This window comes from Bacillus sp. UNCCL81 (assembly GCF_900112535.1).
Classification (GTDB): Bacteria; Bacillota; Bacilli; order Bacillales; family Bacillaceae_G; genus Gottfriedia; species Gottfriedia luciferensis_B.
Genome location: NZ_FOMF01000005.1, coordinates 108,781 through 166,451, shown reverse-complemented (window position 1 = coordinate 166,451; position 57,671 = coordinate 108,781). Strand labels below are relative to the sequence as shown.

Sequence of the window (57,671 nt, the reverse complement as noted above, 5' to 3'; positions counted from 1 at the left end):
ATTTCCTCTGTTAAAGTGTTCCAAGTTCCAAGGTCTTTCCAATAGCCTTCATAGCCAATCGCAACAATCTTGTCTGTTTTTTCAACAACTTCATAGTCAAAGCTAATTTTTGGAAGTTTACTATAATTTGAAGAAAGTTCACTATAAACTAACGGCAAATCTTTTTCTTCAAGAATTTTTAACATTGCTCCTAAACGGAATGCAAATACACCACTATTCCAAATTGCACCGTCAATAATTAATTCTTCTGCTTCAATTTCAGAAGGTTTTTCTTTAAAATGACTTACTTTGATAACCCCGTTATTTACTGTTGATGGAACTATATAACCATACTTTGATGATGGATAAGTTGGGTTAATTCCCATTAAAGCTAAGTCCGCATCAGAATTTTTCAAAACATTTTCTAAATCTAAAACACGTTGAAAAAATGCTTTATCAACGTATGGATCAACTGGTAATACTGCAACAATTTCATTTTCGTCAATCAGTTCTTCTGAAAATAAAAAAGAAGAAGCTAATGCAATCGCTGGGAACGTATCTCGACGTTCTGGTTCAACAATTATTTTAACTTCTTCACCTATTTGACTTTTTATCATTTCTGTTTGTGTTTTACTAGTAGCAATTACAGTGTTTTCTGCTACCCCTAAGCTTTCTAATTGGTTCCAGACTCTTTGAACCATTGACTCTAACTCATTATGTTCATTAGATAATACTTTTAAAAATTGCTTTGAGCGTGAATCATTAGATAATGGCCATAATCGTTTACCTGAACCGCCTGATAATAGGACTAAACGCATCATATCTCTCCCCACTATTTATATAATTAATCCCAATTAAAATAGCCCTCATTTTCTTAATTAGAAAATAGGACTATTTTAATTTAATATACTCTCTAGAACAGGAACTCCCACTTCACGACCTATTGAATGATATTCAACTCCTGCTTGTGCCATGTCTTTAGGGTTATAACAATTTCTACCATCAAAAACGATTGGATTCTTCATTAAATTACTGAATTGATTAATGTCAAAATTCATAACATCTTTCCACTCAGTCATAATGAAGCACATTTCACTTTGATCCAATGCTTCAATTATTGAGGTAGTATACGTAATTTTGTCACCAAAATATTTCTTTGCATTTTCTATCCCAACTGGGTCATATGCTATTACATTTGCGCCACGTTCAGTAAGATAATTAATATTAGGAATCGAAGGTGCTTCTCGCATATCGTCTGTTCCCGGTTTAAATGTCAAGCCTAAGACCGCTATTTTCATCCCATCAAAATTTTCAACCATATTTCGTGCTTTTTTAATTAACTTCATTTTTTGATTTTGATTCACTTCAATTGCAGCCTTGATTGTTTTTAATTCATAATCATGATCACTTGCTAACCAATGCAAGGCTTTCGTATCTTTAGGAAAGCACGATCCACCATAGCCTAATCCTGCTTTCAGGAATCTATTACCAATGCGATCATCATAGCTCATCCCTTTAGCTACATCTTCAACATTTGCACTAACAATCTCACAAAGATTTGCTATGTCATTCATGAACGAAATTTTCAGAGCTAAGAAATCATTTGAAGCATACTTAATCATCTCCGCACTGCGACGATTCGTAACAACAATAGGTTGTTTAAAAGGTTGATAGATTTGTTCTAAACGTTCACGAGCCCAGTCACTTTCTACACCAATTACTATTCTTGAAGCATTTAAAGTATCACGAACTGCAGTTCCTTGTGCGAGAAATTCAGGATTGGATGCTACTTCAATATGCACATTATTCTTTAAATATTTTCTTAAGTTTGTTTCAATTTCATCATTGGTACCGATTGGAACAGTAGATTTAACAACGACTAATACATCATTTTCTACGTTTTCTGCAATTTGACGTGCTACTTTTTTTACATAATCTAAGTTCGCAGATCCATCACTTCGTTCGGGAGTTCCAACAGCGATCATAATAATATCTGCATCTTTATATGCATTTTCATAATCAGTAGTATAATCAATACGACTAGATTCATAGTTTATTTGCATTAAATCTTGAAGTCCTTCTTCATATATTGGAGAAAATCCTTGTTTCATTTTTTCAATTTTTTCTTTGTCTATATCTACACAAAGAACAGTGTTTCCTACTTCTGCAAGACACACGCCTGTGACTAACCCAACATAACCTGTACCAGCAATTGCAATCTTCATTTCTGAACCTCCAATAATTTTGAGTAAATCTCATATTTCAATTCTATAATTTGCAATTTCTTATATTTTTACGTCGAGCAGTATAATAAAATGTAGAATATATATATTCAACCTATGTTTTTTTAATCGTTATTTTTAAATAAAAGATATTCAAGTTGCCTAGTTTATACAGAAACAAATCTTATATAATATTGATGATTCATGGAGAAGTTTCTGCTAATCTATTGGACTCATTTGGGTAATCGTTCTTAGCATCACAAAAACTGTTTTTATCATAATTAATGCTTTACTTATTAATGTTTAAGTTTATCAATATTATTAATACTCACCCTCAAGAATCTCTGTCTATCTCTTTTATGATTCCATAAATTTTATTATAATAAATCGAATTGTCAGGGATACTCTTATTAACTATAGCTCCGGCTCCAATAACCACATTATTCCCGATTCTCACACCCGGTAGAATTATGGCATTGCTGCCTATCCAAACATTATTACCTATGTGTACTTCAGCTATAGTGAAACCTTGTTTCGAAATAGAGATATTCTCTTTATAGTTATGGTTATTATCATAAATGCAAACATTTTGACCAATTAAACAATCATTACCTATGTTTATACTTTTACGACTAACTAATGAACAATTATCATTAATAAAAACATTATTTCCAAATGTTAGATTTCCCCCAGTAACCCTTAGGCTAACATTATTTCTTATTACATTATTTCTCCCCACTATTAACGAAGAGCTTTTACCAATTATTAGTATTTCACCACCTTTTCCCATAGAAAATAAAGGTCCTTTTAAATATTTATTATAAATAATCTTATAGTTTATTGATTTGAATATACCTTTAGCTTTTCTGTAACCCCTAACTAATAACATCTACTATTCCTTCTTTTCATAAAATTGACTAAATATTAAATTATAGTCTGCGGATATTTTATTAATACTATATTCGCGCTCCATAATTTTAAGTAGGTTATTACCCTTATCAAAAAGAACTTCCTTAGGTTTTTGATAATTCAATATTTTTTTAATTTGACCAATAATTTTATTAATATGATCATTTTCATCTTGATAAATATAACTATACATATTCTCATATGAATTCACTTCATTTAAAGTGCCTATTCTTGGACAAATAACAGTTTTTCCTAATGAAAACGCTAGAATTGCAGCGCCTGAATTTAAACTGCTATTAATGTCATATGGCAATAATACTACATCACTTGCATATAAAAAATTTGGTATTTCCTCATTTTCAATAAATCTGAAAATAGGTATTATACTTTCATTTCCTCTTATTAATCGTTGCAGCTTATCTTCATATTCTTTACTTACGCATTTACCAGCAATAATAAACTTGATATTATTAACTTTAAATTCACTTGCTGCTTTTATAATTAATTCAATGTTTTTATACGGCTTTATCTGCCCTAAAAACAAAAATACTATATCCGAGGTACTTATATTATAATAATCTCTTAAATTAACATTCGGCTGATTGTATAGCCCAATATAATTAGGATGATTTACTTTTCTTACCTTATTTAATAATTTATTATTACCTGTTAAATTTGTTAATTCTAAATTTGTATCTTCACAGTGTGTAATTATTATATTTGACAAGTTTGCAAGTTTTATCATCATCTTTTTACTTAACTTTTCATTATTCGTGTTATGTGGAATTTTATTATGAACAGTCCATATTATTTTTTTATTGAATATCTTCAAAAAGAAAAGAAAACACAACTTAAATAAGTAATGTATATAAGCTTTAATGCTATTTTTATCGTATATATTTTCATACCAATTTAAATTAAAAACTTTTACCTCTTTAAAATTTTTAATATTCTTAATTGTTTCTCTAACACTCAAAACTTCAAATCCAGATTTTTCCATGGACTTAGTTACCTGATATATATATTTATTTTGATCCATTGCTTCTTCATTATATGGACTATAACATACCTTCATATGATTCTCCTTTTAAAAAACCTTTTCTACTTTTTGAATACTTTTACCAAATTAAGCACAATAAAGTAAGTAAGAATTTGAAGAGATTTATTATTATAAATTTGTTTTAATATATTTATAATTAGAATACTATTTAATTATAATGTGAAATTGATTTTGACGATTTATCTAAAGTTACTAAAATAATTAAAAAAAGAAAGAGAGTTTGATACCCCATATTCCATAAACTTCTTTCTGTAATAAAATAAATTAGTATATATATATAATAGAAAGAAGAAAATTGATAAAAATTCTTATCTTTTATTTTTCTTAGTTTCATTCCTGAGTAAATTAATATACCAATAAATATCATTGTTCCAATTATTCCAATTTGTAACATCAGTTCTAAAAATCCATTATGTGATCCACTTACGATTACTCCACCTATATATCCTGAGTAATTTGAAATAATAGATTGTTCTAATAGCGGATTATATCCCCAAAACGTCCCATATCCGTATCCAAAGATCAACCCCCTACCGGTTTGACTTATTATTGCATCCCATATATAAGTTCTCCCAGTAAATGTTAAATCTCTTCCTAAATACTGTAAAAAATATTCTTCAAAAATAGATTGGAGTTTTATTATAAAAATGACCGAGAGATTAATAAACAACCCAACATTTACTATATTAAGTTTATTCCGTAATAATTTGTTTATATAATATATAATTACAATAAGCACTAACGTAACTACAGAAGTTACACTATCACTCATGAACAGGAATATTGCCGAAGTAATAAGTGACATCAAGCCTAATATCTTCTTAAAAATATTACTGTTTCCTCTTAAATATATCAGATTAATTATCACAGAAAATATCATATAAGTAGCAAAGTTATTCTTATTCGGGAAAGATCCTGATAAAACTAACTGATCTTTATATCCTTCGAACGCTAAATTAGGTTCAAAAATTATAAATGCTAATGTTACAAGGTTTACAATTAAACTGCCCCACATGCTAATTTTTATTATCTCACCAAATCGATAACGTTTTATTAAACTTAGTGCGTAAACACATGTTCCTAAAAGAATTACTATTTTATATAATGAGTCAATCCTAGAATTTGAAAAAATTGCAGACTGAATAAATATATAAATAAAAAACAACATTAAACTTAACGGTAAAGTAAATTTCTTATCTCCTTTAAATGTGCTACCAATAAATAACAATAAACATAAATATATAGCTGTATAGTATAACATTTGATGTATATGAATAATATTATTAATAGTATTATTATTAAATTTGGTTAAAAAAGGAATGGTCCCTAATACAAGGAAAATATCAATAAAATAGAGGAAAATTTTTATAGTTTTCTGTTTCATTAGTTAGGCTTTATTGGCGTATTTATTATATATTTGTTGCATAAGTACACCTTTATTTTCCCATATATATTTTTCTTGAATTCTATTAAATGAACTTATTCCCATTTCGATTCTCTTATTATAATCGTTTCCTAATAATTCAATTGACTTTACCAAATCATCAACAACTTGCTCTTTATTATTAATATTAATTTTGATAGCACAATTTTCATCTAACATATCCGCAGCACCATGATGATTTAAAGAAATTACAGGTAAACAATTAGACATTGCCTCCAAGACAACGTTACCAGAAGTATCTCTTAAGCTTGTAAATAAAAAAATATCTGAATACCTATATTCATTAAGCGTGTCAGCATAGCTTAACTTTCCTTTAAAACTAAAATAATTGGACATACCGTTTTTTTCTAGAAGTTCTATATATTTTGATTTTAATTTACCTTCACCAATTACAATAACTTCATATTTATCTTTATTTGCTATTCTACTAAATGCATCTATCAATAATTTAAAACCCTTTATATAGATTAAATTTCCAACCCATAGGATTCTAATCTTATTATTTTCTTTCCGAACTATATAATTACAGCTCTCTTTTTTTACCCCAGTCTCTAGCATTACTTCATATTTATCATCAGGTAAATCTAAAAATCTTGCAGTATCATTATTTGCAACAATTATTTTCGATGAGTTTGCTATTGATTGGGCTAAATATTTGCTCTTTTTACTTCTATTGTTGACAAAACTTCTTATTTTCTCTAATTTTTTATTCCAGTTTCCTTCACAATAATCAATCAATTCGTTCTCGATTTCTTGAGCGCCACCAATAGGACCTAGTATAAAAGGTACACCAATTTTCCATAGATATCCGGGATTACGAAACTCGTTATATGTTACATGATGAATAATTTGAAACTTCTCTTTTTCATTTAATTTTTTTAAGTATTTCACTATATATCTCTGCCATAAATAATAATAGAAATGTATTATTTTGCTATGTGTATATTTTTCCATCAAAGATATGAATGGTATACTTAAATAAATGAATTTTATATTTTCATTTTCACTATTCATTTCAATTTCACTTCTATTACTACTACGAGTGACTACCCATACTTCATTGAATTTTGACATCTCTCTTGCCCAGTTCCAACCCACACCTGGTTCAGAACCTCTTATTGGACTACATGCAAAAGCTGACATTAATATTTTCATAAATACTCTTTACCTTCCTTACATGTATCAATTAGATTTTTTAACTTTCCTATATAAACTTCACGGGAAAATTCCTTGTTACTTTTTCTTATACAATTACTTCTCATCTTTAAGTAATCTTCAGAATTAACATTCCAAATTTTTGTGATTTTCGAACTGAACCCAGCTTTATTTTTGCTATTAAATTTGTATCCAGTTATTCCTTCATCTACTAGTTCTCCTAATCCACCTCTATCAGACGCAATAACTGGTGTCCCTAATCCATAACTTTCAATAACTATACGGCCAAATGGCTCATCCCAGTCTGATGGTATAACTAAACAAAGAGCATTCTTCACTAGATTTTCTTTTTCAATACCATTTTTAAATCCTAAATATTCTATATTACTACAGTTATTTTTAGCTATAAATCCTTCAACTTCATCCTTCATAGGACCTTCACCAATAATAAATAACTTTTTATCTTGATGATCCTTAAATGTTTCCAAAAGAATATTTACTCCTTTTTCTTCACTTAATCTCCCCATATATAGAAAATATTTTACCTTTGGATTAAAACTTGTATCTGAGCTTATATTATTAATAAAATGATATAATACTTCAAATTTATCTTTATTTAGTCCATATTTTAAATGTTCTTCTTTAACAAAATGTGATATAGCCACGTATTTTGTTATATTATTTTTGAAATATTTCTCAAATACTTTTTTGTTAATTAGTTTTAGAATAGTGTAAATATAACTTTCTTTATAACATTTATTTTTTACGCCAATCATACTACTACTTTTTATACATTTATTACATATATTTGCATTCAAGTTTTTGCTTCCATTCATACATAATAGGTTATAATTTTGAACATACTTTAATATAGGAATATTATATTTACTCAATATGTAGTAGATACTATTACTAATTAGTGGCGATGTATTATGAACAATTGCAAAATCAATATCATTTTTCTTCAATATTTCTTCTACTTCAACTATTGTAGAAAGGTTATATACTGATTTTAGTCCATATTTTATTTTAGAAAATATATTTTTCTTATTAGATATCTCTCTGTTATTTTTATAATACCTTATTACTTCTACTCCATTATTCTCCAATTCCTTTGCAATTAGTTTTGCTGAAGTTGTTTCCCCCCCAGGTACTAAATAATCATTATGAATTTGAATGCATTTCATCAATATTCTTCCTTTTGAATATAATTTCTTTTAATACATAAAAAATAAATTTTGTATTAGTTTCTAAATATCTCTTAAATAACCTTTTTGGATCCTGATATAACCTATACAACCACTCTAAAGAACACCTTTGCATAACTAAAGGAGCTCTTTTAATTTTATTAGCATGATAATCAAAACCTGCACCTACACCTATCATTAGTGAATTAATTTTACTTTTTTGATTGTACATCCATATTTCTTGCTTCGGGGCACCTAATCCTACCCATAAAAAATCCGCATTTGTTTCATTAATTTTATTTATCACACTCAAATTTTCTTCTTTAGTCAAAGGACGAAAAGGTGGAGAAATTGTACCCACAATATTTATTTTCGGAAATCTACTTTTTAGATTTTTTTCTAATTCTTCTAAAGTCTCTTTAGTACTGCCGTAAAAAAAATGACTATAACCTTCTTTTTCAGAAATATTAAATATCTCACTCATAAAGTCTGGTCCAGTCACTCTCTCTGACTCGTCAAAACCTCTTTTTTTGATAATTACAGAAAGAGGCGCACCATCTGGTAACGCCAACAAAGCGGAATTTTGAACTTTTAAATAGTCTTCTCTTTCATAAGCCATTACGGTGGTGTGCACATTAGAAAAACAAATATAATCTCCTTTAATTTCTTGTAAGTGATTTTTAATAAGGGACACTAGTTTTTTCATTGTTATTACACTAATATTAACTTTTAATATCTTACTTTTTTTCATATAGATTATCCTTTATAATTAATTAAACATTATCTTTACTTTATCTTCATTAGAAACTTTTTCTTCATCATGAGTCACCATAATTTTAACTAATTCCTCAAATGAAGTTTTAGTTGGATTCCAACTTAGTAAAGTCTTCGCTTTAGTTGGATCACCTAACAGTTGATCTACTTCTGATGGACGGAAGAATTTTTCATCAACTTCGACAATTACTTCACCTGTTGATTTATTTATACCTTTTTCTTCTATCCCCGTTCCATTCCATTCAATTTCAATACCAACATGTCTAAAAGCTAATTCTACAAACTCACGAACTGAATGCATTTCTCCAGTCGCTATTACGAAGTCTTCGGGTTTATCATGTTGAAGGATTAACCACATGCATTCTACATAATCTTTTGCATACCCCCAGTCACGTAAAGCGTCTAAATTACCTAACTTTAGTCTCTTCTGTTTATTTTGAGCGATTCGGGCTGCTGCAAGTGTGATTTTACGAGTAACGAATGTTTCACCACGACGCTCAGATTCATGGTTAAAAAGTATACCGTTTACTGCAAACATGTTGTAAGATTCGCGATAGTTTTTTGTAATCCAGAATCCATATATCTTTGCCACACCATATGGAGAACGAGGATAAAATGGAGTTGTTTCTTTTTGTGGTACTTCTTGGACTTTTCCAAATAGTTCAGATGTTGAAGCTTGATACACACGAGTTTTTTCTGTTAAACCCAAGATTCGTACAGCTTCTAGAATATTAAGAGTACCCTTTCCATCTACATCTAGGGTATATCCAGGCGTATCAAATGATACTCGGACATGTGATTGCGCAGCCAAATTGTAAATCTCATCCGGACGAATTTCGCTAATTAGACGAATCACATTTGAAGTATCAGTTACATCACCATAATGTAAAATAAAATTTTTATTTGTCATAAACGCGTATTTCTCATCATTAAATAGAACTTCTAGGCGCTCTTGATTATAAGAAGAACTGCGTCGGATAATTCCATGAACTTCATAATTTTTTTCTAATAAATATTCTGCTAAATAAGACCCATCCTGTCCTGTAACACCAGTTATTAAAGCTATTTTCTTCATTGACATTTTGTTGTTCTCCCCGCTCTCTTAATTCGTTAACTGAAATTGTGCTAAAAATGCTGCATATGCTTTTACTAATCCTTCATCTAATGAGGTTTTTGCCGTCCAACCTAAAGAATTAACTTTTGTTGTATCTACTAATTTACGTGGTGTACCATCCGGTTTTGTTATATCAAATACTATTTCTCCTTCAAAGCCCACTACATTTTTTATTTTGTCAGCTAATTCACCAATGGAAATATCTTTCCCAACTCCCACGTTTACAATTTCATTTCCTTCATAATTGTTCATTAAGAAAATACATGCATCTGCTAAATCATCTGAGTATAAGAATTCACGTAGAGGTGTACCTGTTCCCCATACAGTTACAGTTGGATCATTGTTTTCTTTTGCTTCATGGAATTTGCGTAATAATGCCGGTAACACGTGTGATGTATGTAAATCAAAGTTATCGTTAGGTCCGTACATATTTGTAGGCATTGCAGAAATATACTTTGTACCATATTGACGGTTATAAGATTCACACATTTTAATCCCTGCAATTTTCGCTACTGCATAGGCATCGTTTGTTGGTTCTAGCTCACCAGTTAATAAATATTCTTCTTTTAATGGCTGAGGTGCCAATTTTGGATATATACATGTACTTCCTAAGAATAATAGTTTTTGTACACTATTTTTATAGGCAGCATCAATGACACTAGTTTGAATTAATATATTGTCACGAATAAAATCTGCTGGATACTCGTTGTTTGCAACAATTCCTCCAACTTTAGCTGCTGCTAGAAAAACATATTCTATTTTTTCCACAGCAAAAAATTCTTCAACTGCTTTAAAATCACGCAAATCTAGTTCTTTACTATTACGAAAAACTAAATTTGTATAGCCTTCTTCTTGTAATTTTCTTAAAATTGCTGAACCTACTAAGCCACGATGACCAGCTACATATATTTTCGAATCCTTCTTCAATTTTCTCTCTCCTCATTAAAACGCGTTGTTTGAACCGAATAATACACCAATCGTTTTTAAGATAACCTTAATGTCATAAATTATTGATCGATTATTTATGTAAGTTAGATCTAGTTGAACCATTTCATCGAAACCTACACTGTTACGGGCACTAACTTGCCATAGCCCAGTACAACCAGGCGTAACTAGTAATCTCTGTTTATCATAATCAGTATATTCATCAACTTCTCGAGGAAGTGGTGGTCTTGGACCAACGAGTGACATGTCACCTAACAAAACATTAATGAATTGAGGTAACTCGTCAATCGATGTTTTTCGAATAAATCTACCAATGTTAGTAATTCTAGGATCATCCTTCATTTTGAACATTGCACCAGAAACCTCATTATACTTTAGGAGTTCCTTTAATCGTTCTTCTGCATCAGTTACCATTGAACGGAACTTGTACATTTTAAATTCTTTTCCATTTTTACCGACTCTTGTTTGATAAAAGAATACCGGTCCTTTCGGATCTTCTAACTTTATAAAAATTGCTACTACAATAAATACTGGTAATAATAATAGAAGACCCAAGATTGCTCCGATTAAATCCATTAATCTCTTTGTTATCAAATAGATCCTTCTTTTTTCAACTATTTCTTTCGATAAGAGTGGTTGAGAAGCATATTCTGATTTTTCAAATCTCATTGCTTTCAATCTAATCATCCATCCTTATTTAATATTTACTGCTAACATTTCATGTAAATACTTCAATAAATCTTCTCTTAATTCTTCATTCTTTAATGCAAAGTCAATTGTTGTTTTAATAAAGCCTAATTTCTCTCCAACGTCATGGCGTTTTCCTTCAAAGTCATATGCAAACACACGTTGAATTGAATTTAACTTTTGAATGGCATCTGTTAATTGAATTTCTCCACCTGCACCAATTGATTGTTCTTCCAAGTACATAAAAATTTCAGGTGTAAATACATAACGTCCCATAATCGCTAAATTAGAAGGCGCTGTTCCTGGTGCTGGCTTTTCAACAAAGTTTTTTACTTCGTATCTTCTACCTTCTTGCATAATAGGTTCAACAATGCCATATCGATGCGTTTCTTCTTCTGGTACTGTTTGAACACCAATTACTGAAGAATATGTATTGTCATATTGGTCCATTAGCTGTTTTAATCCTGGTGTTTCAGCTTCTACAATGTCATCACCAAGTAAAACTGCAAATGGTTCATTCCCAATAAAATTACGAGCACACCATACTGCATGACCTAAACCTTTAGGTTCTTTTTGTCTTATGTAATGAATGTCGATATTTGATGGAGCTTTAACTTGTTCTAATAATGCATATTTTTCTTTTTCTAATAAATTTTGTTCCAGCTCATATGAATAATCAAAATGATCTTCAATTGCGCGTTTTCCTTTACCTGTTACGATAATGATATCTTCAATACCTGATTCAATTGCTTCTTCAACAATGTATTGAATTGTTGGTTTGTCTACGATTGGTAGCATTTCTTTCGGCATTGCTTTTGTTGCAGGTAAAAAGCGTGTCCCTAAACCCGCTGCTGGTATAATTGCTTTTCTTACTTTCTTCATTCACTAAGTCCCTCCATTGCTTTCCCCAAATTAATAAAGTTTCCACTTCTATATTCATGTGAATAAATACACAAGAAGAAACTCTATATTTTTTTAAATTAAATATAATTTAGGGCATCTAACCCCTCCTCACACTATACCTCTGACGACTGGCGTCTAAGCAGATCATTTCAAGTTTGTTACTCCTTTTCTCGAATACGCATAGCCTGTTTTGTTTGAGTGATTTCATAAGGTCTATTTGTATTAAGATAAATGGAAAACTAATCAATTTCATCATCTACCACAATATAGCCGAGTACCCCCATTAATAACGGTAAGGAGATATCACCGATCATTTATTAGATTCCTAGTAAACGAACAAAAATATTCTGTTTTAATTTAAGAGGTTCTTCTGGATAAAGAATGTCTCCATTCACAATTGATTGAGCATTTTCCCTCATTTGAAACTCGGTATCGATCCCAAATTTTTCTCGGATGATTTCATACGCCTCAATTAATTCAAAATTCCGATTTTTGGTGTTATGTGCATCTGATGCAATAGTATGTACCCAATTTGCCTCAATACATTTAAAGGCAAACTTTTGAATTTTTTTACCAAAATTACCAGTTATTGAAGAAGCAGTTAGTTGAGTTAATATACCTTTTTGGACAAGGTCAAAAAGAATATATGGTTCGTTTATAAGAACCTTGTTTCGTTCAGGATGAACAAGAATTGGTGTAATGCGGTTTGCTTGCATCTCATAAAATAACCGATTTGCAAAATGCGGTATATGGGATGATGGAAGCTCACATAATACATACCTTCTTCCATCATTAATTGAAACAATTTGATTAAGTTCAAAGTCTTGAATCAATTCACCATATAGCCTTACCTCTTGTCCAGGTAGAATCGTTAAAGGGATATCTTTTTGTTTTAATACAAGATTTAACTCTTCTACCTTTTCAAGTATTGTTTTTCTGTCTGTATTGTATCGTCCGTTCTGATGATGAGGTGATGCAACAATTGTATGTATCCCATTGTCCACAGCTGCTCGAGCCATATTAATACTATCTTCCATTGTAATTGGACCGTCATCTAGGCCAGGTAAAATATGACAGTGAAGGTCAATCATTTTTCGCTACCATAATAATCGTAATAACCGTCTTTATCCTGTTCCGCTCGATTTAATACAACTCCTAGGATATTGGCGTTTACTAGTGTTAATAGCTCTTTTGCTTTTTTAATTTTTTCTTTTGCCGTGTATCCTCTGCGGACAACTAAAATCGTTCCATCACATACTTGTGAAATGATTTGAGCATCAGTAACTGCTAACAATGGAGGCGCATCAAAAAGAATCACATCATATTGTTCATGCATTTGTGCAATCAATTTCTTCATTCTCTCTGAAGATAATAGTTCAGATGGATTTGGTGGAATAGGACCCGAAGTTAGAATTGATAGATTGCTAATATCAGTTTTTTGTATAACGTCCTTTAAGGACTTTTCTTGCGCAATAGCCGTTGTTAAACCTTTAAAATTCTCTAATTTAAAATCAGAATGCAATTGAGGTTTACGAAGATCTGCATCTACTAAGAGAACTTTCTTTTCTTGCTGAGCATATGTCACTGCTAGATTTGCGATTGTCGTTGTTTTCCCTTCAGACGGTTCTGAAGATGTCACTAAAATTGATTTTATTTTTTTGTCGACCGAAGAAAATTGAATGTTCGTACGAACTGTTCGATATTGCTCTGCAAATGGTGATTTAGGGTTTGTTAATGTAATAAGAAATCTTTTTAATTTTTCTTTTGCTGTTTTTTTAACCATTTTACGCACCCTTTCTCAATTTCAAATTTATTTTAGGTGTAATATTTCCCTTTGATATTTCAGAAATAACACCTAAAATTGGTAGCTCTAATAATTCTTCTAGTTGTTTTTCAGTTTTAACTGTGTTATCTAAATACTCCAGTAAGAATGCAACACCAACTGAAATCATTAAACCAACAACAAATCCAATTGCAATATTTAATTTCTTGTTAGGTTTTATAGGGCTTGGATTTTCAATTGAATCTGCTTTTGCTAAAACAGTTACATTATTTACGCTCATAATTGTTTTAATTTTTGCCTGAAATACACTTGCTATCGTGTTTGTAATGTCACGTGCTTGCTCAGGATTTGGATCTTGTACTGTAACAGTAAATACTTGAGAATCCTTTTCGCTTGCAACTGTGATTTTTTTAGTCAATTCTGCAACTGTATAATCTAAATTTAATTGATTAATAACTTCATCTAAAATAGCTGGACTCTTAATAACGACATTATATGTATTGATCAATTGAACATTTGTTTGTACCTGGTTATTCTGGTAAATCGAAGAATCTTTTGTTTCTTTTTGATTAACTAATAATTGAGTTGAAGATTGATAAATCGGGGTTAAAAATAAATAGCTAATAGCTCCTGTAACCACTGTGGCTACAACTGTAATACTAATTATCATGATTAGACGTTTCTTAATAACGCCGAACAATTCCTGTAAACTAATCGTCTCTTCCATCGTTTCCTCCTTAAATTCTATACATTTATTATTCTATTAAAATATACCCTTATATTCAACAGTGCCTAGTATAACAATTACTTAACGAAAAGTTAAGTAAAAATTAATCTAGATATAGGGAAATTTGGTTAAATTTCCCATAAAACAAGGTATTTTGTCGGATTAATTATCCACATTATGGAAACCCTTGCAAACTGGTCTAGTTATGTTACATTCATTAATGAAAATTGTAACATTAGATATTATTTAAGAATAATTAATGAGCTGTAAATTGAATAATAATCAATGAAATGATAAAAATAATTTTTTCCTTATTTAGTAAAAATCACTAGCACATTTCGCTTTTTCTGTTATATAATAAAATATAAATAAATACACTGTATTAATACAGAATTAAGACAAATTAATCATTAATTTAAATCAAAGGGAGTGTTGTTAATGATGAGTAGAGAAGAGCGTAAAAACATGGTTCAATTTTTGGAATTAACAAAAGGATTTTCAACTGAGGACTTAGTTTTCATGACGGATGCTGATTTAGAGCACCTTTACGACACAGCTTATACGTATATGTTACATCACGCTGAGTAAGATCTTACAACTTTGGTTTACTGCACTTATAAAATAAAAAGCTAGGTGAACATCCTAATTTGGATTCACCTAGCTTTTTCATTTGCCAATTTTTCTATCGTTAAAGCTGTATCCAATTACTTATATTTACTCTTTTTTTGTTAAAACAAAAGACAACAAAATTCCTACTTCTCTGACTATTCCCCTCAACTTGAGATAAAACAATTTAAAAAAAGTATTTACTATGCATCTTTTTGTTATATCGAAATTTTAATTTTTCCAATATATGGTAAACAAACAGATTAGCAATTTTTGTTGTTTAGTGTTAAAAATTGTATACAATTTGTACGTTTTTTTCTAGCCATTTTGTCTAATAGGGTTTGTACAAAAAAAATTTTTTTTATTTAATTTTTAATAAAAAAATTTGTCTATTTTTTAATTAAAAACAACAAAAGTGTATTTCTCTATCAATACCTTTGCCTTATAAAAATAAAAAAGCTAAAATGCATCCTTTAAAAGAATTCACCTAGCTTTTTAATTACCCTTTATTCAATTAACTAGCGTTTCAAACCGATAGCCTTTTCCCTTAATCGTTTAATATATTTAGGATAATTTGGCAGTTCCTCTATATTATGTTGTAAACTATGAATATAAATATCGATAAATCTTCTATTTTTACATACTTGAATTGTAGTGAACCCATAAAGTTAGACTGGTGACTTCAATTAGGCAGCTTGTTGGGCATGAACTCGCTATTTTACTGGGCTCATGCCTTTTAATTTTGCCTTATTTCGTTTGTTATTGTCGTAATCTATATATTTGGCTAGTTCTTGTTTATAGTGCCAGCCTTGATCTGAATGAACTAGTAGTATATCGGAATCTGTTAAACGTTCAAGAGACTGTTCTAACATAGTTGATACAAGTGAATAAGTTGGACGTGAACCAATTGTATAAGCAATTATTTCACCATCATATAAGTCCAAAATAGGTGAAAAATATAGCTTCTCTCCAAATAATTTAAATTCAGTAATATCTGTAACCCATTTCTCATTTGGTTTATCTGCTTGGAAATTTCTATCTAAAATATTCGGGGCAACCTTACCCATTTCACCTTTGTAAGAGCGATATTTCTTTACTTTTACAAGTGATTTTATCCCTAGTACTTTCCTGAGTCATTGAACTTTTTTATGATTTATTTTATAACCACGATTAGTAAGCTCGTCTCGAATTTTACGATAGCCATAACGACCTTCATATTCCTCTTAAATTTCTTTTATCATTACTTTTATCTCTGTGTCTGGATCAGGACGCTCTAGATTTTTCATCCAATAATAGTACGTACTACGCGGAATACTGGCGAGCAGTAGAAGTTTTTTTAACGAAAACTCATGCCTATGGAACGTTCCAAATAACTTACCAATAGAATGAAATCTTTCCTTACCTTCTAAATATCCTTTAACTACCGCTAATTTATGATCAATAGTAAATTTTGTCATAAAAAATGCACCTCCAAATGTTAGTCTTGTCTAACATTTGGGGTGCACTTCAAATGTGGAAAGCTTTTAAATAGGTTCATATACCAGTTAATCGGCATTTCTGGTATATGGACTTTCATATTGTTTCAGCATAAGCCTAACCATCATTATTTGTTAATTTCCTTCAACACTTTCTTAATTTCATCTTGAGTCAACTGTTTCCATGGTGCTGCATCATCATTAGCAAGTGGTTTTTCAGGATTTTCATCTTTGTTCCACCATTTTGCCTCATACGGGATGCCATTAAACATTACCCGATCACCACCATTATAGACTTGTCCTTCTTCCCATTGCTGATAGGTTCCTTTCGGCAAGCTAACTATTGGCAATGGTTTTTCTCCAGGCAATACCGGACCAACAAGTTCCCAAGGAATTGTATTTTCATCCAAGATAGGTGCATCAGGAGCATCTCCTTTTGTCCACCATTTTGCTCTATATACATTGTGTCTCCAGACAACACGAGTACCTTTTAAATAGGTTGTCGATTCACTCCATATCTCATATGGGGAAGTTTTCGGATCATCCGGCTTATTCAAATCTACGTTCGTTACATCTGACTTGGTTGTCCGTTTTGCATCACCAGAAACACTACCATTCATATTCTCTTTCAAAATCGTTGCAAACTCTTGATTGTTTTGTCTAACACCACTGTAAAAGTTAGAAACACTTTGAATTCCAACACTATTCTCACTTGACTTCCTGTCACGGTTTGCTGACCACATAGACAATCGTCCTAAACCATTATCTACGGCAAATTTATTCAGCTTAGCAGCATCTTCTAAATCAAAAACTTCACCTTGGATATCATTTTGGCCAATCATTGGTGTTGCGCCTAGTTTTCTCCATAACGCTTTATCACTCAAGTTAACCCCTTGTTTTTGATAAATAATCCTTAGTTGGCGATGAGTTTTTTTCAAGGCATTAATCGAATTGTCTGCCATAGAAAGTGCTGAATTACGACTTTCTCCATAATTCATTGTCATAATATTGACGCCAGCTAAGTCTACTCCAGCTTTCAATAATGCTGTTACAGCATCCGTACCATCCTCAGTCAAACCTTGCGGGGTTACTGGTAATGTTACCCAAATAGCTAAGTCTTTTTTATCTTTCTTTCGTTCTTGCTGCAATTTTGCCAAAGCTTCCCCACGAAGTTTAGCGGCATGCTTATTTGTCAATCCTTCTTGCTCTAAATCCACATCAATCGTATTCAGATCATAACGCTTTACTACTTTTGCATATGCATTTTTCATTTTTCCAACATCTGTTGTTGTAATTCCTAATTCCGAATTGGATAAGCCACCAAATGAAACAATGACTTCCCCACCTTTTTGTCGTAGGCGAGCAATTCTACGGTCCATATCTAAATCCTCAGATGCCTGATCCAACGAATAGGCGCCTCCCCAACTAGGAACAGCACTATTTTTATTCTCAGCTGTTATGAAACCAAGCACAACATTACCATCGACTTTTTCAAATTCATATTGCGGTGTCAGTGTAGCATCGACATAAGCGGCAAACCAAGGGCTCGATTCTACTGCTGTTTTTTCTGTTTTTTTTGTTTTTTCTATTTTACTAACTACGACTATACTATCTCGATAAAAATAACTTACTCCTACAGCTACCACAACTAAACATACCAACATTAAACGCGGTATAGACAATTTCTTTTTATTTTGCATAATCTTTAATCATCCTATTTTTTTATTGCTGAAATTAAGTTTATCTTCAACTTCAGTTGTCTCTGTATTTTCCATTTTGCCAAGTGAAATACTTAATGGGACTTCTGTTCGACCTTTATCATCACCATAGTATAAAACCGATTGCCAATTGATTTCTGATTGATTTTGTTCAACTTTTTCAGTTTGCTTAGGTTTTACTTCTACGAATATCCATTCTTTAAAGTTATGAACTAAATCCACAAGCATATTGACAGGTCCGATAAATATTAATGCAGCCCACCCACAAGTAAAGGCGTTAAAAAAGGAAAATAAAGCATTTGGCCAATTTCCGAGCATGAAAGAGCGATAGCAAATAAAAATAGAATAAGCAATAATAATGATTGGCGCTAAGATATAAAGTGTTGGCGTGCCAGTCCGGTCATTAACCTTCGGTGTTCGTGCAAAAGGAATTTTTTCACTTGTTAATAACTGTTGGATTGACTTTAGTACTCCAGCCAAATTAACAGCCAACAAGATTAAATTGAGACCATAAATTCGGAAGATGTCCATTCGTTTATAACGATTGTATTTTAAATCACTCGCCATAGCAGTAAAGTAAGGGACAGCTGCTCCAACAATAAAAATACTCAATAAACGATCGTCAAAGGGATAAGCTAATAGGAAGATTAAGCCAAAACTAGCCCAAGCAATAGATGCCATGTAATTGACTCGCAACAAGATTTCCATTAACTTGATTGGATTCCCTTCTTGACGGCGTTGGCGAATAGTAGCAAATAGTTTCGACATAATGATTAATCCACCATTTGCCCAACGACGACGTTGGATAACTAAAGAACCGAAATCTGGTGGAGTTGCTGAGTAACTCATACGCTCCGGATAATTCGCCAAGGTCCAACCATTTTTTTCTAAATCAATACTAGACTCCGTATCCTCAATTACTGTACGGTCTTGGATAAAACGGCGAATTTTAAATCCATTTACATATTCTGTTTCAGCAATTTCCTCGATTGCACGTTTACGAATAACCGCGTTCGCCCCTACCCAAAAAGTCGCGCCATAATACGTTGTTCCTTGGTGTAAGGTATGTTGAATATCTGTTGTAGCACCAGCAATTCGTTCAATTCGAGTTGGACATCCACGGAAAGAAGAATAAGGAGTTTGTGTTACAGCTACATTTTCATTTCCTTCTTGATTCAATAGATAGACCAGACGTAAACAATACTCTCTTAGCAGAATAGAATCGGCATCAAGCGTTAGTAAAAATTCAGTATCTGGAATTACTAAATCTGCTTCTGCCTCTGAAGATACTCTCTGTAATACTTTACCAGCTGGTGTTTGGAGAATCTTGTAGCTCCCTCCCATTAAATCAATATAAGAGTTAAGATTCATAGCTTTATTGGCTTCATCAGATAAAGAAACAAACTGTTTTCGTTGGAAATACCCTACTTTTCCGGTAAAAATCCAAACTAATCGAGAATAAAACTGATAGATCCGTTCATAGCTCATGTAATAATTTTCTTTTGTAGATTTCTCTAATGCTACTGCTGTTACATCTAATTCATCAGCTAAAGCTCTTAAAACTTGATTATTAAAGAAATCATCTACATGAGTCTCCGAAGGTTCTTCATCAGCAAATTTATTAATCCATTTGGCAGCATATTTATATTGCTTTATTAAATCATTTAAAGTAGAAGAAGTGATTTCTCCTGTTTTGTTATATGTATTTTCAAAATCGTCACGAGCTTTTGCTAGCTTTGTATAAGGGACTTCCAAAAGCTCTGTTATTTCTTTTGCAAGATTCATAGTTGCTTGCAATTTTTCCCTTTTTTGCGGATCTGTTGGATTCGGCTTATCATCAATCAAAAGTTGTACATTAATTTCCGGATATTCTTGTAAAACAGCTGATAGTAATGTTTTGCGAATAACGTCAATCTCTTCATCATACGAAGGAACCAAAACAGTAATTCCTGGTTGATTCTCAGAAAAATAAGCAGATAAGGTTTCCCGTGGGACCCGAGTATGCTCTTTAAATCGGATCAATGCCCCTTGTCTAGAATAAAGATACATCAATGCGGAAAAACATAGTGTCGTAACAATCAAAATATATAATCCCGCTTCAACGACTTGTTTAAAACTACCATTCCCATTATGCAGTTGATCAAAAATTGTGGATGCTACATAAAGCAGCCAAAATCCAATCGTAAACAAAATATAGATTCGATTCAATGTCAATTTTGCAGTGGATGGTTTTTCATGCACTCTTGGTAATGGTTCCAAATTGCTTTCAGTGTTAAATTGTCTTTTCATTTTGTTCATCCCTCTTGTTAGTCAACTCCCTATTTTAGGGTAAATAAAAAAATACAATGTTTTAACTATTTATAGGTGGGCAGATTAATTTGTCACGTCAAAAATCTCCCATCCTTTTCCGAATAAACTCTTTCCATTTTTACCGGAGTTTAAAAAAAGAAAATTGGACCTTTAGGATCTTCTAACTTTAAAATAATAGCAATAATAATATGAACTGGTAATAGTAGTATAAGACCCAAAAAAGCGCCAGATAAATCCACTAAGCGCTTAGTAAATAAATAGATCCTTCTTTTTTCAATTGTTTCTTTCGATAAGAGTGGCTTTAGAAGCATATTCTGATTGTTCAAATCTCTTTGCTTTCAAACTAATCTTCCATCCTTATTTAATATTTACTGTTAACATATCGTGTAAATACTTCAATAAATCTTCTCTAAGTTCTTCATTCTTTAATGCAAAATCAATTGTCGTTTTAATAAACCCTAATTTCTCTCCAACGTCATGGCGTTTCCCTTCAAAATCATATGCAAACACACGTTGAATTGAATTTAATTTTTGAATTGCGTCTGTTAATTGAATTTCGCCACCTGCACCGATATTTTGTTCTTCTAAATACATAAAAATTTCAGGTGTAAATACATAACGACCCATGATTGCTAAATTAGAAGGTGCTGTACCTGGTGCTGGCTTTTCGACAAAGTTTTTTACTTCGTATCTTCTACCCTCTTGCACAATTGGTTCAACAATGCCATATCGATGCGTTTCTTCTTCTGGTACTGTTTGAACACCAATTACTGAAGAATATGTATTATCATATTGGTCCATTAGCTGCTTTAAACCTGGTGTTTGTGCTTCAACAATGTCATCACCAAGTAATACTGCAAATGGTTCGTTGCCGATAAAATTACGCGCACACCATACAGCATGACCTAATCCTTTAGGTTCTTTTTGTCTTATGTAATGAATGTCGATATTAGATGGAGCTTTAACTTGTTCTAATAACGCATATTTTTCTTTTTCTAATAAATTTTGTTCTAGCTCAAATGAATAATCAAAATGATCTTCAATTGCGCGTTTTCCTTTACCTGTTACGATAATGATATCTTCAATTCCTGATGTTTTGTTTTCGTTTGTCTACGATTGGTAGCATTTCTTTCGGCATTGCTTTTGTTGCAGGTAAAAAGCGTGTCCCTAAACCTGCTGCTGGTATAATCGCTTTTCTTACTTTTTTCATTTACAAATTCCCTTCATTGCTTTCTTTCCCCAAATTAATAAAGTTTTCACTTCTATATTCATGTGAGTAAATGAACAAGAAGAAACTCTATTTTCTTTTAAAATAAATATAATATAGAGCATCGAACCCCTGCTGACACTCATTGTGAGGAGTTACTGATGCTCAAATCATTTCACAAGTATGTGATGACTTGTAATGATCTGCTTAGACGCTAGTTGTCAGAGGTATTAAGGAGCATCAAACAGAATCTCATCATATTGTTCATGTATTTGTACAATCTAAATTTAATTGATTACTAACTTCGTCTAAAATAGATGGACTCCTAATAACGACAATTGTATGTTGATCAATTGAATATTTGTTTACATTTGATTATTCTGATAAATGAAAGAATCTTTTGTTTCTTTTTGGTTAACTAATAATTGAGTTGAAGATTGATAAATTGGGGATGTAAATAAATAGCTAATGACTCCTGTAATCCATTTATTATTCTATTAAAATATACCCTCAGATTCAACAATGCCAAGTATAACAATTACTTAACAAAAAGTTAAGTAAAAATTAACCTAAAAATAGAAAGTTTTAGTTAAATTTACCATAAAATAAAACTTTTTGTCGATTTTTTTACTAATTTATGGAAACTCTTGCAAACCGGTCTATTATTTTTGTTACATTATTTAATGAAAATTGTAACAATAGATATTTTTCTAGAATAATTAATACGTTATAATATGAATAATAATTAATGAAATGATTAAATTATCTTTTTTACTTTTCCATTAAAAATCTCTAGCATATTTCAACTTTTTTGTTATACGATAATTAGCATATAAATACACTGTATTAAAACAGATTGAAAACAAATTAGTCAGTCATTTAAATCAAAGAGAGTGTTGTTAATAATTAGTGGAGAAGAGAGAAAAACATGGTTCAATTTTTGGAATTAACAAAAAGATTTTCAACTGAAGACTAATTTTCCCTGATTTAGAGCACCTTTACGACACAGATTGTACGTTTATGTTACATCACGCTGAGTTGATTTTATAACTTTGGTTTACTGCACTTATAAAATAAAAAACTAAGTGTACATCCTTATTTGGATTCACCTAGCTTTTTCATTTCCCAATTTTTCGATCGTTAATGCTGTGTCTAATTACTTATATATCCTCTTTTTTTCAAATTTACAAAAAACAACAAAAGTCCTACTCCTTCGACTAGATTCCTCAAATTGAGACAAAAAAATTAAAAAAGATTATATACGATGCATCATTTTGTTATATTAAAATTTTAATATTTCCATAATATGGTAAATAAACAAATTAGGTGTTTTTGTTGTTTAAGTTGCGAAAGCGTATAAATCCACCCGCTTTTAACTTAGTTTTTTGGTCTATTTGGGTTTATACATAAAAAAATTTTTTTCTAATTTTACTAAAAAAAGTTGTCTCTTAATTATAGAAAAAAACTGCTTTTAAATAAAAACATATATTACGAATTCCCTACTCTCCCCAAAGCTCTGCCATATAAAAATAAAAAAGCTAAATGACATCCTTAAAAAAGAATGCACCTAGCTTTTTTACACACGTGTTCAATTAACAAGCGTTTCAAACCGATACCCTTTTCCCTTAATCGTTTTAATATATTTAGGATAATTCGGAAGTTCCTCAATTTTATGTCGTAAACTATGAATATAAATATCAATTAATCTTCTATTTTTATAAACAGAAATGACATCCATTAATTCTTCTCTTGTTACAATAAAGCCAGCCTTTTTTATTAAAAAAAGTAAAATTGCATATTCTCTTCCATTTAATTCAATCCTCATTTTGTTTTTATAAACCTCTTCTCGATTTAAATAGAAGGAAATCTCGCCAAAATTCAAAACTTTTTCTCGGTCTTCTTCAATTTTTTCGTTGCCTGCCCTCCTCATTACTGCTTTTATTCTTGCGGATAAGTCTCTAGGATGAATCGGATATTTAACATATTGATCCGCTCCCGCTTCAATGCAAATCGCTGCTTCGTATGAATCGTAAGTTTCAACTAATAAGATGATTGGTATTTCTGTTATCCGTCTTATTCTCATGATTAATGGAATAAACTCGTCCAAAACTTGGCTTTTCATTAATACTATGCAACCTTTTAAGAAACCTAAATGAGTTTCTTCATTAAACTCTCCATATCGATATGTGCTGATTTTAATTAATCCGAATTGTTTACTTTGTTGAAGCACATGTTCAATCTCGTTTTGATCTTGGATGATGACAATTTGCTCCACCGTATATCTCTCCCATTTTTTACTGTTTATACGGTCATTTTAATTGGTTATTAACAAAAAAGGGGGACTTTCACTATACCTTTACAAATTCTTTACGTTGCGTTAAAAGCAAGTTAATCTTTGTGGGATATTGTAAGAAATGTAGCAAAAACAACGAAGGGGGAAACTGTAGATGCATCATAGAAAAATACTTTTATTAGTCGTCGTAATCACAGCTATGTTATCTTTAGCAGCTTGTGGGATTGCTTATCATCCTAATTCAAATACATCAGAAAAACAATTAACTGGTAGCATACTAATCGATGGTTCTTCTACCGTTTTCCCGATTATGCAAAAAATAACGAAACAATATAGATCTGCACAACCTGAAGTAACTATTTCATTAGGTAATAGTGGTACAATTGATGGCTTTAAAAAATTCGCAAATGGCGTAACAGATATAAATGACGCATCTCGCCCAATAACAAATAAAGAAAATGCAATCGCTAAACATAATAACATTGATTATATTCAATTAAAATTAGCTTACGACGGTCTATCAGTCGTAATAAATAAAGACAATGATTTTGTTAATCAATTAACAGTTGAACAATTAAGAAAGTTGTGGTCAGTAAAAAGCAAAATAAAAACATGGAACGAACTAAACTCAGCTTGGCCAAAGGAAGAAATTAAATTCTTCAGCCCTGGTACTGAGTCAGGAACTTACGAATACTTTAATAAAACCATCTTAAATCAAACTGGCGAACGGAAAGATGCAAAAACGTCTGAAGATGACAAAAATCTTGCAGTTGATGTTGCTAGTGAAAAAGGTGCAATTGGATACTTTGGTCATGCTTACTATGAAGAAAACAAAGACAAATTAAAAATCGTACCAATCGTTAATCAAAAAACAGGTAAAGCAGTTTTACCAACTGAAGAGACAATCAAAAATGGGACATACCCATTTTCTCGTGAACTCTACACATATGTAAATATAGACTCACTTAAACGTCCTGTTGTTTTAGACTATTTGAAATTTGCTAATGAAAATGCTCCAATATTAGCTGAGCAAGTTGGTTATATCCCATTAGAAGATGATCAATATGAAAGCAATATTAATAAGATCGAAGAAGCTAGACATAAATAAATTTACTTACCCCCCATTTAAATATAAAAAAAGCTACGATTGTGTTTGAATCGTAGCTTTTTGTTTAATTTATAGATCAATTATCGTCTTCTTATTAACAATTCTCTCTTTAAGTTCTTCACAAAGTTCAATAACCCTTTGCGTTTTCTCTTCATATTTCATATTCAATACATGATAAAGCGTAAGATCACGACATTTTAAAAATGAAGGAATTCGGCTATACCATTCTTCATCTAATACATACTCGGTTTCATAACCTTTTCGAAAGATTTCTAACTGTCTTTTTGCGAATTTAGATTTTTCTTCGAATGATGCCTTACTACCCCAAGCAGTATAATATAAGACGATTGCGATATCTGAAATGAAATAATTATATTGCAAATCATCGAAATCAAAAGCCGTTATTTCACCTTTATCATTTACGAAGAAATTGTGGAGATGTAAGTCACTATGAATTAATCCATATGAATCTTTCTTTCTGTCATAAGCTTGGATTTCTTCAATTAAATCCTTCGTAAAAATGCCAAGTTCTTCATCAGCTAACATTTCATTTAAATACGCTTCTTCGTCCCAATGCTCACGAAGGTTTGTTACAGGGTAATCCACTGTTAACGCGTGAAGTTTTCCGATCGTTTTTCCCCATGTGTACATTAAGTCATCATTCCACACAGCTGGGTTTGTACGATCTACTAATTGTCCGTCTGCCCATTCAAACATTGAAGCATAAAAACTCGTGCCATCACTTGCATGTTGGACTTCTACTAAATTACCGTTTAAGGACGTTAAAGAACCTGCTGCATTTGCTCCGTTTTCTCTAGCATATTTTAAAAATTTAAGCTCTGCCTCAATTTCTTCCTTTGAGCGATGAGATGAATGCGTTAATCGTAAAATGCGATCCGTTCCATCTGCCAGCTTACCTTTAAATAGATAGTTCTCAAATTCTCCGACTGGTTTTTCATCTACTGTAATACCAAATTGTGCTGCTGCATTCGTTAAAATTTCTTTTGTAAAAACACTTTCAACTGCCTGTTCCATTTTTTAATCCCCCGAAACGTAAGAATAAATATCTAATTACTTATTCCTCAGTTTCCAAGGATTTCCTGCAACTTTTTTACTAATCATTCATATTTCGGTATTCGTTTGGGGTCATCCCAACGATTTTCTTAAACACTTTTCGAAAGTATTTGTCATCCTGATAGCCAATTTTCCCAGCTATTTCATAAATTTTCAAATTGGGGAACTTCAATAATTCCTTTGCCTTTTCAATCCGAATTGAAACAATATAATCTGAAATATTCACACCGTAAATTTGTTTAAACTTACGGGATATATATTCACGACTTAAATAAAATTTCTCTGAAAACTCCTGGAGTGAAATTTCTTCGGCATAGTTAAGCTGAATATAATTGGAGATTGCCTCGATACTATTTAGTTCTTGGTTCGTTTGATTTTTCTCTTGAATGATCGATTGTACTCTTTCCCTTTGAGTCGCTACATAATCACCAATTTCAAAATGCCCTCTCGCATTCCAGAACAATTCTAGATTCACTTCCTGAATGGTTTGAAGCGATAGTTTATTTATCCAGTGATTAAGGAAAATTAGAAACTCCTGATGTAATGAAAGTAACTGTGCAAAAGGAAGATAATTCTTCTGTGCGATTCGTTTACTAAACAGTTGAATGACTTCATCGTAAATATAAATATCCTGTTTCTCAACCATTTGTTCAAATAGGTTGATGATTTCTACTAGATTAATCGGATGATACTCTTTTATATCTTCATAAGAATAAACTGGTACATCTCGCTTTTCTAAAATATTTACATGCTGTAGAACATTTACAACTTCCTCATACCCAGACTGGATCGATTCAATTGTTAACTTTCTACTGATTGCAAAATGAAACGGAAAAGGCACAACTGTCGATAAAATTTTAGCAATATGTTGGATACTGTCAGTGACTTGTTCTCCCCAATATAGTAAACAAATCTCCTTTGTGCCTTGTAAATTACGAAATGCAATTCCTCCATTTTGACTTTGAAGAACTTCATTTACAATATTCAATAGGGCAAAAAAGCATAAATCCTCTGGCCAAATATCTTTGAATGTCTCTAGATTTCGTAATTTTAGTAAAGAAACATGTAAAGTTTGCCCTTCTTCATATCCTAATTGGTTTAGCATATTCTGATTAAATTCTTTCCCGTAAATTGCATTTGTTAATTGTTTATCTCTGTAAACAGGTAAAACTTCCTGCAGCAAACGAAAATCATTTAAGGCATCAATTCTCTCTTTTTCTTTTTCATTCCAATCTGATACAACTTTTACTAAAGTTTCATTCAATATATCCGGATCAATTGGCTTCAATAAGTAATCAGACGCACCGAACTGAATGGCTTCTCTCATATAATGATAGTCATCATATCCCGTTACAACGATTACCTTGCAATTAATATTTTCTGAATGAAGCCACTTTAATAATCCTCTACCGTCTAGCTCTGGCATCATTAAATCGGTAAAGATAATTGTCGGTCTTTCCTTTCTAATGATGTCTTGGGCAATCGCTCCATTTTCTGCTTCTAATATTTCAGTAACACCAATTGCATCCCAATCTGCAAGAAGTTTTACACCTTCTCGTACATGCTTTTCGTCATCTATTAGTAGAACCTTCATGATTAACTTCTCCTCTTGTCATTTCAATCGGTAAGATTATCGTTACAACAAAGTTTTCATGCTTCACACTTTCTATTTTTACTTCTGCTTTTTTACCATAATAAAAATGAAGGCGATCAGAAATATTTTTTAACCCGATACTCTCGTTCGTATTTAATCCATCTTCTGATAGCGACGAATTGATGTTTTCTAATTCCTCTTCTGTTGCCCCTTCACCATTATCAGCAATGACTATTTTTAAACGATTATCTTGTTGTCTATGAATCGAAATATTTAATTCACCAAGCTTTTGTTGTTTTTCAAAGCCGTGTTTAAAGAAATTTTCTACGATTGGCTGTAAAATCATTTTTGGCATTTTTACTTTGTTTAACCCTTCATCCACTTCCAGGTTATAGACAAATTTGCCATCATATCGTTCATTTTGAAGCGATAAATAATCTTTTATATGGTTTAATTCATCCTTAAGCGTCACAAAATCCTCATTATTTTTCATGCTATATCTCATGATTTTCGATAGTGACATAATTAATCGATACACTTTAATTCCGTCATTTTTTAGTGAAAGAGTTCCAATTGACTGCAAGGCGTTGTATAAAAAATGCGGATTAATTTGAGACTGAAGTACTTTTAATTGATTTGTTTTATTTTCTATTTGAAGCTTGTACTCTTTTATATATAAATCATTTAACGTATCGACCATTGAAGTAAAATGTTTACCTAACTGCCCAAACTCATCATTTCCTAACGTATCAAAGGAAACAGCAAGTTCTCCCTTCTCAATTCGCTGCATATCTCGAATTAAGATTCGTATTGGTCGTGTAAATCTAAAGGATACGATAATTGTTAAAATGATGACTAATAAGACTGAAATCGCTCCTAGTGTAACTGTAATTTTTAATAATTGATTCGAATTATGATAGAGATTCTTATAAGGAATGCTTTTAATGACCGTCCATTGTTGATGATTACTTGTGATTTTGTCATACACATAAACACCACTAAAGTCCTTATCCTTCCAATCAAAACTTGCTTCACCCGATCGATCTGAGGTTATTTTTTTATACCATTTTGTTTCTAGCTTTTTACCAATTAGTCTTTTTTCAGAAGAATACAAAACAACATTCCCATCACCAACAACGAAAAGATGTTCCTCTCCTTTTTTATAAATTCGATCGAAAATCTCTTTAATTCTACTTAATTCAATATCAATCGATAAGAAACCTAACCATTGGTCTGAAGTAACATTATTCAAAAAATAATGAAATGATACAACCTGTTTAACTGGCTCGATTCGAAAATCGGATAAATTATTATAGTTTTGAATCGGATGAGTCGGTTGAATATAATACGAGTCCCTCGAATAACTTAAATTTCGATATGCAGGAATTTGATTAAAATTATACAATTTCCCACGACTACTCACCTTTGCATTGTAGACGGTGTAATCATCCTTACCTTTCGTTAAATACAAATGTAACTGCACGAACTCTCTTCTAGAAAAATAAAGTCCTAATAAACTACGTTGAATTTCAGCAGAATTTTGTTCGATGTAAGCAGTAGCACCATTTTCTAACACAGACAAAAACGGTCTATTACTATAAATGGACAATGGAATACCGTAAATCTCATTATAATAATTCAATAAATCATTCCCACTACGCTTCAATAAATCATGGTTTGTATTTACAAATTCCTTTGTTACCGTGTTTTTTGTATAAAAATAATTTGCGATAATTGATAATCCAAAAGGAATAATCGTGGCGATTAATAATAAGATTATTAGCTTACTTCTAATACTGTTTTTCATGATAACATCCTTTGCGGAAACGTTTGCACTTTCTACTATCTAGTTTATCAGAAAGTTTAAATTTTAAATATAGAAAACTGGAGGTTAGCTCTTATTCTTGATACGTGCAAGAGGGGTTCATTTTAATGGGAAGGCTTTTTCGCGTGTCTACTAAATGAGATAAACATAAACTTTTTTTCCAAGGCTTTTATGATAATTCGCTTCCTTCTTTGACTAACCTGCCAAATACATAAATAATAAAGTAGGGAAATCTCTCACGAGACTTCCCCCTTATCAAACCGTACGTGCCCTATTAAGGCATACGGCTTACCCATATGTTATAGTGATTATCAAGAGAATGCGTTCCAGGCATTTTGCATCTTTTGGATTCTTTTAAGGGTGAAGTATTCTTCGCCCCTCTCTTTTGCTCTCTTTTTCGCAAGTTGGTGCTTTCTTTTTCTTTTAGTTTTCATTTCATCTAGATAGTCTTCTAAAGAGTAGTTGTAAGTTTTGTTTAAATAAAGCCAGTAACTCGAGATTAACTTAATACCTACAAAGAAACTATTATTCCATTTACTTCGCATCATGGCTTCTTTCCTCTGATTAGGATGTTTATGAATAAATGCTACTCGTAATCTCTTTCTTATATAACCATCTATTGACGATAAAATCCATCTCATCTTTCTAGTTATACAGTGGCTTTTCTGTCCCAGTTCTTCGTTCGCCTTAATCGCTTTGACTATCGTTACATAGTAATTTACTTTTCCTCGTATGATTGGATTTACTCGATTAATCCATTCTTCTTTACTTAGAGTTAACAGTTTTCGTGTCTTCTCTTTAATTTTCATTCGGAAGTCTTTAACCGATTCTTCTTTAGGAGTTACATGAAATTCAAGTTTATTGTTGTTTTCATTTGTTCCCCAATGATGAAATGTAAATCCCAGAAAGTCGAAGTCATCTTTCTTAAAATCAACAATTCTTGTTTTCTCTTTTGAAATTTCTAATCCTAATTCCTTCAACTTTTCTTTAGTTAGGGTAGCTGCCTTTTCGATTGACTCCTTTGATTTGGCAAACAAAAGAAAATCATCCGCGTAACGAACGAAGCGAATACCATTCAAATCCCATTCCCAATCCAATTCATTTAGATAGGCATTTGCTAAAAGTGGGGAAATTACTCCACCTTGAGGAGTGCCATAATCAGAATGAATGAGTTTACCTTGTTCCATATGTCCAACCTTTAGCCACTGTTCAATTAGACTTAGGACCGTTCGGTCCGAAACGTATTTCTTTAATACCCCTATTAGTTTCTTGTGTGGAATATTATCGAAGAAACCCTTTATATCACAATCGTAGATATGATTGTATCCTTGTTCTATATTCCATAAGATGATTTGAAGTGCTCTTTGAACTCCTCGGTTTGGTCGATATCCAACTGACCAATTATGAAATAATAGATCTTCGAATTTTGGTTGTAACACGTTTACTAGACTCTGTTGAACAATTCGGTCTTGGATTGTTGGAATTCCTAGAGGTCGTTTCTTTCCATTCTTCTTGGGTATGTATACTCTTTTAACTGGTTGTGCTTTGTATGTCTTTGTTTTCAGTTTTTCAAGTAATGACATAATATTTTCAGTCAGGTTCAATTCATAGCTTTCAATGGATTCACCATCAATTCCACCTGTTCCTTTATTCATCTTTACTTGTTCAAAACTTTGAGTTAGTTTTCGGTCGAATAATAATTGACCGTAAACACTATGTAGCTTAAATTTCCACTCTTGATTCATTACATATTCCATGCCTTTCCTTGATGTTCATTCAAACGGTTTTACCTAAGTAACTTGATTGTTAACATTCCATCTTGTCCATGACTTGGAGCCATAGGTCGTTCCCCTTCCGTTCATTCGATGTTATGGTCATCGAACTACTTCCGTACTATGAGAACGTCTGACTTCTCCACCCGTTCTTCATCACTTCGGATTACCCTTATAGATTAGAACCCTGCCTGTTTGGTAAGGTGGAGACCTCACGGGGTCATCGCATTTTCCTTCAAGACATACCCTGCACCATCACGTTATAAGCCACATTTCCTCGTTCTGACTTCTAAAGAAAATGCCATTTTAGTGGGCTTCCTCACTCTTCGAAAAGTCGCCAACTTACTCCGCCGCCGTGCTTCACACTTCTTGCATTAGGGTCTATCTTTTCGTCTACGGGTCTCTCGATTTACCGCATCTCCTTCAGACAATACCTCGCGATAATGCCCTAGATTAGACTTCTCGAGCTAGGTCAGTCTCCTCGAGAATGGATTTTCACCATCTGGAATTCATTAATTTATCCTTCATTCAGTCGTTACACCGAGGTGTCGTCTCTGTCTAGATAAGCAAATGAAGGGCGCTGACTAGGTCAGCACCCTATGCGACTGCCCGTCGCACAAAAAGCAACCGAATGGCTGCTCTTGTTGTTCAACTTAATCACGTCGATAGTGCAAGAAATGATATTCTTATTGCAAATAATATGTTACCAATTTGGATTATTTAAGGACTTGTGTTCATCGACATTCCTTCCATCGTCTTTGGCTAGTCATTAATACACTGGTTATTCAATACATATTATTCGACCATCCACACGACAACAAAATACACCTCTAAACTCAAAACAATCAGTAGGATCTAAATTTTCAATATCGTCTTCATCTAGCTTTCTAAGTTTATTTAGTATTTCTTGCATTCGTTGTATATCTACCTTTGTCACCTTATTTCCACAAGAGCAATTACATTTTCTCTTTTTCATTTAAAATCACTCCTTTATTTCAAATATATGTTCGAAATGAAGGAGGGCTTGTACAAACTACTATTAATGAAAAAAAGAGTCTAAAAAATTTATTAACTTTTGTACTTAGATCGATCTTATTCGAAATACTAATTTATTCCTTAACAGGGCATAAAAAATTAAAAACCCACAAGGAATTAATTCCTTGTGGGTTGCCTTAATCTATAGGGTATTTCAGGGAAGCCTAAAATTAAGAACTTATTTTTTTAATTTCATCCAAGTATCTTCAAGAGATTTTAACATTTCATCAGCAGATTTTTGCTTTCCAACGTAAGCTTGCATTGATGCACCAAACTCATTTGTAGCGCCATCTGGGTATTTGAACCAGTTCCAAGATAATGTTTTACCTTCAGCAGAGTATTTTTGTAAGTCGTCTGCGATTGGTCCTAAGTTTTTACCTTGAATTGTTTTTAAAGCAGGGATGAACTTGAATTTTTCTACAATGTATTTCTTACCTGTATCAGAAGTAACCATCCACTCTAAGAATTTCTTAGCTTCTTCTTTGTTTTTAGAGTTTTTGTTAACTACCCAGTTATTTGGTACTCCCATTGGTAATTTGTCCATAGCTGCTTTGTCATCGTTGATTGGAATTGGTAACACACCTAAGTTCATGTTTGGAGTAATTCCATCAATCATACCTTGAATCCAGTTACCTTGTTGGATCATAGCAGTTTTACCTTGAGCAAAGTTTGTAACTTGAGTGTTGTAATCAGTTGTTAAAGGATTTTTATTTCCGTATTTGATTGTTAAATCAAATAGTTTCATAAATTGTTTAAATTTCTCGTTGTCTTGAATTTTCACTTTACCTGAATTTACATCAGCCATGAATTTATCTGGATCTTGTTGTTGAGCGAAAGGAATATTTAATAAGTGAATTCCTAGAATCCACCACTCACCGTATCCAACTGAGAATGGTGTGATACCTGCTTTTTGAAGCTTTTCAGCTGCAGCAGTTAATTCGCTTAACGTTTTTGGTGCTTCAGTAATACCAGCTTTTGCGAATAAATCTTTATTGTAAATAAATCCATAACCTTCAGTATTCATTGGCATACCGTAAAGTTTGCCGTCAATTGTCATTGGTTTTTCAGTTCCTGGATATAAATCTTTTACCCATGATTGATCAGAAAGATCTTCTAATTTATCTTTCCAAGTAACTGCTTCTTGGAATCCACCGTTGTTAAAGATATCTGGCTCGTTACCTGAAGCAAATTGAGCTTTTAATGCAGCACCGTAGTCAGCACCGCCGCCAACAGTTTGAATTTTAACTGTTACGTTTGGATTTTCCTTATGGTAATCCTTCGCCATTTGTTCTAAATCTTTCGCAATCTCAGCTTTAAACTGGAATACGTTTAATGTTACTTTTTTATCCTTTGAATCATTTGAACCTTTGTCTGAAGATCCTCCAGAACAAGCAGAGAATAACATCACTGAAGTTGTTAATGCTGCTGCTACCTTTAGCATCTTTTTCATCCTAAAAACCCCCGTCTCAATATTCTATATTTTGAATACGCTTTCATTATACCTTTAAAAATAAACAACTATGGATAGCCTATATTGACATGATGGGTGGAATATATTGATAGCTTCCACCCAATCACATTATTTAATTGAACCGCTCGTAATACCTTTAATAATATGTTTCTGTGCTGCAAAGTAGAAAATTAATAGTGGCGTTATGCCTAAAACAAGTCCAGATAACGCTAAGTTCCACTGTTTTGTATATGCTCCAAAGAAGTAGAATGTAGCAAGAGGAATTGTTCTTAACTCCATATCTCTTAATACAAGTGATGGTAATAAGAAGTCATTCCAAATCCATAAAGTATTTAAGATAACAATTGTAACCGTAATTGGTTTTAATAGTGGGAAAACAACTTTCCAGAAAACCATAGTCGGTGAACAACCATCAATAATTGCTGCTTCCTCTAACTCAATTGGAATTGTTTTAATAAATCCATGATATAGGAAGATTGATAATGCTGATCCGAAACCTAAATACATTATGACTAGTCCCCAATGGCTATTCATTAAATGAAGCGTACTTCCAACTTTCACTAATGGGATCATAATTGATTGGAACGGGATAACCATTGTTGCTACAAAGATAAAGAAAATGATATTTGAAATCTTACTTTTTGAACGAACTAATTTATAAGCTGCCATTGAACAGAAAAAGACGATTACAACATTACTAACAATTGTCACGATTAACGAGTTCATTAGCGCTTTCCAGAAATTCATAACTTCAATTGCTTGTTGATAGTTTGTAAAATCTAAGCTTTTTGGAAGCGAAGATGTATTTTGTAAAATATCAGCAAATGATTTAAATGAGTTACCTAACACATAATAAAAAGGAACTAAGAAGATGAGAGCAAGTATAATTGCCGCTATTTCTAATATAAGAGTAAAGCCTGTATATCGTTCTTTTAGCATTATGCCTCAACCTCCCTCTTCTTCGTAATGTAAACTTGAATTACTGAAATTAACGCAACGACTACGAAGAATACAATCGCTTTTGCTTCACCTAATCCATAACGGTTATTTACAAAAGCTTCAGTGTAAATGTTTAAAGCCAACATCTCAGTAGACTTAAATGGTCCACCATTTGTTAATGAAAGGTTTGTATCAAATACTTTAAATGACCATGAAATTGTTAAGAATAAACAAACTGTTACAGCTGGTGCTACCATTGGAATAATGATTTTACGTAACACTTGGAATTTATTCGCACCATCAATTTGAGCTGCTTCAATTAATTCCTGAGGTACACCTTGCAGAGCCGCTACATAAATAACCATTATATAACCTGCACCTTGCCAAACTGCTACGATGACAATTGCCCAGAACGCACCTTTTTCTTCACCTAAAAGTGCTCTTTGTAAAAAGTCTGAATGCAATAATTGTCCAATTGAAATTAAACCTTTATTAAAGATGAACTGCCAAATGAAACCTAATAATAATCCACCGATTAAATTTGGAAGGAAAAAGACCGTTCTTAAAATATTGCTAGTCTTTAAGCTTTGCGTTACGATCAACGCTAAACCAAAACCAATCACATTGGTTAGGATTACAGCGAAAAATGTATATTTACCAGTTAATATAAACGAATGGATAAAATCCGTATCTTTCGTAAAAATGTATTTATAATTTTCAAGTCCGACCCACTTAGCAGAATCAGCTACACCATCCCACTGAGTAAATGAATAGAAAAAGCCGATTAAAAATGGCGTTAACACGATCGCTGCAAAAACAATAGTTGCTGGTCCTACAAACGTAAGATAATTTAAAAAATCTCTTAATTTTTTAGATGACTTCTTTGTCTTAGCATCTGTTAAATTTGTATCAATCACTTTTTTCGTTTCAATCATCTGTAACACCTCCACTATCATCATAAAATACCTCCGGGGTTGTGAAAACGTATTCATTTGAACAGTAGGGTGGAATATATTGACCAACTGAAAATTTAGCATGAAGACTCCAATTCTACCCTCCCTCTAAAATGAACCATATAAATTCTTTTAGATGCATTGCCATTCTTTCAAAATAGCAATCTTTAAATTAGATATTCATAGACAAATTCAGCTAAATTAAGTGATTTTTTTTCAAATCTCTAGTCAACTTCAATAGAATTTTGTCAAAACTAAGTAAAATTATTAGATTTTTCAGAAAATGAAGGGTTTTTGTATTAAAATAGCGAAATCAGAATGTGTTAAGAACAAAATGGAAAATTTAGGAGGAGGAGAACCCATGAAACACACTTGGAAAGTAGTAGCACTTAGTAGTGTACTTGCACTAGCGTTAACAGGTTGTGGCAAAGCCGATAGTATCAAAGTTGGTCAAGACGGCCAAAAAACACATAAGTTAGTATTTGCTACAACTGCAGATGGTGGAGCGTTTGGAAATTTAGAAAATGGAAAGTTTACTGGATTTGACATCGACGTTGTCGAAAGCATCGCGAAAAAGGAAGGCTATACAATCGAATGGAAAGACATGAAGTTTGATGGTATTATCCCTTCACTGAAAACAAAACAAATTGATGGCGCGGCTGCAGCCATTACGATTCGTGATGATCGAAAAGCTGTTACAAACTTCACCGATAGCTATTTTGAAAGTGGATTGGTGCTCGTTGTAAAAGATGGTAGTTCAATTAAAGACGTATCTGACTTAAAAGGCAAAACCATTGTCGCGAAAAACGGTACCTCCGGCTTAGAAAAAGCAAATGAACTTGCGAAAAAGTACGGTGCGAAAGTGAAGATTTTAGAAGATGAGCCAACGCTTTATTTAGACGTTCAAAATGGACAAAGTGACGCATTGATCAATGATTATCCATTTGTGGCGGATAAAATGAAATCAGGGACTGCAAAAGGCTTGAAAATTGTTGGCGAGCGCTTAACAGGGGAAGATTACGGAATTGCAATCGCTAAAAATGAGCCTAAAGTTTTAAAAGACTTTAACGAAGGATTAAAAGAGTTAAAAGAAGACGGTACATACGACAAGTTACATAAGCAATACTTCGGTGAATAACCAACTTCACAAAAAAGGCGCATAAGACCTGCGCCTTTTTTCACATCAATTGAATAAGGAGTGAAAATATGAGAGGTTTTGAATTGGTTTGGGATGACATGCCATTTTTGCTAGATGGTGCCCTTCATACGATCGAAATTGCGATCATCGCGCTATTTTTCGCAACTATTTTAGGTTTAATCTTCGGTGTATTTGCCATTAGTGGGAATAGGGTGTTAACAAATATCACACGAGTATATGTAAGTATCATCCGCGGAACTCCTCTGTATGTACAAGTCATCTTTTTGTATTTCGCGATTTTCCCGCTCTTATTTAAAGGTGGACTACCAGCAATGGTAGTTGGGTCACTGGCCTTATCTGTCAATGGTGGTGCGTATTTGTCCGAGGTATTTAAAGCAGGGATTCAATCGATTGATAAGGGGCAAGAAGAAGCAAGTCGCGCCATTGGATTTACGAATGCACAAACGTTTCGTCTTGTCATCTTGCCACAAGCGGTGAAACGAATGATTCCAGCTTTTTTAAATCAATTTAGTACGACCTTAAAAGATACTTCACTACTAGCAGTCATCAGCATCGTTGAGCTCATGTACAGTGCACAAATTAAGTATTCGAATAACTTCGAGATTTTTGCCTATTTATTCGTAATTTCTTTGATGTACTGGGTCATGGTAACCTCGATGAATATGTTCGCTGAAACCGTCGAAAGGAGAATCCTGAAATGATGATCGTATTAAAAGACATCGAAAAAGCATTTGGTGAAAACGTCGTGTTAAGAAACATCAATCTAACGATTCCAAAAGGACAAGTGGTGTGTTTAATTGGAGCGTCAGGGTCAGGGAAATCGACACTACTCCGTTGTATCAATCAATTAGAAATCCCGACAAAAGGAGACGTTTTTTTTGAAGGAGAGCTAATAACCGCTCCTAATCATGACATGACCAAAACGCGCCAACAAATGGGTATGGTATTTCAGCAATTTAATTTATTTCCACACAAAACGGTGCTTGAAAATATCACACTCGCACTTTGTCACATCAAAAAAATGGATAAATCGGAAGCTGAAAGACTGGCCCTTGAATACTTAGCAAAAGTAGATCTCGTTGAGAAAAAGGATACTTATCCACGCAGTTTATCCGGTGGGCAGCAGCAACGAGTAGCTATTGCACGGGCACTGGCCATGAACCCAAAAGTAATGCTATTTGATGAACCAACGAGTGCGCTTGATCCTGAAACGGTTGGAGAGGTTCTAACCGTAATGCGTAAACTCGCTAACGAAGGTATGACGATGATTATTGTGACGCACGAAATGGGCTTTGCGAAAGAAGTAGCCGACCGAATTTTATTTTTACATAATGGTACAATCGAAGAAGACGACATACCAATAGCTATTTTTGGTGGGGCGAAAAGCCAACGACTTCGTGCATTTTTAGATAAAGTGTTGTAACGAAATCGAAAGGATGAAAAAACATGACAAAACCAATCATCGGGATTACAACATCCTATGTGAAACATAACAATAATATGGAAGGAGTGTATATCCACCAGGATTACCACCAAGCCATTGAACGTGGTGGTGGCATTCCACTTCTACTACCGACAATTAGCGATCCAGATGCAATCAATTGCTATGTAAATCTTTGTGACGGGTTCATTTTCAGTGGGGGTGAAGACTTGGACCCGGTCTTTTTCGGGCAAGATCCACATCCGAAAATCGGCTTTTTTAAAACCGATCGCGATGAATTTGAGCTCACTTTATTTCACGCCGTTCGAAAAACAGGAAAACCAATCTTTGGTGTGTGCCGTGGACTGCAACTTATTAATGTCGCATGTGGTGGGACGCTCATTCAAGATATCGAAACACATTGCTCGCACATGATGCGACATGAGCAGACAGTTCCGCGCTCCCTCCCTTTTCACACTGTATCAATTAGAGAAAGCAAGTTGCATGAGATCATTGGCACAAATGAGATCAAAGTGAACTCCCTGCACCATCAGGCAATTGATGAACTTGGTGACGGTCTGGTAATCACCGCACGATCAAATGACGGGATAATTGAAGCAATCGAAGGAAGTGACGATCCATATTTGGTGGCGGTCCAGTGGCATCCAGAATCAATGAGCGAGAAACACGAAACAATGCAGCGTCTGTTTGATACGCTTATCAAAACAGCTTGTGAAAAAAGAGAAAGAGTTGTCCATAAGTCAGAGTAACTGACTTATGAACAACCTTTTTTTTATAAATTTTACAATCCTATGAACACTAAAAAACCGCCTTTAACAAGGCGGTCATACTCTTTATAACCTATCGCTAATACTTAGGATTCGCCCCAAATCGATTATCTCCCTCTTCACTATCCAAACAGAAGAAAACTATAAGAATAATCGTACCAATAAACGGAATGATTCCAATTAACAGCCACCAGCCACTTCTACCTGAATCATGTAATCTGCGGGCCCCTACTGCTAAAGATGGCAATATCGTCAAAAGTCCGTAAATTCCAGTTAATATATTATCGATATCCGCAATGCTTTGTAAAATCGAAAGTATAATAGTGATAATGGCATTAAACAGGAAAAACATCCAATACTCTGTTCTTCTAGCTCTTCCGCTGAATACTACGTAATTCTTTAATACTTTTAAATACCATTCCACGATGGATCCCTCCTAAGAAGTAAATACGGTACATTTAAGTCTATTCTTAATACCCATGTAACATTATTAATTTTTAATAATAGGACAATCAATTTTGAATTAACACAAAAAACCGCCTAAAAATAGGCGGGTATTAAGCTTAGATTATTTCGGTGCTGGGCCAAAGCGATCATCATTTAATGAACAGTTTATTGAGGAAATTTAAAATTATTAATGTATAATAGCTTATTATTAATTAAAACATTTTTTGGGAGATTTATTTTGAAACCTATTTTCATAAAATATTTACTGTTAATTTTTTCACTTTTGTTTATTTTTAGGTTTACATTTTTTCCAGTCGCTTCTTTAGGAATAGGTGTTTCTGAGGGTGGATTAAATTTAATCCCATTAATCAAACTGTTTAATGAGTTTAGCAGCATTAAACAATTTATCGTTAATATCTTTGGAAACATCATTCTTTTTGTACCATTTGGGTTTATTTTGACATCCATTAAGAAATCAAAAAAAATTATACTGATTGGCTTATTTTTATCCATAAGCATAGAAGTTGTCCAATTTATGATGTCTTTTAGAACCTCAGATATAGATGATGTTATTTTAAATACGATAGGGACATACATTGGGTATAAAATTTCAATGATCAATTTATTTAAGAAGTAATACATTTAAGTCTTATCCTAATACCCAATGAACATTATTAAATTGAATCTATCTTGGAACTGGTCCAAAACGATTCTCGTGATCTTCACTTTTAAAACAAGCAAGTATTAATAAAATAATTGTTCCTATAAACGGAATTAAACTAATTAAATACCACCAACCACTTTTACCAATATCATGTAATCTGCGAACACCGACTGCAATTAGTGGTAGCAAAGTAAGCAAACCATAAATTCCTGAAATCATGTTATCTGTATTTGCAAAGTTATCTAATAAACTAAGTAAAAAAGTAATAATTGCATTAATCAAGAAGAACATCCAAAATTCAGTTCGACTCGCTCTACCATGAAATCCTACATAATTTTTTAATACTTTTAAATACCATTGCACAACTAATCTCTCCTATGAAATTATTTTATCCAAAAGCTAGTGTATACTTCTTTTTTAATATTCCCATAAAAAAATCAAATCACATATTTCTTTTAAAAAAATTGAAAGATAATCAGTGAACAAATAAAAAAGGAAGTCCAAAATCTCGGACTCCCTCATCAAATAACTTATTTATTAACATGTGTTAACGTCGCACCATACGGAGTTACATCAAAGAAATCTCCATAACCAACAACTGTTCCGCTGCCGTTCGCAATTACTGATTTTCTAGATTTCCAAGTTTCTCTCCATTGTTCATTTACATCTGCAGCACGACGATTTACGATAATATTCATTTTTTTCGTTTCGATTTGTTCTTTTGTCATGTTTTTTGTATCAATTTTTTTAAAGTCATTTAATATTAAATTTGTCGTTTTATCCGATATCGCACCACTTTGAACAAATATATCAAACATTAGTGCATATCCTCTTTTTGTCCATAATCCGAATGTTTTGTAATACTTTTCTGTTTGATCGAAGTACCATTTTGAAGCATTAATTTGTTCATCAATACATTCTTTACTCGTACCTAGATTTTTAAAATAAGTCTTCCAAGGCTCTACAACTTGGTATTTATTATTAGGGTCACTTATTGAATCTCCCCAAGCTACCTGTTCTTTTGTCGATTTGTTCATAATGACATCTTTAAATGTATTATAAGAATCCGTATCTCCATTAAAAGCTTTTAAGACAACATCATTATGATTTGCAAACATATTTTTCATTATTGGTTGTAAAGTTTCTGTTCCAAAGTTTTCTTGAAGTGCGCCAAAAGATAATCCTGCTCCATCGAAATTACCACTTGTTGCACCAAATGCATCAGCTTCAGATGATGATGTTTCATACCATGAAGTGATTTCTAATGCCATCTTTTTTACTGATTCACTTGCTGGAAGCTTCACGGGACTAATCGTTTTTGTAGCTGGCTTTTTTGTAGCAACTTTATATTTAGTAGGAATAATTAATTTTTGTCCAATTCGAATTGAATTCGATTTTAATTTATTCTGCTTTTTAAGCTCTGTAACAGTTGTTTTATATGTTTTTGAAATTTTGTAAAGCGTGTCCCCTTTTTTAACTTTATAAACAACAGAAGCAGCATTAGCTGGTCCAACTACTGTTCCTAAAGAAATGACAATCGCAGTTGATAAAATAACATTTTTAATCGATTTTTTCATATTTGATTACTCTCCCTTACTATTAATCTATTGATCTAGGTTAAACTCAGGAATTTCATTTATATTCGCAACGATAATTACTATATCACGATAATTAATTGAGTTCATCACATAAAATCTTCCAATTGATAAATCTTCAACAAACAAAAGGTTTAAAAATGCATACAAAAAAGACAAACCTCATTCGAAATTATTTCGAAATAAGATTCGCCTTGGTTTTCACTATTCTACTGTTTCTTTAACTTATCCCAAGTATCCTGAAGTGATTGTAGTAATTGCTGTGGATTTTTTTGTCCTCCAACATATGCTTGCATTGAAGCACCGAATTCATTTGTTGCTCCGTTTGGATACTTAAACCAGTTCCATGAAAGTACTTTGCCTTCAGCTGAGTACTTTTGAATATCATCAGCAATTGGGCCTAAGCCTTTTCCTTCAATTGTTTTAACTGCTGGAATGAATTTAAACTTTTCAACGATATATTTTTTGCCTGTATCAGAGGAAACCATCCAATTTAAAAACTTCTTCGCTTCTTCTTTGTTTTTTGAATTTTTGTTAACTACCCAGTTATTAGGTACACCGACAGGGATTTTATCCATTGCATTTTTGTCATCATTAATCGGCATTGGTAGAAGACCAAGTTTCATATTTGGTGTAATGCCATCAATCATACCTTGTGTCCAGTTTCCTTGTTGCATCATAGCTGTTTTTCCAGATGCAAAATTTGTAACTTGTGTATTGTAATCCGTTGTTAATGGATTTTTATTTCCATATTTAATCGTTAAATCAAATAATTTTATAAACTCCTTAAATTTATCATTATCAGGGATTTTTACTTTCCCTGCATTTAAATCGGCGATAAATTTATCTGGGTCAGGTTGTTGTGCGAATGGAATATTTAATAAATGAATACCTAAAATCCACCACTCACCATAGCCAACTGAAAATGGTGTAATGCCAGCGTCTTTTAATTTTTTTGCTGTTGCCTCTAATTCAGTTAATGTTTTTGGCAATTGGGTTATTCCAGCTTTATCAAATAAGTCTTTATTGTAAATGAATCCATAACCTTCCGTGTTCATAGGCATTCCGAGTAATTTGCCATCAACTGTCATCGGTTTTTCTGTTTCCGGATATAAATCCTTCACCCAATCTTGATCTGACAGGTCCTCGAGTTTATCCTTCCAAGTAACAGCCTCTTGGTATCCACCATTATTGAAAATATCCGGTTCATTTCCTGATGCAAATTGAGCTTTTAATGCTGCTCCATAATCGGCACCCCCACCCACTGTTTGAACCTTTACCGTTACATTTTTATTTTCCTTTTGATATTCCTTTGCTAAAGCCTCTAGATCTTTTGCAATTTCAGCTTTAAATTGAAAAATATTTAATGTAATTTTTTCATTAGCACCAGGCTTTTTTGTTTCTTCTTTTTTATTATTACATCCAGTAAACAACAACATACTAGTTGATAAAACGGCAATCGACTTAAATAATTTTTTATTCATATGATCCTCCTTAACTTACTTTATTGAGCCACTTGTAATACCACGAATAATTTGCTTTTGGGCAGCGAAGAAAAAGATTAATAACGGTGTAATGCCTAAAACTAATCCGGCAAGTGCTAAATTCCATTGTTTTGTATACGCGCCAAAAAAATAAAAAGTAGCCAGTGGTATTGTGCGTAGCTCCTCATCACGCAAAACTAGAGATGGTAACAAGAAATCATTCCAAATCCATAACGTATTTAATATAACTATTGTTACGGTGATCGGTTTTAATAAAGGAAACACCACTTTCCAAAACACCATATATGGTGAACATCCATCAATAATCGCTGCTTCTTCAAGCTCAATTGGAATACCTTTTATAAAACCGTGATAGAGAAAAATTGAAAGTGCTGAGCCAAACGCTAAATACATAACAACAAGTCCATAATGACTATTCATTAAATGAAGTGTACTTCCAACTTTAACAAGTGGAATCATAATTGATTGGAAAGGAATTACCATTGTTGCAACAAAAATAAAGAAAATAATCGTTGAAATTTTATGCCTTGTGCGAACGAGCTTATAAGCTGCCATTGAGCAAAATAAAACGATCAACACATTACTGGCTACTGTTACAATTAAAGAATTCAATAAAGCCCTCCAGAAATCCATGACGGCAATCGCTTGGGAGTAATTTGTAAAATCTAAGGATTTTGGTAGCGATGATGTATTTTGCAAAATATCTGCAAAGGATTTAAACGAGTTCCCTAATACATAGTAGAAGGGTACAAGGAAAAATATCGCTAAAATAATCCCAAATAGCTCAAGCAAAAACGTCAGTCCGGTATATCGTTCATTTTCCACTATGCTTCAACCTCCCTTTTCTTCGTTAAATAAACTTGGAGAATTGAAATAGCTGCGACAACGACGAAGAAGACAATAGCTTTTGCTTCTCCTAATCCGTATCGATTGTTTACAAATGCTTCTGTATAAATGTTTAACGCAAGCATTTCGGTCGATTTAAATGGTCCACCACCAGTAAGTGATAAATTTTGATCAAATACTTTGAACGACCATGAGATTGTTAAAAATAAACAAACAGTTACAGCTGGTGCTACCATTGGAATGATGATTTTCCTTAAAGTCGTAAAACGATCTGCGCCGTCAACTTGAGCTGCTTCAATCAATTCCTGAGGTACACCTTGGAGTGCCGCTACATAAATAATCATGATATATCCTGCACCTTGCCAAATAGCTACAATAATAATTGCCCAAAACGCTCCGTTTGCAGTACCTAATAATGACTGCATTAGAGAATCGATACCTAGCGCAGCTCCTAATGAAGTGAGACCTTTATTAAAAATGAATTGCCAAATAAAACCGAGTAATAACCCACCTATTAAGTTAGGTAAAAAGAAAATCGTTCTAAGGATATTTCTTGATTTGAGCCCCTTCGTAACTAATAGGGCTAAGCCAAAGCCAATCAAATTCGTTAAGATTACTGCAAAAAACGTATACTTTGTGGTAATAATAAAAGACTGTTTAAAGTCTGCATCTTGCGTAAATATGTACTTATAATTATCAAAACCGACATAATGGATATTTCCGACTACCCCATTCCAATTTGTAAAGGAATAATAAAGACCCATTAAAAATGGAATAAGTACTAAAGCTGCAAATACTAGAAATGCTGGACCAACAAATACGATAAAACTTCCACTATTTCTACGTTTCTTTCGATAGGAGACCTTAAAGTCAGTAGCATCATCTACAACTGTTTCAACTTCTTTATTCATTGCTTTATCAAACTTTGACAACTATGTACCTCCCTTCATAACGATCTATAAAAAAAAAGCAACTCTACCTTATTATTAAAAAGTAGAGTTGCTTTTATTCGGAATGCATTCTATTCTAAGTCAAGATGCACTCTTCATATGAGTGCTTCGTTGATCCTTTTGATAATTCACAATAATAATACCTGACGTAACCATTATTAAACCAATAAACACAAGATAAGATAACACTTCATTCAGCATGATTGATGATAAAATAACACCAAAAACAGGAACTAAGAATAAGTACATTGATACTTTTCCAACCTGGTTATATTTCATGACATTGTTCCACAGTATGAAACCTACAGATGAAAGCACCGATAAATAAACTAGCATGCCAAACGTTTTTAAATCAAAGTGAAACGGTAAAAACCCTGCCGTTAATCCACCAATTAATAACAATCCAATTGAACCGATCATCATTTGATATGCCGTTAAATAGGCAACATCGACTTTCTTTGCAGCTTCCTTAGCAAGTACATTACCATAGCCACCAAACGCCATTGCAAACAATAATAAAATTTCGCCAATTCCTAAATGTAAAGAAAGAGTGCCCTTTGTAATATTCACGATAATTACACCAGCAAACCCTACTGTTACACCAAGAATCTTACGCAAATTTAACCGATCATTTTTATACATAAAATGCGCTGCTAAAAGTTGAAAAAACGAAGTCGTTCCAGCAATAATTGAGCCTTGGACTCCAGTTGAAAAACTCAATCCAATATAAAACAACACATATTGTAAAAATGTTTGAAACAAGCCTACTTTTCCTACTACAAAAAAAGTATCTCGCTTAAAAGTTAACTTTCTACCGATTATCGTAAAAAATATTAAAATTAATAATGAGGCCAAAAAGAAACGATAACCCGCAAAAATCATTTGTTTCCAAATCTCATTCTTCCCAATATGCAAGTGCTCATAACTTAGCTTAATAAACGGAAATGCGCTTCCCCATAAAAAAGTTGTAATAACCGCTGATGCAATCACTCCCAAAGGATGTGTAAAAAATCTCTTTGCAGACATTGTTTCCCTCCATAAGCCTTTTTCTCTCTATAGAATACAGTTTATTCTATCATCTATAGGACATTCCTTCTATCTGTTTGATTTTAAGATTGGCCTGAAGTTAAAGACAATTGTTGGAAATCTTTATATGAGATTTTAAATTATGATTTTAATCGCTTATACCCTAAAAAATGATTTTTCCAATATGAGTCATTTATATTAGAAATCGTAACGCCAGTACTGCTACCAGCTTGAATAAATTCATTTTTATTTATCATAATACCCATGTGTGATGGCCCATACGTATATGTATTTTGAAAAAATATTAAATCACCGGGCTGTGAAGTTGTTACTTTTTGGAATAAGGTATTGTTATGCCAATAACCCGATACATTTGTTCTTCCATACGGCTTACCATTTTCCTTAAGGACATAATAAATAAAACCACTGCAATCAAAACCCGTAGGAGATACTCCTGCCCATTTGTAAGGAACTCCTAAAAATTGTTTTGCAAAAGAAATCATATTTTGCTCATCGTATGTCGAATCATTTGAATGATCAATTTCTTTTTTAGTATATCCAGCACTTATATAAGCGGTTTTTCTTTGAAAGATGATCTTGTGCCAACCATTTGAAGTTGAAATAACGTCTAATTTCTGATCTTTTATCGCACTACCTATTATATTGTAATTCGTTCCCGCTCCTGAGCGAATATTTACTGTAGCTCCAGTTACAATATATTTACTCGTATTTGATACTGGTTCTTCATCTTCAATTTTTCTTTGTTTTTGAACATAACTGCCGCTTATATATCCGGTTCTTCCTTGATAAGTAATCTTGTACCAACCATTTGAGGAAGATATGACATCTAATTTAGCATTCTTATTTACGCTTCCTAAAATACGATAATTCGTTCCTGCCCCTGAACGAATACGTACGCCGTCCCCTGTTGAGATATAGTGATCCACGTATGAAATCAATTCTTTAGGTTGATTTGTAATTGTACTTTCTGCATCCGCTTCTAATAGATCCATAGAATTAATACATGAAACAGATCCTATAATTGCAATCGATTGTATAATTTTTTTTTTCAAAATCTCCACCAGCTTTTTATTTTTATTTATATTTGCTATACTTTTTTGAATTTGAAATAGATAAACTAGGATTTAATGTAGTAACAAATATGTATTTAATGTCCTTACTGTATAAATATCGGTTGGAAGCTTAAAATTCTTTAATGAACATCAGAAAATTTATTAATCAAAAGAACCGTTAAAATTAAATAAGCGGACTGAAGTCATGTCTGCCCACCCGTACCTCTATTTTCACAACTCGATCACATTCATTAAAAAATTTTTAATCTAAAAGTAAATTTTTTTCTACACATTTAAAGTAATGTGGTAATATATATTTAATAAGAATTATTTTAATTAAGAAATCTGTGAACTACACAACTAAGAGATTAAATAAATAGTAAGGGGTCTTATAAAATGTACGCTGCTGTCCTAGGACGGCAGCTTTCGTCGTTTTATAAGGATAGTGAATTTGATTATTTTTCTCAATTAAAAAAAAGAAAGGGGTATTTATTATGGAAGCAAGTCCAAAAGTTACTACGATTCATGCTACTTATGAAGCCGACCATGTAGAATCTACATCATTTCTTTCAAAACATGGAGAATTAATTGCTGCATTAGTTTCTGGTGTATTAATTCTAATTGCTTCATTCGTTAAAAACGATAATTCAATCATGTCGATCATTTTATATGTTTTAGCATTTTGTATTGGAGGATATGCAAAGGCAAAGGAAGGTATTGAAGATACGATTGCTGAAAAGGAACTAAACGTTGAAATGCTAATGATTATTGCGGCAGTTGGTTCAGCTGCAATTGGATATTGGACTGAAGGGGCAGTACTGATTTTCATATTTGCATTAAGCGGCGCACTCGAAACATATACGTTAAATAAAACAAATAAAGAGATTTCTTCATTATTATCTCTTCAGCCACAAACAGCAATTCGATTAGTTGATGAAGTTGAAGAAGTTGTCAGCATTAAAAGTTTAAACATTGGTGATTATATTTTAATTAAAGCTGGAGAACGTATTCCTGCTGATGGTCAGATCGTTAAGGGCGAAACATTAGTAGATGAAGCTGCTCTTACAGGCGAATCAATACCAGTTGTTAAAAACTTAAATGATGAAGTGTTTGCAGGAACAATCAACATTAAAGGAACACTAGTAGTAGAAATTACGAAACATAGTGATGAGACTCTTTTCCAAAAAATCATTAATCTTGTTCAAACAGCTCAAAGTGAACAAACACCTTCTCAACAATTCATTGAAAAATTTGAAGGTGTTTATGTTAAAGGAGTATTAATTGCCGTAGTATTCATGATGTTTTTACCGCATTTTGTATTAGATTGGTCATGGACAACAACATTTTATCGAGCAATGATTTTACTAGTTGTTGCATCACCTTGTGCATTAGTAGCATCGATTACACCAGCTGTTTTATCTGCAATCTCGAATGGAGCAAAGTCGGGAATTCTTGTTAAAGGCGGTATTCATTTAGAGCGATTAGGTGTATTAAAAGCAATCGCATTCGATAAAACTGGTACTTTAACGATTGGTAAGCCAGAAGTAACTGGTTTTGAGAAAATAGAAGATTTTGATCGTACAGAGTTATTATCGATCGTTGCTTCAATTGAAAGATACTCAACTCATCCTCTAGCTTCAGCAATTGTTGAATACGCTACGAAACAAGGAATCACAGTATCTTCTTCATTTGAACAAATTGATGACCATCCTGGTTTCGGAGTATCAGCGATTTTAAATGGATCTGAGTATAGAGTAGGTAAAAAAGAATTCGTAACAATGAAACAAAATCCGCTAATTCATTTTGAACAAAAATGGGAACAAGAAGGAAATACAATTGTTTATGTAGGTACTCAAGATAAAGTTGTTGCGATTTTCTCATTAAAAGATTTAGTTCGTAACGAATCAAAACAAGCCTTATCTACTTTAAATAAATTAGGTGTTAAGACAGTCATGATTACAGGTGACTCTGAACAAACGGCCAAAGCAATTGCTGCCGAAAGTGAAATCAATGAATACTTTGCATCTTGCTTACCTGATGAGAAAGTTTCGATTGTTAAAAAGCTAAAAGACAACTATGGTCAAGTTGCAATGGTTGGTGATGGTATAAACGATGCCCCTGCTTTAGCAACTGCAAATGTAGGAATTGCAATGGGTGGAGGAACTGGAGTTGCTTTAGAAACTGCAGATGTCGTTTTGATGAAAAACGATTTAACAAAAATATCAAAAGCAATCACTTTATCTAAACGCATGAACAGGATCGTAAAACAAAATATTATCTTTTCACTAAGCGTAATAGCATTCCTGATCTGCTCGAATTTCCTACAAATCATTGATTTACCATACGGAGTAATCGGTCACGAAGGAAGTACAATTTTAGTTATTCTTAATTCATTAAGATTATTAAGAGATTAAAAAAAAGCATCGTACAAAATTGTACGATGCTTTTTCTTCTAAACTGAACTGTAATGAGCTTTTTAGCAGGAAAAGCAACTATTTTAGTCAGTTTATAAATTAATGGTAATCATTATGTCCGTTTGCCGAACCGCTAGTTTTGCCCTTTGGATGAGAGCTACTTTTTTGTTTCTTATTGGATTTATCATTATGGTTTTTCTTATTATTACTCATTTTAAAGTTCCTCCCTTTTTGAAGTCTTTTTTAGTTTACCTCTCTAAAATAAGACTACTCATGGAAGAAAACTCCATTTATATTATAGAAGAAATTATTTTGGATTTGGATTATTAGGGTCAATTAATTTTGGTTTTGCTTTGTGATTACCATACTGTCTTTGCTTTATTAGTGCATTAAGCTCTCCACCAATAATCACAACCATTGCTGAAATAAAAAACCAAATCATCAAGACAATAATTCCACCTAAACTACCGTAATGACTTGTGTAATTACCAAAGTTATCAACGTAAAAAGCAAATCCAAATGAAGAAATGATCCATCCAAATGTTGCAAATAATGAACCAAAAAACACCTTTTTAATGTGAACTACTTTACTCGGTCCAATGGAATATAGAACAGTAAATACAATCATTAGAATCACAAAGCTTAGTGACCAGCGAATTAAGCTCCATGTATATAAGAAATCCTGAGATATATCTAAAAATTGAAATACAGACTTAGCAATTACTTTCCCGAACACTGGTATTAATAATGCAAAGACAATTACAAAAATCATAATAATTGTTAAAAGAATTGAAACTCCTCTTGTAACAAAATAATTCCGTTTATCCTCTACATCATACGCATCGTTTAGTGCTCGGATGATTGCATTAATCCCATTGGACGCAGCCCAAATAGTTGCAATTAACCCTACTGATAAAACTCCACCATGTGATTGCCCGATTATTAACTGCAAGTTACTTCGTATAATAGCCATAGCATCTGGCGGAGCATATTGACTCAAGAATGACAATATTTGATCAGTAGAAAGCGGTAAATAGGTTACGACTTGAGTTAGAACAAGTAGAAATGGAAAAAGAGATAGCATTAAGTAATATGCTAGCTCTGCTGAACGAGATACTATTTCGTCTTCCATACACTTTTTCACTAAATCCCAAACAAATGCTACAATAGAATTCTTTTTCTTAATCAAATTGACACCTTCAATTGTTATTCTTTAGATGTATTACCTGCCAATAAAATTGATTCTACTTTCTCTTGTACTTCATCTGCATTTTCATCAGTTAAATCTTCAATACCTTCAAGAGTAGCTTCTAACTGCTCGTCAGTTTCAGAAGATTCATTTTCATGGTGTACCTCTAGTGAAGTCGCTGAAATTTGTGATTTACCTTCTTCTAAATCGATTGAATCTTCAATTTTCGCTTCTACAGCTTCAACTGCTTTTTCTGATACTTTAGAAGAGCCTTTATCAAACTTATTTAATGTTGAATCTTTAATTTCGATCCATTTATCTTTTACAAGCTGTACATTGCCTTCTAATTTCTCAACTGAGCTTTGTACTACTCTCAATTGATTTCGAACAGCACCTTTTACGATTTCTGGATCTTCTTTAATTTGATTTAATTTGTTTGTTACGCTTCTTCCTTTACGTGAGATTTTCTCACGATTTTCCTTGTTAAGTAGAGTAACTCCTGCACCAATTGCGACTCCGACTAGAATATTGCGTAAAGCTTTGTTACGTTTTGACATTCTACATCCTCCTCTAAACTGTTAATTGGTGTTGCTTTAAAATATGCTGAAGTAAATGAGAGCATCCTTCTGTAATGATGTCATATACTTCATTAAAATTACCCGTATAATATGGATCAGGCACTTCCTTCCACATTGATGCTGGAACATAATCTGAAAGTAGTGAAATCTCTCCTATACAATTATTTCTTGCTAAATTCATTAAATCCTCTTTATTCTGTGCATCCATAGCAACAATATAACTAAAATATTTAAAGTCATTTTCTGTCACTTTTCGAGCTTTCATACCTTCGCAAGTTATACCTTTTTCACCCAATAAACCTTGTGTTCCCTTATGAGGAGGGTGACCTAAATGCCAATCTCCAGTACCAGCTGAGTCTATCATAAATTGTTTATCTAACCCTTTTTCTGTCACTAAATGACGAAAAACAGCCTCAGCCATTGGCGATCGACAAATGTTACCTAAACAGACAAATAATACTTGAATCATCTCAATGTCTCCTTCAAATTATTTACACTTTCTGCCAAAATTTAGCTGTTTCTTTCGTATTCATTCTACACGGTAAATTTTAAAATGAAAAGCAAGCCATTGTGAATAATTTATGACCAGTATAAATAAGATAAAAGTTATAATGCTTATTTTTTACATAATAGCTATGATTACACTCATTTTTTAAAAATAATTTTAATGATTATCTAAAAAGTTAACTCTGTTAATGTTTTTCGCAAATCTTACACAGATTCCATTAACAATCGCTAAATATTTTTAAATTTTTAAAGATAAATTAATTGTATTTTTAAATGACCTTGACTATATTTAGTAAAGACAACTAAATGTAAGCTAAAACCACAAGGGGAGCCATTTGGCTGAGAGTGAATAGATTAGCTATTCTTACCCTCTGAACCTGTTAGTTAGTACTAACGTAGGAATGTGGCACGATGAAAAGCAATGCCGGGATCATCATGCTACCCAGTATTGCTTTTTTTATTTATTCCTACTGAAATCTCCCTAGTTCGAAATGTGGAAACGGCTCGTTTTTGCCCTGGCACCAGAAAGGGAAAAGCGCTGGAACTAGACATTACAAAATGTGTGCGACTATTCGCCCAAACATCATTAATATGTTTCACTACTTAAGTTGTCCACAAGATAAAGGGGGGAAATATATATGAAGACATCAAAGATTCAATTAATGACAGAAATAGCAATGTGTGCAGCACTAGCAATCATTTTTGATTTTTTACCATTATTTACTGCACCTCAAGGTGGCTCTGTATCATTATCAATGATTCCAGTTTTTCTAATTGCTTTTCGTTGGGGATTAAAACAAGGTTTAATTACTGGCTTATTATTAGCAGCACTACAAATCGTTACTAAGTTATATTTTGTTCATCCAATCCAAGTATTTTTAGACTATATTGTCGCATTTACAAGTCTCGGGTTAGCTGGTCTTGTCTATAAACAAATAAAAAATAGTTTAGCAAATGGTAATAAAAAAAGTGCAGCAGCTTATATCATTTTAGGAACTTTTATCGGCTCGTTAGCTCGTTTCATCTGCCATTTTATTGCTGGAATTGTGTTCTATGGTTCTTACGCTCCAAAAGGAACTCCAGTTTCACTTTATTCATTAGTATATAATGCTTGGTACATGGTTCCTTCCTTTATTATAAGTGCAGTTCTATTAATCATTTTACTTTCATCTGCACCAGTTCTTGTTCATGTTAAAAAGAACCGAAATCAAGCAGCTTAATTTAAAAAGAAATGAAAACCCCTTAAAGTAGAAATTATTGCCTACTTCAAGGGGTTCTCTTTTTATATTCGCAAATGGATTCTATTTCCGTTTATTTATAAGCCTTCTGTTTTTAGGTTATTTTTTTCCATTAATTGAAATACTCTTACATAATTTTAAAGTGGTGTATCTGCTAATGTCCAAGTTAATGACGTCTTATATTGTGCACCAACTACTTTATAAGCCGCGCCTGGTACGAAAAGTGCCACACTAGTCGCACCATCTGTTTTATTCTGTCCATATGCAATCGTCCACGTTCCAAGACCTTTACCTTGATCTGCAAAAGCTACATCTTGTGGAGCTCCATTTGGATCTAATATGACTGTATTTGCTTCTGGTTTATATTGAACAGCAGTGGTTGAATTTAAAAATGGATTCGTTAATTTTAATTCCGCACCCGTTAACTCATTAACCCCACTCTTGAATTGGCCATTTTGTTGAACTGTTAATTTCCATCCTGTATTCGTTCTACGATGGTCAGTTACTTGAATGAAATTTGGTACTTGAATAATCGATTCATTTGAAGCTTGCTTTACTTGATCTAATTGTGCAGTATAAACTTTGTTTTGACCTGAAATTTCCTGCTCGCCAAAACGGAAGTTTGATACATAGTCAATACTTAATGCACTCTTTGTCCCTGGTTCATGAGGGTCTTCAGGATCTGTTGGATTTACTGGCATTACAGGATTCGTTGGATTCATTGGATCGACTGGCATTTTTGATTCTGCTGTTACCGTTACATTTGTTTCTGTACTCGTATTCCCTGCTACATCAGTTGCTGTTACACTCACTACATCTCCTGCATACAATGTCTTTGGTGTAACATTTGCCGTGTATGAACCATCTGCTCCGGCTGTAGTAGTTAGAATCGAATTGTCTTGTAATTTTATATTTACAGTACTATTCGGTTCAGCAGTTCCAGTTATCCTTGTACTCACATCTTTAATTGGGTTCACCTCTGGAGGTAGAATTGTTTTGTCCACCGTAAAGCTAATATCCTTTTTATTACCAGCATGATCAGTAATCACTAAGTTATGAGCCCCATCTTGTGGATTGACTGTCCCAGAAGTAATACTTATACCATCTAAAAATGCTGTGTTTATCCCACTTAGAGTGTCACTAAAAGTAATGTTTTCTGCGGTAATATTGTTATATAATTCCCCTTCAACATAGTTGGTAATAGGTGCCTCTTTATCAATCCTAACTGTAAACTTAGAACCTGTATCTGTTCCTGGATTACTTTGGTTTCCAGAATCATCTTTTACTCGTATTTGAATATTAGTTGTACCTTCGTTTGTAACCGTGTAGTCTACTCCGGTTATAGTACGATTACTTAAACCATTTGTACTCCATGTGTTACCATTATCTGTTGATACTTCGTATGTTGTTGGATCGATTCCATTATCGTCAGTTGCTGTAAAATGAATCGACGTATTTTTATTGGTCCATGCTGTGCCACCTGTATACCCTTCTGGAGTGGTCACATTTGCACCCGTTATTTTTGGTGCCTCTGTATCTAATAACGTTACAGAAACATCTACAACTTTAAAGATTGAATAGCCATCAATAGGACCTAGGACATAATCATCGAAACTAATAACTAAATTAGATTCATTCCCCATCGCTGTGAAAGTAGTGGTTGCGTCTTGAGGCCCTGTGTATTCTCTAAATCCTCTGTCAGTTAAATTGGTAGATGTTTCTCTGTCAGTTACAAACCAGTCGTATCTTAGTTTGTCATTAGTATTTTCAATAAGTTTAAAAGACAAATTAACAGTATATGTTTTTCCTGGAATTGTTTTGACTCGTTGTCTCATCGCTATATACTCTTGAGATGAAGCAGTGTTCAATAGTTTTAATAAAATTCCATCGCCAGAAGGTTTAACATAGGCTTTTGATTTAGGACTACCAGATACTTTATACCAACCATTATCTTCTACCAAATCAAACAGATAGGGTTCAGAAGGCTGTCCCTCATTAAAATACCCCGTAAATGCCCAGAATGGAATAGTTGTGGTTTGATGATCTAAATTAAATGTAGGGTTTTCTACTAAATTTGGAAGTGTTGCTGCTTCAACAATATTATTTTTGAACATCCCTTGTAATTCGGCTGATTTTGGTAGAATACCACTTACTATCACTCCAAAAATAGAAGCAAAAACAGTTGCTGTAAAAAGTATTTTTCTTTTTCTAACCAATCTATTTCTTCCTCTCCAATTTAAATATAGTATTTATTTCAATCTTTTTTCTTTGAACGTCTAACCAAAAAGAATATAAATATAATCAGTAAAAAAAATAGACTCCCTCCAATGAGATACCTAATTGAATAGTCTCTTTCTACGTCTACAGCAGTAGTGTTAAGTTTCTCGGCTGTATTGTCCCTTATGGTAAATGTTCTTGTCCAATCCCAAGTTTGTTCTCCGTCGGTAGCTTTCATTTCTAAACGGTAAGTACCTGATTCAAACGCTTGGCGATCCCAACTAATTGCATAATCAAAGTTTGAATTAGGTGCCATCCTTAGATTCTCTTTTTTTGTTTCATGTAGGATTTTTTTCCCTTGTTCCGTATATACTTTCGCATCTACGCTCAAATTTTTTAGCATAGCTGGCTCTATATTTTGTAAGTTAGCAGTTACAACATTGCGTGCATTGATTTGTGTTGGTTTAATTTCATTTAATTTTAAATCTGGCTTGATTACTTTATCGGTTTCTCTTAATAAAACACCAATAACATACGCATATTTATTTTTTATTTGAATGCTTCCATCTTCTTTTTTAGCTTGTCCCCCGTCTTCTTCCTCACTAAAATGGAGTCCACCCAATATAACACCATCGAATTGCTGCTTAGGCATCTCAATCGTAATCTCTACTGTTGCTTCACTTTTTGCTTGAATTTTCGTCTCTTTTTTTACCTTAGCTATATTAGTAAAAGGAATATCTAACGTATTGTCTACTTTTGGATTTGAAATACTGTAATCCGCAATTCCATTACTATTTGTAATCGCTGAATTAGCTTTTGCTTCAACAACTATATTTTTATCAGTATTATTTTTTATTTGAACTTTCAAGATCTGTTTTTGGCCTGGCTTCATTTTCAAATCAAAATAAGTTTTGCTTTGATCAATTTGATTAGTTGGAATAACAGGCGATACGGCAAAATTCATCTCAGCTGCACTTGCATGAAAATTATTAATATTAATTAGAAATAAAATAATCATAAATTTTTTTAGTACATTCATAGATAGCTCCTTTTTTTGATTTTGACTAAAAAATTTCATGCAGTTTAGGTAACTGTTATTTTATTGAACTTACAGTTAAATATGTGAAAAATGTAACATGATTAACTTCGATGGTTCAACGACATTTTTTACCTATGTCAACGGTAATCACGCTGAGTTTTAACTGGTTTTTTGTTTTGGTTGTTCTTCTTAATATTTTAGGTTTAACTGCTACAAATGCTGATGTCACTTACTTTTAATTAAATTAATCCAACTAAATAGTAAAAGCATTCTATCCACATTTTAAATATGCATTTAAATTTTGAACACTTTGTGAATTTTGGTTATCTGTCCTTTTCTTCAGTCATATATATGAATACAGAAAAGTTTCGAAGGGGGTTTTAACATTGGTCTATGATGTAATCATCTTTTTCTTTTTTGTAATTATTCTTCTTGGTATGATTGGGTCACTATTTTTATTATTGAAAAATGCTTTAAATGAGGATGATGCACTTAGAAATGATGCACTTAGAATTGATCCGAAACTTTCCCTGCCTAAAGAAAATGATCATTCATAGAATAACCCCCATCCTTAGGGATGGGGGTTATTCTTTTGAGAAGTGAGGTTGTCAGTTAGTGTTAATACAATCATTGCCAAGTATGAACCCTTTATGAGTAAGTATTTTTCATCATTTTGCCATTTTACTTACTCATGAACCCTTTATGAGTAAGTACTTTTCATCATTTTGCTATTTTACTTACTCATGA

Annotated in this window: 50 protein-coding genes, 2 pseudogenes and 1 riboswitch (1 of these 53 running past the window's edge); of the genes and pseudogenes, 10 read left to right on the top strand and 42 right to left on the bottom strand. The window is 32.7% G+C overall.

The features are described from left to right. The 15 genes from BM319_RS12790 to BM319_RS12720 form a co-directional block, all read right to left on the bottom strand. Positions 1-797, bottom strand: the 5' portion of a protein-coding gene (locus BM319_RS12790; RefSeq protein WP_091022972.1) for a sugar phosphate nucleotidyltransferase. The gene continues 577 nt to the left of window position 1, outside the view; the window shows 797 of its 1,374 coding nt (coding positions 1-797); its start codon is at positions 795-797; the stop codon falls past the left edge of the window. 78 nt (positions 798-875) lie between these two features. Then, the gene (locus BM319_RS12785; protein WP_091022970.1) at positions 876-2,204 is read right to left on the bottom strand and encodes a UDP-glucose dehydrogenase family protein; all 1,329 of its coding nucleotides are present in this window, start codon (positions 2,202-2,204) and stop codon (positions 876-878) included. A 331-nt stretch (positions 2,205-2,535) separates the two neighbouring features. Further along, complete coding sequence (locus BM319_RS12780; RefSeq protein WP_286143755.1) at positions 2,536-3,090, bottom strand: acyltransferase; 555 nt, start codon at positions 3,088-3,090, stop codon at positions 2,536-2,538. Between the two features lie 3 nt (positions 3,091-3,093). Beyond that, positions 3,094-4,185, bottom strand: coding sequence for a glycosyltransferase (locus BM319_RS12775; RefSeq protein WP_091022968.1), 1,092 nt, complete (start codon positions 4,183-4,185; stop codon positions 3,094-3,096). A gap of 133 nt (positions 4,186-4,318) precedes the next feature. Then, positions 4,319-5,554 carry an O-antigen ligase family protein gene (locus BM319_RS12770; RefSeq protein ID WP_091022966.1) on the bottom strand — a complete coding sequence of 412 codons (1,236 nt, stop codon included), beginning with the start codon at positions 5,552-5,554 and terminating at the stop codon, positions 4,319-4,321. 3 nt (positions 5,555-5,557) lie between these two features. Beyond that, entirely contained in the window at positions 5,558-6,769 is a 1,212-nt protein-coding gene (locus BM319_RS12765; protein ID WP_091022964.1) for a glycosyltransferase family 4 protein, read from the bottom strand. After that, entirely contained in the window at positions 6,766-7,956 is a 1,191-nt protein-coding gene (locus BM319_RS12760) for a glycosyltransferase family 4 protein (protein WP_091022962.1), read from the bottom strand. Before BM319_RS12760 ends, BM319_RS12765 begins: the two co-directional genes overlap by 4 nt. Further along, on the bottom strand, positions 7,934-8,707 hold the full coding sequence (locus BM319_RS12755) for a WecB/TagA/CpsF family glycosyltransferase (protein ID WP_091022960.1): 774 nt from the start codon (positions 8,705-8,707) through the stop codon (positions 7,934-7,936). Before BM319_RS12755 ends, BM319_RS12760 begins: the two co-directional genes overlap by 23 nt. An 18-nt stretch (positions 8,708-8,725) precedes the next feature. Further along, positions 8,726-9,805, bottom strand: coding sequence for a GDP-mannose 4,6-dehydratase (gene gmd, locus BM319_RS12750; RefSeq protein ID WP_091023226.1), 1,080 nt, complete (start codon positions 9,803-9,805; stop codon positions 8,726-8,728). Between the two features lie 27 nt (positions 9,806-9,832). Then, the gene (gene fcl / locus BM319_RS12745) at positions 9,833-10,771 is read right to left on the bottom strand and encodes a GDP-L-fucose synthase (RefSeq protein WP_091022958.1); all 939 of its coding nucleotides are present in this window, start codon (positions 10,769-10,771) and stop codon (positions 9,833-9,835) included. A 15-nt stretch (positions 10,772-10,786) separates the two neighbouring features. After that, positions 10,787-11,458 (bottom strand): sugar transferase, encoded by a 672-nt coding sequence (locus tag BM319_RS12740; RefSeq protein ID WP_091023224.1) that lies wholly within the window; start codon positions 11,456-11,458, stop codon positions 10,787-10,789. 24 nt (positions 11,459-11,482) lie between these two features. Continuing rightward, positions 11,483-12,358 carry a UTP--glucose-1-phosphate uridylyltransferase GalU gene (gene galU / locus BM319_RS12735; RefSeq protein WP_091022956.1) on the bottom strand — a complete coding sequence of 292 codons (876 nt, stop codon included), beginning with the start codon at positions 12,356-12,358 and terminating at the stop codon, positions 11,483-11,485. 338 nt (positions 12,359-12,696) lie between these two features. Further along, positions 12,697-13,470 carry a tyrosine-protein phosphatase gene (locus BM319_RS12730; RefSeq protein ID WP_091022954.1) on the bottom strand — a complete coding sequence of 258 codons (774 nt, stop codon included), beginning with the start codon at positions 13,468-13,470 and terminating at the stop codon, positions 12,697-12,699. Then, positions 13,467-14,162, bottom strand: coding sequence for a CpsD/CapB family tyrosine-protein kinase (locus BM319_RS12725; protein ID WP_091022952.1), 696 nt, complete (start codon positions 14,160-14,162; stop codon positions 13,467-13,469). The genes BM319_RS12730 and BM319_RS12725 overlap by 4 nt, the downstream gene beginning before the upstream one ends. Before the next feature lies 1 nt (position 14,163). Further along, positions 14,164-14,889, bottom strand: coding sequence for a YveK family protein (locus BM319_RS12720; RefSeq protein WP_091022950.1), 726 nt, complete (start codon positions 14,887-14,889; stop codon positions 14,164-14,166). A 438-nt stretch (positions 14,890-15,327) separates the two neighbouring features. On the opposite strand from BM319_RS12720, the gene BM319_RS12715 reads away from it, so the two are divergent. After that, complete coding sequence (locus BM319_RS12715) at positions 15,328-15,477, top strand: BH0509 family protein (protein ID WP_175403455.1); 150 nt, start codon at positions 15,328-15,330, stop codon at positions 15,475-15,477. Positions 15,478-16,208: 731 nt separating this feature from the next. On the opposite strand, the pseudogene BM319_RS12710 reads toward BM319_RS12715, so the two are convergent. The 6 genes and pseudogenes from BM319_RS12710 to BM319_RS12685 all read right to left on the bottom strand — a co-directional run. Next, positions 16,209-16,850 (bottom strand): annotated as a pseudogene (locus BM319_RS12710) (IS3 family transposase); the annotation flags it as partial. A gap of 248 nt (positions 16,851-17,098) precedes the next feature. After that, complete coding sequence (locus BM319_RS12705) at positions 17,099-18,616, bottom strand: chitinase (RefSeq protein ID WP_286143754.1); 1,518 nt, start codon at positions 18,614-18,616, stop codon at positions 17,099-17,101. Between the two features lie 63 nt (positions 18,617-18,679). Further along, positions 18,680-20,977 carry a glycosyltransferase family 2 protein gene (locus tag BM319_RS12700; RefSeq protein ID WP_091022946.1) on the bottom strand — a complete coding sequence of 766 codons (2,298 nt, stop codon included), beginning with the start codon at positions 20,975-20,977 and terminating at the stop codon, positions 18,680-18,682. Between the two features lie 149 nt (positions 20,978-21,126). Next, the gene (locus BM319_RS25330; RefSeq protein ID WP_069032773.1) at positions 21,127-21,309 is read right to left on the bottom strand and encodes a sugar transferase; all 183 of its coding nucleotides are present in this window, start codon (positions 21,307-21,309) and stop codon (positions 21,127-21,129) included. 46 nt (positions 21,310-21,355) lie between these two features. Further along, positions 21,356-22,208, bottom strand: a pseudogene (galU, locus tag BM319_RS12690) (UTP--glucose-1-phosphate uridylyltransferase GalU). A gap of 1,585 nt (positions 22,209-23,793) precedes the next feature. After that, positions 23,794-24,480 (bottom strand): winged helix-turn-helix domain-containing protein, encoded by a 687-nt coding sequence (locus tag BM319_RS12685; RefSeq protein ID WP_069032771.1) that lies wholly within the window; start codon positions 24,478-24,480, stop codon positions 23,794-23,796. A gap of 172 nt (positions 24,481-24,652) precedes the next feature. Here BM319_RS12685 and BM319_RS12680 point away from each other — a divergent pair, with 172 nt between their 5' ends. Beyond that, positions 24,653-25,606, top strand: a complete 954-nt coding sequence (locus BM319_RS12680) for a PstS family phosphate ABC transporter substrate-binding protein (protein ID WP_091022944.1) — start codon at positions 24,653-24,655, stop codon at positions 25,604-25,606. Between the two features lie 69 nt (positions 25,607-25,675). Here the strand turns inward: BM319_RS12680 and BM319_RS12675 are convergent, their stop codons facing one another. The 8 genes from BM319_RS12675 to BM319_RS12640 form a co-directional block, all read right to left on the bottom strand. After that, complete coding sequence (locus tag BM319_RS12675; protein WP_091022942.1) at positions 25,676-26,641, bottom strand: phosphotransferase enzyme family protein; 966 nt, start codon at positions 26,639-26,641, stop codon at positions 25,676-25,678. 79 nt (positions 26,642-26,720) lie between these two features. Next, positions 26,721-28,274: a response regulator transcription factor gene (locus BM319_RS12670; RefSeq protein WP_091022940.1), complete on the bottom strand. Its 1,554-nt coding sequence runs from the start codon at positions 28,272-28,274 to the stop codon at positions 26,721-26,723. After that, on the bottom strand, positions 28,252-30,081 hold the full coding sequence (locus BM319_RS12665; RefSeq protein ID WP_069032767.1) for a sensor histidine kinase: 1,830 nt from the start codon (positions 30,079-30,081) through the stop codon (positions 28,252-28,254). The genes BM319_RS12670 and BM319_RS12665 overlap by 23 nt, the downstream gene beginning before the upstream one ends. 329 nt (positions 30,082-30,410) lie before the next feature. Beyond that, positions 30,411-31,844 (bottom strand): group II intron reverse transcriptase/maturase, encoded by a 1,434-nt coding sequence (gene ltrA, locus BM319_RS12660; protein ID WP_091023222.1) that lies wholly within the window; start codon positions 31,842-31,844, stop codon positions 30,411-30,413. Positions 31,845-32,652: 808 nt separating this feature from the next. Continuing rightward, positions 32,653-32,847: a hypothetical protein gene (locus BM319_RS12655; RefSeq protein WP_069032766.1), complete on the bottom strand. Its 195-nt coding sequence runs from the start codon at positions 32,845-32,847 to the stop codon at positions 32,653-32,655. Between the two features lie 237 nt (positions 32,848-33,084). Further along, a complete protein-coding gene (locus BM319_RS12650) occupies positions 33,085-34,356 on the bottom strand; it encodes an ABC transporter substrate-binding protein (protein WP_069032765.1) in 1,272 nt (423 codons plus the stop codon). Positions 34,357-34,485: 129 nt separating this feature from the next. Further along, complete coding sequence (locus BM319_RS12645; RefSeq protein ID WP_091022939.1) at positions 34,486-35,316, bottom strand: carbohydrate ABC transporter permease; 831 nt, start codon at positions 35,314-35,316, stop codon at positions 34,486-34,488. Further along, entirely contained in the window at positions 35,316-36,251 is a 936-nt protein-coding gene (locus BM319_RS12640; protein ID WP_069032763.1) for a carbohydrate ABC transporter permease, read from the bottom strand. The genes BM319_RS12645 and BM319_RS12640 overlap by 1 nt, the downstream gene beginning before the upstream one ends. A gap of 379 nt (positions 36,252-36,630) precedes the next feature. Between BM319_RS12640 and BM319_RS12635 the strand changes: the two genes are divergently transcribed. From BM319_RS12635 to BM319_RS12620, 4 genes are all read left to right on the top strand, one after another. Further along, positions 36,631-37,407, top strand: coding sequence for a transporter substrate-binding domain-containing protein (locus BM319_RS12635; RefSeq protein WP_069032762.1), 777 nt, complete (start codon positions 36,631-36,633; stop codon positions 37,405-37,407). A 68-nt stretch (positions 37,408-37,475) separates the two neighbouring features. After that, a complete protein-coding gene (locus tag BM319_RS12630) occupies positions 37,476-38,129 on the top strand; it encodes an amino acid ABC transporter permease (protein WP_091022937.1) in 654 nt (217 codons plus the stop codon). Continuing rightward, positions 38,129-38,851, top strand: a complete 723-nt coding sequence (locus BM319_RS12625; protein ID WP_069032795.1) for an amino acid ABC transporter ATP-binding protein — start codon at positions 38,129-38,131, stop codon at positions 38,849-38,851. The genes BM319_RS12630 and BM319_RS12625 overlap by 1 nt, the downstream gene beginning before the upstream one ends. Positions 38,852-38,874: 23 nt before the next feature. Further along, positions 38,875-39,618: a gamma-glutamyl-gamma-aminobutyrate hydrolase family protein gene (locus BM319_RS12620; protein ID WP_069032760.1), complete on the top strand. Its 744-nt coding sequence runs from the start codon at positions 38,875-38,877 to the stop codon at positions 39,616-39,618. Positions 39,619-39,715: 97 nt separating this feature from the next. Here the strand turns inward: BM319_RS12620 and BM319_RS12615 are convergent, their stop codons facing one another. Beyond that, complete coding sequence (locus BM319_RS12615) at positions 39,716-40,060, bottom strand: DUF805 domain-containing protein (protein WP_069032759.1); 345 nt, start codon at positions 40,058-40,060, stop codon at positions 39,716-39,718. Between the two features lie 213 nt (positions 40,061-40,273). Between BM319_RS12615 and BM319_RS25250 the strand changes: the two genes are divergently transcribed. After that, the gene (locus BM319_RS25250) at positions 40,274-40,720 is read left to right on the top strand and encodes a VanZ family protein (protein ID WP_091022935.1); all 447 of its coding nucleotides are present in this window, start codon (positions 40,274-40,276) and stop codon (positions 40,718-40,720) included. A 48-nt stretch (positions 40,721-40,768) separates the two neighbouring features. On the opposite strand, the gene BM319_RS12605 is transcribed toward BM319_RS25250, so the two are convergent. The 7 genes from BM319_RS12605 to BM319_RS12575 form a co-directional block, all read right to left on the bottom strand. After that, complete coding sequence (locus BM319_RS12605; protein ID WP_069032757.1) at positions 40,769-41,110, bottom strand: DUF805 domain-containing protein; 342 nt, start codon at positions 41,108-41,110, stop codon at positions 40,769-40,771. Positions 41,111-41,277: 167 nt separating this feature from the next. Next, the gene (locus tag BM319_RS12600; protein WP_025568578.1) at positions 41,278-42,324 is read right to left on the bottom strand and encodes a LysM peptidoglycan-binding domain-containing protein; all 1,047 of its coding nucleotides are present in this window, start codon (positions 42,322-42,324) and stop codon (positions 41,278-41,280) included. A 227-nt stretch (positions 42,325-42,551) separates the two neighbouring features. Then, a complete protein-coding gene (locus BM319_RS12595) occupies positions 42,552-43,826 on the bottom strand; it encodes an ABC transporter substrate-binding protein (RefSeq protein ID WP_025568577.1) in 1,275 nt (424 codons plus the stop codon). A gap of 15 nt (positions 43,827-43,841) precedes the next feature. After that, complete coding sequence (locus tag BM319_RS12590) at positions 43,842-44,672, bottom strand: carbohydrate ABC transporter permease (protein ID WP_069032754.1); 831 nt, start codon at positions 44,670-44,672, stop codon at positions 43,842-43,844. Beyond that, positions 44,672-45,604 (bottom strand): carbohydrate ABC transporter permease, encoded by a 933-nt coding sequence (locus BM319_RS12585; protein WP_029715291.1) that lies wholly within the window; start codon positions 45,602-45,604, stop codon positions 44,672-44,674. The genes BM319_RS12590 and BM319_RS12585 overlap by 1 nt, the downstream gene beginning before the upstream one ends. A gap of 120 nt (positions 45,605-45,724) precedes the next feature. Beyond that, on the bottom strand, positions 45,725-46,669 hold the full coding sequence (locus tag BM319_RS12580) for a DMT family transporter (protein ID WP_025568574.1): 945 nt from the start codon (positions 46,667-46,669) through the stop codon (positions 45,725-45,727). A gap of 140 nt (positions 46,670-46,809) precedes the next feature. Then, complete coding sequence (locus tag BM319_RS12575) at positions 46,810-47,742, bottom strand: C40 family peptidase (RefSeq protein ID WP_091022933.1); 933 nt, start codon at positions 47,740-47,742, stop codon at positions 46,810-46,812. A 494-nt stretch (positions 47,743-48,236) separates the two neighbouring features. On the opposite strand from BM319_RS12575, the gene BM319_RS12570 reads away from it, so the two are divergent. Then, positions 48,237-50,156: a heavy metal translocating P-type ATPase gene (locus tag BM319_RS12570; protein ID WP_025568572.1), complete on the top strand. Its 1,920-nt coding sequence runs from the start codon at positions 48,237-48,239 to the stop codon at positions 50,154-50,156. A gap of 307 nt (positions 50,157-50,463) precedes the next feature. Here the strand turns inward: BM319_RS12570 and BM319_RS12565 are convergent, their stop codons facing one another. The 3 genes from BM319_RS12565 to BM319_RS12555 are packed head-to-tail and all read right to left on the bottom strand — an operon-like array spanning position 50,464 to position 52,392. Next, a complete protein-coding gene (locus BM319_RS12565; RefSeq protein ID WP_286143752.1) occupies positions 50,464-51,345 on the bottom strand; it encodes a YihY/virulence factor BrkB family protein in 882 nt (293 codons plus the stop codon). A gap of 17 nt (positions 51,346-51,362) precedes the next feature. Continuing rightward, positions 51,363-51,902, bottom strand: a complete 540-nt coding sequence (locus BM319_RS12560; protein WP_025568570.1) for a hypothetical protein — start codon at positions 51,900-51,902, stop codon at positions 51,363-51,365. A 13-nt stretch (positions 51,903-51,915) separates the two neighbouring features. Then, on the bottom strand, positions 51,916-52,392 hold the full coding sequence (locus BM319_RS12555) for a low molecular weight protein-tyrosine-phosphatase (RefSeq protein ID WP_025568569.1): 477 nt from the start codon (positions 52,390-52,392) through the stop codon (positions 51,916-51,918). A 352-nt stretch (positions 52,393-52,744) separates the two neighbouring features. Next, positions 52,745-52,849: riboswitch (TPP riboswitch) on the top strand. 219 nt (positions 52,850-53,068) lie between these two features. On the opposite strand from BM319_RS12555, the gene thiT reads away from it, so the two are divergent. Continuing rightward, positions 53,069-53,650: an energy-coupled thiamine transporter ThiT gene (gene thiT, locus BM319_RS12550; protein WP_025568568.1), complete on the top strand. Its 582-nt coding sequence runs from the start codon at positions 53,069-53,071 to the stop codon at positions 53,648-53,650. Between the two features lie 155 nt (positions 53,651-53,805). Here the strand turns inward: thiT and BM319_RS12545 are convergent, their stop codons facing one another. Both BM319_RS12545 and BM319_RS12540 read right to left on the bottom strand, forming a co-directional pair. Beyond that, a complete protein-coding gene (locus BM319_RS12545; RefSeq protein WP_091022931.1) occupies positions 53,806-55,884 on the bottom strand; it encodes a WxL domain-containing protein in 2,079 nt (692 codons plus the stop codon). Positions 55,885-55,922: 38 nt separating this feature from the next. Then, a complete protein-coding gene (locus BM319_RS12540) occupies positions 55,923-56,924 on the bottom strand; it encodes a WxLIP family cell surface protein (RefSeq protein ID WP_069032750.1) in 1,002 nt (333 codons plus the stop codon). Positions 56,925-57,310: 386 nt separating this feature from the next. On the opposite strand from BM319_RS12540, the gene BM319_RS24720 reads away from it, so the two are divergent. Next, positions 57,311-57,481 carry a hypothetical protein gene (locus BM319_RS24720; protein ID WP_175403452.1) on the top strand — a complete coding sequence of 57 codons (171 nt, stop codon included), beginning with the start codon at positions 57,311-57,313 and terminating at the stop codon, positions 57,479-57,481. Positions 57,482-57,671: the final 190 nt, after the last annotated feature.

What these genes read in the sequence shown, in the direction of transcription:
- BM319_RS12600 (WP_025568578.1), bottom strand. Translation starts at nt 42,324, where the DNA reads ATGAAAAAATCGATTAAAAATGTTATTTTATCAACTGCGATTGTCATT.
- BM319_RS12700 (WP_091022946.1), bottom strand. Translation starts at nt 20,977, where the DNA reads ATGAAAAGACAATTTAACACTGAAAGCAATTTGGAACCATTACCAAGA.
- BM319_RS12645 (WP_091022939.1), bottom strand. Translation starts at nt 35,316, where the DNA reads ATGCTAAAAGAACGATATACAGGCTTTACTCTTATATTAGAAATAGCG.
- thiT (WP_025568568.1), top strand. Translation starts at nt 53,069, where the DNA reads ATGAAGACATCAAAGATTCAATTAATGACAGAAATAGCAATGTGTGCA.
- BM319_RS12655 (WP_069032766.1), bottom strand. Translation starts at nt 32,847, where the DNA reads ATGAAAAAGAGAAAATGTAATTGCTCTTGTGGAAATAAGGTGACAAAG.
- BM319_RS12715 (WP_175403455.1), top strand. Translation starts at nt 15,328, where the DNA reads ATGATGAGTAGAGAAGAGCGTAAAAACATGGTTCAATTTTTGGAATTA.
- galU (WP_091022956.1), bottom strand. Translation starts at nt 12,358, where the DNA reads ATGAAGAAAGTAAGAAAAGCAATTATACCAGCAGCGGGTTTAGGGACA.
- BM319_RS12680 (WP_091022944.1), top strand. Translation starts at nt 24,653, where the DNA reads ATGCATCATAGAAAAATACTTTTATTAGTCGTCGTAATCACAGCTATG.
- BM319_RS12770 (WP_091022966.1), bottom strand. Translation starts at nt 5,554, where the DNA reads ATGAAACAGAAAACTATAAAAATTTTCCTCTATTTTATTGATATTTTC.
- BM319_RS12635 (WP_069032762.1), top strand. Translation starts at nt 36,631, where the DNA reads ATGAAACACACTTGGAAAGTAGTAGCACTTAGTAGTGTACTTGCACTA.
- ltrA (WP_091023222.1), bottom strand. Translation starts at nt 31,844, where the DNA reads ATGAATCAAGAGTGGAAATTTAAGCTACATAGTGTTTACGGTCAATTA.
- BM319_RS12675 (WP_091022942.1), bottom strand. Translation starts at nt 26,641, where the DNA reads ATGGAACAGGCAGTTGAAAGTGTTTTTACAAAAGAAATTTTAACGAAT.
- BM319_RS12670 (WP_091022940.1), bottom strand. Translation starts at nt 28,274, where the DNA reads ATGAAGGTTCTACTAATAGATGACGAAAAGCATGTACGAGAAGGTGTA.
- gmd (WP_091023226.1), bottom strand. Translation starts at nt 9,805, where the DNA reads ATGAAGAAAATAGCTTTAATAACTGGTGTTACAGGACAGGATGGGTCT.
- BM319_RS12595 (WP_025568577.1), bottom strand. Translation starts at nt 43,826, where the DNA reads ATGAATAAAAAATTATTTAAGTCGATTGCCGTTTTATCAACTAGTATG.
- BM319_RS12740 (WP_091023224.1), bottom strand. Translation starts at nt 11,458, where the DNA reads ATGAGATTTGAAAAATCAGAATATGCTTCTCAACCACTCTTATCGAAA.
- BM319_RS12665 (WP_069032767.1), bottom strand. Translation starts at nt 30,081, where the DNA reads ATGAAAAACAGTATTAGAAGTAAGCTAATAATCTTATTATTAATCGCC.
- BM319_RS12560 (WP_025568570.1), bottom strand. Translation starts at nt 51,902, where the DNA reads ATGTCAAAACGTAACAAAGCTTTACGCAATATTCTAGTCGGAGTCGCA.
- BM319_RS12580 (WP_025568574.1), bottom strand. Translation starts at nt 46,669, where the DNA reads ATGTCTGCAAAGAGATTTTTTACACATCCTTTGGGAGTGATTGCATCA.
- BM319_RS25250 (WP_091022935.1), top strand. Translation starts at nt 40,274, where the DNA reads ATGTATAATAGCTTATTATTAATTAAAACATTTTTTGGGAGATTTATT.
- BM319_RS12755 (WP_091022960.1), bottom strand. Translation starts at nt 8,707, where the DNA reads ATGAAAAAAAGTAAGATATTAAAAGTTAATATTAGTGTAATAACAATG.
- BM319_RS25330 (WP_069032773.1), bottom strand. Translation starts at nt 21,309, where the DNA reads ATGCTTCTAAAGCCACTCTTATCGAAAGAAACAATTGAAAAAAGAAGG.
- BM319_RS12760 (WP_091022962.1), bottom strand. Translation starts at nt 7,956, where the DNA reads ATGAAATGCATTCAAATTCATAATGATTATTTAGTACCTGGGGGGGAA.
- BM319_RS12630 (WP_091022937.1), top strand. Translation starts at nt 37,476, where the DNA reads ATGAGAGGTTTTGAATTGGTTTGGGATGACATGCCATTTTTGCTAGAT.
- BM319_RS12650 (WP_069032765.1), bottom strand. Translation starts at nt 34,356, where the DNA reads ATGAAAAAGATGCTAAAGGTAGCAGCAGCATTAACAACTTCAGTGATG.
- BM319_RS12780 (WP_286143755.1), bottom strand. Translation starts at nt 3,090, where the DNA reads ATGTTATTAGTTAGGGGTTACAGAAAAGCTAAAGGTATATTCAAATCA.
- BM319_RS12570 (WP_025568572.1), top strand. Translation starts at nt 48,237, where the DNA reads ATGGAAGCAAGTCCAAAAGTTACTACGATTCATGCTACTTATGAAGCC.
- BM319_RS12620 (WP_069032760.1), top strand. Translation starts at nt 38,875, where the DNA reads ATGACAAAACCAATCATCGGGATTACAACATCCTATGTGAAACATAAC.
- BM319_RS12585 (WP_029715291.1), bottom strand. Translation starts at nt 45,604, where the DNA reads ATGAATAAAGAAGTTGAAACAGTTGTAGATGATGCTACTGACTTTAAG.
- BM319_RS12775 (WP_091022968.1), bottom strand. Translation starts at nt 4,185, where the DNA reads ATGAAGGTATGTTATAGTCCATATAATGAAGAAGCAATGGATCAAAAT.
- BM319_RS12640 (WP_069032763.1), bottom strand. Translation starts at nt 36,251, where the DNA reads ATGATTGAAACGAAAAAAGTGATTGATACAAATTTAACAGATGCTAAG.
- BM319_RS12725 (WP_091022952.1), bottom strand. Translation starts at nt 14,162, where the DNA reads ATGGTTAAAAAAACAGCAAAAGAAAAATTAAAAAGATTTCTTATTACA.
- BM319_RS12720 (WP_091022950.1), bottom strand. Translation starts at nt 14,889, where the DNA reads ATGGAAGAGACGATTAGTTTACAGGAATTGTTCGGCGTTATTAAGAAA.
- BM319_RS12730 (WP_091022954.1), bottom strand. Translation starts at nt 13,470, where the DNA reads ATGATTGACCTTCACTGTCATATTTTACCTGGCCTAGATGACGGTCCA.
- BM319_RS12785 (WP_091022970.1), bottom strand. Translation starts at nt 2,204, where the DNA reads ATGAAGATTGCAATTGCTGGTACAGGTTATGTTGGGTTAGTCACAGGC.
- BM319_RS12555 (WP_025568569.1), bottom strand. Translation starts at nt 52,392, where the DNA reads ATGATTCAAGTATTATTTGTCTGTTTAGGTAACATTTGTCGATCGCCA.
- BM319_RS12625 (WP_069032795.1), top strand. Translation starts at nt 38,129, where the DNA reads ATGATCGTATTAAAAGACATCGAAAAAGCATTTGGTGAAAACGTCGTG.
- BM319_RS12540 (WP_069032750.1), bottom strand. Translation starts at nt 56,924, where the DNA reads ATGAATGTACTAAAAAAATTTATGATTATTTTATTTCTAATTAATATT.
- BM319_RS12765 (WP_091022964.1), bottom strand. Translation starts at nt 6,769, where the DNA reads ATGAAAATATTAATGTCAGCTTTTGCATGTAGTCCAATAAGAGGTTCT.